Raw genomic sequence first — 54658 nt, 5'->3', positions numbered from 1 at the left:
GCTGGATGCGGATTACCACCGCAAGCCGATGTGGAACGGCATGGCCCGCGCCTTCGCCCGCGGCTGAACAGGGGGCGACAGGCGGCGCCATCCGGTGTTGGATGCCTGCCTTTCGTGACCTCCGGAGCTTGCCGCGTATGGACCTCGCCCTTTTGGAAACCCCCGTTCCCGTGGTGGAGCTCGACATCGTCGAGCGCAACCTCCGCCGGATGCAGGATTACTGCGACCGCGCCGGCATCGCCCTTCGGCCGCACATCAAGACGCACAAGATCCCGTCCCTGGCACACCGCCAGATCGAACTCGGCGCCAGGGGCATCACCTGCCAGAAGCTGGGCGAGGCCGAGGTGATGGCCGATGCCGGCATCGACGACATCCTGATTTCCTATCCCATCGTGGGCCAGGGCAAGGCGCTGCGCCTGGCTGCGCTGGCCAGACGGGCGACGATGCGGGTTTCCCTCGACAACCCGGTGGCCCTGGCCACCGTGTCCGAGGCCGGGCGGATCGGCGGCGAGATCGGCGTGCTGGTGGAATTCGACAGCGGCAATGGCCGCACCGGCGTCACCTCGGTGGAGGAGGTGCTGACCCTGGCCCGCGCCGCGCGTGACACCGACGGCGTGCGCTTCGACGGGCTGATGAATTATCCGGTCAACGCCCGCACCGGAGAGATCCTGCGCGAGCTGTTGCCGCGGCTGGAGGCGGAGGGGCTGAAGCCCGCCATCATCTCCGGCGGCGGCACGCCCCAAGCCTTCCGCACGCATGAGATGGCGCCGGTCACCGAGCTGCGGGTCGGCACCTACATCTACAATGACCGCATGACCGTCGCCGCCGGTCATGCCAGCTGGGAGGACTGCGCCTACACGGTGCATGTCACGGTGATCAGCCGACCACGCCCGGAACTCGCCATCGTCGATGCCGGGTCCAAGGTGTTCTCCTCCGACCCGATGCCGGCCGGCACGGGCGAGGGGCATGGCTATTTCCCGGCCTATCCGCAGGCGAAGCTGGCCAAGATGAGCGAGGAGCACGGCATGGTGGACCTGTCCGCCTGCGGCGAAAGGCCGCAGATCGGCGAGCGGCTGCGCGTCATCCCCAATCATGTCTGCCCGGTCAGCAACCTGCATGACCGCCTGGCCTTCACCAAGGGCGGGGTGTTCCAGGGTTTCGGCGCCATCGCCGCCCGGGGGCGCAGCCAGTGAGCGGGGCGCAGCCAGTGGGCGACAGCGCCGAAGCCCGTCTCGCCGCCCTTGGCCACAGCCTGCCGGCCGTGGGCAAGCCGCTCTTCTCCTACGTGCCGTTCAAGCGGGCAGGAGATGTCGTCTTTGTCTCCGGCCAGGTTCCGCGCCATGCCGATGGCAGCCTGACCACCGGCAAGGTGGGCGAGGCGCTGGGGCTGGAGGAAGCGCGGCAGGCCGCCGTGCTCTGCGCCTTGCACATCTTGGCCGTGGCGAAGGTCGCCGCCGGATCGCTGGAGAAGGTGGAGGTGCTGAAGGTGTTCGGCATGGTCAACGCCGTGCCGGATTACGGCGACCAGCCCAAGGTGATCGACGCCTGCTCCAACCTGCTGGTGGAGGTGCTGGGGGAGCGGGGGCGGCATGCCCGTTCCGCCGTGGGAATGGGATCGCTGCCCTCCAACGTGCCGGTGGAGATCGAGGCGGTGATCCGCATCCTCGATTGACGGTGCCGGGGCAGGGGGTGCTTCCCCCTGCCTTCGCTGCTGTCCGGCCGGGCGTCAGCGGCCCAGAAGGTGCCGGCCGAGAAAAGCCGTCACCGCGGCGTAGACCCGGCGGCGGTTGTCGCGCTTGGTGAAGCCATGCCCTTCATCGGGAAAGGTCAGGTATTCCACCGGCACGCCGCGGCCGCGCAGCACCTCGGTGATCTGCTCGCTTTCCTGTGGCGGCACGCGCGGATCGGTCAGGCCCTGAGCCACCAGCATAGGGCAGCGGATGCGGTCGGCACGGTTGAGCGGCGACAGGCGCTCCAGCAACTCGGCATCCTGCACCGGGTCGCCATATTCGGCGGCACGATGGCCGATGCGCCAGGGACCGGTGCGCTCGAAAAAAGTCTTCCAGCGGGCAATGCCGTAGAAGTCGACGCCGCAAGCCCAGAGTTCCGGATATTCGGTGGTGGCGGCCAGCACCATCCAGCCGCCATAGCTCTGCCCCATGATGCCGATGCGGCCGCCATCCGCATCGCTCCGCGCCGACAACCAGCGATGCGCCGAGGCCAGGTCGGCGACGCTGTCGAGGCGCTTCTCCCGGTCATCCAGCTCGGCATAGGCGACGCCGTATCCGGTGGAGCCGCGCACATTCGGCACCAGCACGGCGATGCCCATGGACAGGATGGTCTGCAGGTCGGGCCGCCAATTCGGCAGCGCCTGCATGGCCGGGCCGCCATGCACCCAGACCAGCACGGGCCACCCGGCGGGCGGGCGCTCGCCCTGCGGCAGCGCCAGGAAGCCTGGCAGGTCGCGCCCGTCATGGCTGGGGAAGGCGATGGTGTCCCAGCCGCGCAGCGGCGGCAGGCCGGCGGCCTCGTGCACCGCCTCGCTTCGCGCCGCATCCGGCCGGGCGCGGTGCAGGCCGGATGGAAAGGCGAAGCCGGCCAGGTCAAAGGCGACGCTGCCACCATCCGGCGCCCAGCTCACCTTGGTGATGACGCCGCGCGGATGCGCAGGGCCCGGCCGCTCCGTCCCCGTTTCCGCATCGAGGAAGCGCAGGCATGAATAGCCGCCTTCATTCACCACCACCGCCAGGGTGGACTGGTCGGGCGAGACTTCCAGCTTCTCCACGTCGGCCTCGGGCGTGAACAGCCAGCGCGGCGCTTCGCCGGGGCGCAGAAAGGCCACGCCAAGGAAGTCGCGGCCCTGGTCGCAGAGCAGCCAGACGCCGCTGCCATCCTGTTTCCAGCGCGGGTTCATGTGCCGCGCATCCCCGGCATGGGGCGTCAGCTCGGTGCGGGCCGTGCCGTCCAGCGGCACGAGGTACAGGTTGCTCTCGAAGGTGCGCGGCGCGGTGCCGAGGATCACCGCCTGCCCATCAGGCCGCCAGGCGAGCAATTCATGCGGGCCTTCCACCTCGGCGACGCAGCGGGCCTCGCCGGTGGCCAGCTCCAGCACCCAGGCGTCGGTGTGGGCCGGATGGCGGGCATTGCTGGTGAAGGCGATGCGGTCGCCGCCCGGCGCCACGGCGCCCCAGCCATGGATGGTTCCGGGATCGGCGGTCAGCGCCCGTGCCTCGCCTTCCGGCGGCAGGCGATAGAGCTGCACCCGCTCGTCGCCGGCGGCGTCGCGGCCAAAGATGGCACCGCCATCCGGCAGGCCGGTCACGAAGGCACAGGCGTCGCGATGCGCCGTGCGCTGCCGCGGCGGCCCGCCATCCGCCGGCCATTCCCACACCTGCGCCGAGCCGCCGGCATCGTGCAGCGCGTAGAGCCGCCCGTCGCCGGCAAAGGCGGGCAGGGTGGCGGCGGGGATGGAGAGGAGCTGTTCCAGCAGGAGGTTCGCGTCGGTCATGCGGCAGTGTTGAACCCGAACGGCGCGCTCGCCAAGAGGGGGCGGCGGCCACGCTCCGGCTTGCTCCGGGCGGACGAGCGACCATGTTTATCGGGACACCACAAGGAGCGTGGCGATGGCCCTGCCCCCCGATGCCCGGAGCATGATGCGCTACGACGCCGGCAAGAAGTCGCCGCTGATCGCTTATCTGCTCTGGTTCTTCTTCGGCCTGTTCGGCGCGCACCGCTTCTATGCCGGCAGGGTTGGCACCGGTCTCGCGCTGCTGGCGCTGAGCCTGATCGGCTTCGCCACGATCGGCACCGTGCTGATCGTGCCGCTGATCTGGGTGGTGGTGGATGCCTTCCTGATCCCGCGCTGGATTCGCAGCCACAATGAACGGCTGATCGATTCGCTGACCCGGCTGGGCTGACCCGCAGGGGCAGGGCGGCCCAACGGTTCGTTGCGCGGATCTGCTGCTTCTTCGATGGCGCCGGATGGCGCGTTGACCTATTGCAGCAACGCCATGCGCTATGTGTCGACCCGGGGCGAGGCCCCCTCCCGCGATTTCCAATCCGTCCTGCTGGCCGGCCTCGCCGAGGATGGCGGCCTGTTCTTGCCGGAATCCTGGCCAGAATTCTCCGCCGCCGAATGGCGCGCCCTGCGCGGCCTGCCCTATCCGGAACTGGCGGCCCGGGTGATGGCGCCGTTCGCCGAGGGATCGCTGGACCCGGCTACGCTGCTGGGCATGACGCGGCGGGCCTATGCGGGCTTCGGCCATCTCGCCACCGCGCCACTGGTGCAGATTGAGCCGCAGCTCTTCGCGCTGGAATTGTTCCACGGCCCGACGCTCGCCTTCAAGGACATGGCGATGCAGTTGCTGGGGCATCTGTTCGACCATGTGCTGGCCGAGCGGGGGGAGCGGGTCACCATTGTCGGCGCCACATCGGGCGACACGGGCTCCGCCGCCATCGAGGCCTGCCGCGACCGCGCCGCCATCGACGTGGTGATCCTGCACCCGGAGGGCCGCACCTCGGAGGTGCAGCGCCGTCAGATGACCACGGTGCTGTCGCCCAACATCCACAACCTCGCTGTCCAGGGCTCGTTCGACGATTGCCAGGACTTGGTGAAGGCGATGTTCAACGACGCTCCGTTCCGGCAGGAGATGCAGCTTTCCGCCGTTAACTCGATCAACTGGGCGCGGATCGCGGCGCAGGTGCCGTACTACGTGTACGCCGCTCTGGCACTGGGCGCGCCGGACCGGCCGGTGGCGGTGTCGGTGCCGACCGGGAATTTCGGCAATGTGCTGGCCGCCTGGGTGGCGCGCCGCATGGGGCTGCCGATCGAGCGGCTGGTGATCGGCGCCAACCGCAATGACATCCTGACCCGCTTCCTGGCCGCCAACGACATGAGCGTGCAGGGGGTGGCGCCGTCGCTCTCGCCCTCCATGGACATCCAGGTATCGTCCAATTTCGAGCGGCTGTTGTTTGAGCTGCTGGACCGCGACCCGGTGGCCACGGCCGACACCATGCGCCGGTTCCGTGCCGACGGCCGCATGCCGGTGCCGGATGCGGCCTGGAAACAGGCCACCACGCTGTTCCACGGCCATGCCGTGTCGGACGAGGCGACGCTGGAGGAGATTCGCCGCCTGCACCGCGACAGCATGTATCTGGCTGACCCGCACACCGCCATCGGCACTGCCGCGGCGCGGGCGCACCGGCCGGAGACAGGCATTCCAGTGATCGTCGCTGCCACGGCGCATCCGGCGAAATTCCCGGATGCCGTGGAAAAGGCTACCGGCATTCGCCCGCCGCTGCCGCCGCGCCTGGCCGATTTGTTCGCGCGGGAGGAACGCTTCACCGTGCTGCCCAACGCCCTGGAGGCGGTGGAGGCGGCGGTGCGCGGCCACGCCCGCCGGAACTCGCGCTGAGGCGCGAGGCGGGCCGGGCCGCGTGGTTCAGCCCGGATTGTCGGGAATGCGGATCGGCGTGATCTCCACCATTGCTACGCCGTCCTCACGCATGCCGAGCAGCGTCGCAGTCCGCGGGCTGACATCCAGCACCCGGCCTTTCTTGAAGGGGCCACGATCCTGGATGGTGACGGTGGCGGTGCGGCCATTCTCCAGGTTCTTCACCCGGGCCTCGGTGCCGAGGGGCAGGGTGCGGCTGGCGGCGTTGTTGGCGTTGCGGTTGAATCGCTCGCCATTGGCCATGCGCTTGCCGTGGAAGTGGTTGGCATAGAAGGACGCGCGGCCGCGCTGCACGCGGCGGGCTTTTTGCCGGTTCTGGTTCTGTGCCTTGTGGGTCTGGCTCTGCGCCGCCGGTTCGCGCCGCGTGTCACGCGCTTCGACGGGAGAAAAGGCAACACTCAGGCCGAGTGCCAGACAGAAGGCCGGAAGGGTCAGGGCTCGCATGGTCGGGCTCCCTTGCTGCTTGCCGGTTGAAAAAGAGGTGACGGCGATCGCCGTTTATGGGCCTTGGCCCGGGCCGGATCGTTACCGGCTGAGGAAGGAACCTTCCGCGCAGGCTGAAGTTTCTCGCGCATCCTATGGAAAAAGCCGGATTTTCCAGCCGTCAGTGTTCTGCGTAGCGAGACTCAGCGGTTGTTCAGGGGCTGCACCTCAACCGGCGCGGTGCCGTCATCCACCATATCGAGCTTCTGCGCGGTGCTCTTGCTCACATCGACGACCCGGCCGCCGACATAGGGACCGCGATCCTCGATGGTGACCACGGCGGTGCGGCCGTTTTCCAGGTTCTTCACCTGCGCCTTGGTGCCGAGGGGCAGGGTCTTGCTGGCGGCGGAGTCGGATTGCTGGCTGAAAGCTTCGCCGTTGGCCATGGTCCGGCCGTGGAACTTGTCGTGGTAGAAGGACGCCTCGCCCTTCTGCACGCCGCCTGCCGGCGTCGCTTCACGCGCTTGCGATGCCGGCTTGGCGCTCGCTGTCGGCGCCGGTGGCGGCGCCTCGGGAGCCTGGCTGCAGGCGGCCAGGCCCAGGACGCTCAGCAGCGCTACCTGAGCGATAATCTTCTGCGATCCGCGATCTGACATGGTTGCGTAGGTCCTTTCCGTCTGGTGCCCCGGATGTGCTGGCGCCGGTGTTCTTCGCCTGCCCTCGGCTCAAGCGGAGCCTTGGCGCGCCACAAACTCCGGAAGGCCGTTTCGGTTCCTGAACTGGATGCGGTTGCGCGACGGGGTCGTATCGATGCCTGATCCGCCTTACATTGCCGATAACGCGATGAAGCGCCGGACCCTGTTGCCGGCCTGATGACCACGGGAACCCTGCCTTATGTCCGATGCGGTGCGGCTGACGCGCCTGGCCAACGGCCTGACCATTGTTTCTGAAAGCATGCCGCGGGTGGAGACCGTCTCCATCGGCGCCTATGTGCATGCCGGTACGCGGGATGAAGCGGCGGCGGAGAACGGAGCCAGCCATTTCCTGGAGCACATGGCGTTCAAGGGCACCGCGAAGCGCGACGCCGCCGCCATCGCCCGCGAGATCGAGAATGTCGGCGGCCACCTCAACGCCTACACGGCGCGCGAGAACACCGCCTATTACGCCAAGGTGCTGAAGGAGGACATGCCGCTGGCCGCCGACATCCTCGGCGATATCCTGACGCATTCCACCTTCATCCCGGATGAGCTGGAGCGCGAGCGCGGGGTCATCCTGCAGGAGATCGGCCAAGCCAACGACACGCCGGACGACATCATCTTTGACCATTTCCAGGCCCAGGCCTTTCCCGACCAGCCGATGGGCCGGCCAACGCTGGGCACTGAATTGGTGATCCGCTCCATGCCGGGCGGCATGCTGCAGGACTACATGCGCCGCCATTACGGCCCGAGCCGCATGGTGGTGGCCGCTGCGGGCGCGCTGGAGCATGACAAGCTGGTGGACCTCGTCACCCGCCATTTCGCCGACCTGCCCGGCGTGGCGCCCGCCCCGTCCGAGGCCGCTCGCTATCGCGGCGGCGAGTTCCGCGAGGAGCGGGAGCTGGACCAGGTGCATGTGGTGCTGGGCTTCGAGGGTCCGGCCGTCGCGACGCCGATGCACTACCCGACCATGCTGCTTTCCACCCTGCTGGGCGGCGGCATGTCCTCGCGCCTGTTCCAGGAGATCCGCGAGAAGCGCGGGCTGGTGTATTCGATCTATTCCTTCGCCCAGCCGTTCCGGGATGGTGGCCTGTTCGCCCTTTACGCCGGCACCGGCGAGGAGCAGGCGGCCGAACTGGTGCCCGTGGCGCTGGAGGAGTTGCGCCGCGTGCAGCACGACGTGACGGAGGAGGAGCTGGCCCGTGCCAAGGCGCAGCTACGCGCTTCCGTGCTGATGTCGCTGGAATCCACCGGCAGCCGCTGCGAGCAGTTGGCGCGGCAGATCCAGGTGCATGGCCGCATCATCCCGGTGGAGGAAACCAAGAGCAAGATCGCCGCGGTGACGGTGGAGCAGGTGCAGCAGGCGGCGGCCATGATCTTCCGCTCGCGCCCGACGCTGGCGGCGCTTGGCCCCGCCGGCCGCGTGCCCGGCCTGCCCACCATCGCGGAGAAGCTGGCGGCATGAACCGGCTGGAGCGCCTGGAATCCCTGGTGGCTGCCGCCCGCGCGGCGGGGGCCGACGCGGCGGACGCGCTGCTGGTGGCGGGGGCCTCGCTGTCCGTGCAGCGGCGGCTCGGCAAGGTCGAGCATCTGGAGCGCTCCGAAGGTTTCGACCTGGGGCTGCGCGTGTTCGTGGGCCAGCGCCAGGCCATTGTGTCCACCACCGACCCGGAGCCGCGCGGCTTCGCGACCCTGGCCGAGCGCGCCGTCGCCATGGTGCGCGCCGTGCCGGAGGACCGCTTCGGCGGCCTGGGCGAGTTCCATCCGCCGCAGGCCGCGGCCCTCGACCTCGATGATCCGTCCGAGCCCGATGCTGAGGCGCTGGCAGCCCGCGCCGCGACCGCCGAGGAAGCCGCCCTGGCGGTGTCCGGCATCACCAACAGCGAGGGTGCCGAGGCCGGCTGGTCACGCTCCCGTGTCGCCATGGTCGCTTCCACCGGCTTTGCCGGAGAATATGCCCGGTCCGGGCATTCCATCATGGTGACCGTGGTGGCCGGAGCCGGCACCGCGATGGAACGCGACTACGACCACAGCAGCGCCGTCCACCTGTCCGACCTGGAGGACGCGGCCGGCCTCGGCCGCCGCGCCGGCGAACGGGCGGTGAAGCGGCTGAACGCCGTGCGCCCGCGCTCGGCGCGGATGCCGGTGGTGTTCGATCCGCGCGTGGCCGGCTCCTTCGCGTCCCATCTGGCCGGGGCGCTGAACGGCGCCGCCGTGGCGCGCGGCACCTCCTTCCTGCGCGACCGCATGGGGCAGCAGGTGCTGGCCGCCGGCCTGTCGCTGCGGGACGACCCGCTGCGGCGGCGCGGCCTGCGCTCGCGTCCCTTCGACGGGGAAGGCATGCCCTGTCAGCCACTTGCCCTGGTGGAGAATGGCGTGCTGCGGCATTGGGTGCTGGATTGGCGCAGCGCACGGCAACTGGGCCTCGCCTCCAACGGGCGCGCGGCGCGCGGCATCTCCTCGCCGCCCGGCCCGGCCACCACCAATCTGTGGCTGGAGGGCGGCACCGTCTCGCCCGAGGAATTGCGAGCCGACATCGCCGAGGGGATCTACGTCACCGAGATGATCGGCTCCGGCGTGAACGGCATCACCGGCGATTACAGCCGCGGCGCCGCCGGCTTCATGATCCGCGGCGGCGAACTGGCGGAAGCGGTGAGCGGCATCACCGTGGCCGGCAACCTGAAGGACATGTTCCTGAACATGGCCGCCGCGAATGACCTGCGCTTCCGTCGCGGCACCGATGCGCCAACCCTGCGCGTCGAGGGCCTCACCGTGGCCGGCAGCTGAGGCTGCGCGCCAGCCGGTCCAGCGCCCCCTCGGCCTCGGCCGGGTGGCGCAGGCGGATCACCTCCAGCTCGCTCCAGAGGCCGGATGCCAGGGCGGCCTCGATCGCCGCCCGCCTCGGCAGGAGCATGCGCCAGGCGTAGCGGACGGGATGGCCTGGGTCGAGCAGGTTGCGCCAGCGCTCCCGGTTGCCGTTCCATAGTGTCGCGCGGCCGAGCAGCCGCCAGGCGGAGCGCCGGATCACTCGCGGCATCACCACGCGGTGCGGATAATCCAGCCACACCAGATGCGTCGCGCGGGTCCAGAGCGTGGGAAGGGCTTCCGCGAAGTAGTTGCCATCGGCAACCCAGCCCGGCTGTTCCGCCAGGGCGAGCAGGCTTTGGCGCATCGCCGGCTCCGCGGCCTCGGTCCAGCCAGGGCCCCAGTAGACGGCGTCCAGCTCCAGATGGGGCAGTCCCAGCCGCGCGGCGAGGCGGCGGGCCAGGGTTGTCTTGCCGGCGCCCGAGATGCCGATCACCACAATCCGGGGCGGATTCAATTTGTCGCGCATCTGCCGCTGCCCCGTCCGTGTTGAAGCCGCAGATACGGATGAAGGATCCTTCATGTCCACCACCACGACCCTGCTGGCGCGGCGCTTTCTTCTGGCTGCCGTGCCCTCCGCCGTTGCCGGCGGAATGATCGGCGCGCGCCCTGCGACGGCGCAACCGGCCACGCAGCCGGCGCCGGCGCCTGCCGCCCCGGCCCCCTCCGGCGGGCCCTTCACCTTGCCGCCTTTGACCTATGCGCCGGGCGCATTGGAGCCGCATATCGACGCGGCCACCATGTCGCTGCACCACGACCGGCACCATGCGGCGTATGTGACGGCACTGAACAATGCCCTGAAAGACCACGGCCAGATGGCGCAGATGCCGCTGGAGCAGGTCCTGGCGCGGCTGAGCGAGGTGCCGGAGGCGGTGCGAACCACGGTGCGCAACAATGCCGGCGGCCATGCCAATCATTCCATGTTCTGGCAGATCATGGGAGCCGGTGGCGGCGGCACGCCTTCCGGCGAGTTGGCGCAGGCGATCGACCGCGATCTCGGCGGCTTCGAGAAGTTCAAGACCGATTTCAACGGCGCCGGGACGCGGCAGTTCGGCTCGGGCTGGGTGTTCGTGACCGTGGACCAGGCGGGCAAGCTCGCCATTGCCGCCCGGCCCAACCAGGACACGCCGCTGATGGACGGGCAGCGGGTGCTGATGGGCAATGACGTGTGGGAACACGCCTATTACCTCAAATACAACAATCGGCGGGCCGACTACCTGGCGGCCTGGTGGAACGTGGTGAACTGGGACGCCGTGGCGCAGCGCTTCGCTGCCGCCAAGGCCGGCACCCTGACGATCTAGCCGCCGAAGAGCCGCCACAGCAGCGGCAGCAGCAGCGCGGTCGCCAGCGCGTTCAGCCCCATCGCCAGGCCGCTGAACGCGCCGGCGGTGGCGTTGACCGAGAGGGCCCGCGCCGTGCCGATGCCATGCGCCGCCGTGCCCATGGCCAGCCCGCGCGCGCGCCAATCCCGCACCCGCACGACGTTCAGCACGATTGGTCCCAGCATGGCGCCGACCACGCCGGAGGACAGCACCACTGTGGCGGTCAGGCCGGGCAGGCCGCCGATCTGCTCGGCGATGCCCATGGCGACCGGCGTGGTGACCGAACGCGGTGCCAAGCTGGCGATCACCTCGGGCGCGACACCGAACATCACCCCGAAGCCGACACCCGCCAGCGCCGCCATGGCGCCGCCGGCCAGCACCGCCGCCAGCGCGGCCGTGGCCGAGGCGCGCACATGCCGCCATTGCCGGTACAGCGGCACCGCCAGCGCCACGGTGGCCGGGCCGAGCAGGAAGTGCACGAACTGCGCACCCTGGAAATAGCTGCGGTAATCCACCCCGGTCGCGAGCAGCAGTCCCGCCAGGATGGCGATGGCGAAGATGATCGGATTGGCGGCGGGATGGCGCCGGAACAAGGTGGCGAGCTGCAGCCCGGCCATCCAGGCCAGCAGTGTCGCGGTCAGGGCCGCCAGCGGGTCCCGCGCCAGATAGACCCAGATCTGTGTCAGATCCATCAGCCCATCCGCCGCATCAGGAATTGGGCGATGCGGCCGGTCAGCGCGATGGTCAGCAGCGTGCCGATCACGATCGCCAGCGACATCGGCGCCCACCAGCGCGCCAGCTGCGGCCCATACACCACCACCCCGACACCCGCCGGGATGAACAGCAGTCCCAGATGCGTCAGCAGCGCGTCCGCCACCTGGCCGAGACCCGGCACGCCGGGATCGGGCCGGGGGGCGTCCGGCGCGAAGCGGTCGCGCAGCAGCAGGCTGGTGAACAGCAACACCATGCCGATCACCGGGCCCGGCACGGGAAGCGCCATGGTGCGGGCCAGAACCTCACCGGCCAGCTGGCAGAGCAGGAGAACCGTCAGGCCGCCGATCATGCGGCGACTCCGGCACGGGGCGGGCGGGAATGGGTCATGTGGCAGGTCCGGCGCTGGAAAAGCGGTGATTGTCCGTCCATGCGGCGGGGCGATCCAGGCCCAGGGCTGCAAGGCAGGGTTTCCCTTGCATCGCGGCCAGTCCGCGCGGCCCGCGCGAAATCCTGGGTGAACCATGCAGAGCGCTATAGAACCCGAGGCAGGACCCAGGCAGGACGTGGGGAGTTTCGCGCATGGCGCGAGGGTGGGCATGGCTGGCCGTGCTGTTGACGTTGGCGGGCTGCGGCGGCGGCGGAGGCACCACCGGGCCGGTGCTCGGTGCCGCCGCGCTGCGCGAGCCGGTGAGTTGCGTGCCCTATGCCCGGGCCCGCTCCGGCATCGATCTGCGGGGCGATGCCTGGGAATGGTGGGATGCCGCGGCCGGCCGCTATGCACGGGGCCACAGGCCGCAGCCCGGCAGTGTGCTGGTGCTGGAGCGCGCCGGGCGGCTGCGCGACGGGCACCTCTCGGTGGTGACGCGGGTGGTGTCCCGGCGCGAGATCCGCGTTGACCACGCGAATTGGGCCAGCGGCGGCGGCAAGGGCCGCATCGCGCGGGACCAGCCGGTCTGGGACGCCTCGCCGGGCAACGACTGGTCGCAGGTGCGGGTCTGGTATCCGCCCTCGCGGGATTATGGCGTGACCACCTACCCGGCGGCCGGCTTCGTGCATGGCGGCAGGGCCTGGGCAGGGGGGTGATGTGTCTGGACGCGCGCCGCGCGCCATGCTGCAAGCATCGGGATCATCGACCGGAGATGCCCGCCGCCATGCTGCCCCGCCGCCCGCTGCTCGCCCTGGGCGCCGCCGCGCTCGCCATCCCCCGCATCGCGGCTGCGCAGCCGGCCTGGCCAGACCGCCCGGTGCGTTTCGTGGTGCCGTTTCCCGGTGGCTCCTCGCCCGACCTGACCGGCCGGCTGGTGGCGCAGCACCTGGCAGGCGTGCTCGGCCAGCCGGTGGTGGTGGAGAACAAGGCCGGTGCCGGCGGCAACATCGGCACCGACGCGGTGGCCAAGGCGACGGACGGGCTGACCATCGGCCTGTCGATCAACGGCCCGCTCTCCACCGCCCCGGCGCTCTATCCAACCCTGTCCTATGACCCTGCCAGGGACCTCACGGCGGTGTCCCTGCTGGTGCGCGGCGGACAGGTGCTGGTGGTGCATCCTTCCGTGCCCGCCACCGACTTCGCCGGCTTCGTCGCGCATGCCAAGAACAATCCGGGCAAGCTGACCTTCGCCTCGGTGGGCGCCGGCTCGGGCGGCCACCTGGCGATGGAGGACATCAAGGCCCGCACCGGCATCGCGCTGGAGCACGTGCCCTATCGCGGCTTCCCGCCCGCCGTGCTGGATCTGGTGGCGGGCCGCATCAGCGCCATGGTGGTGACGGCGGCGGCGGTCCTGCCGCAGCTGCGCGAAGGCCAGGGCCGGGCCCTGGCGGTGACCACCGATGCCCGGATGCCGCAGCTGCCCGACGTGCCGACCCTGGCCGAGGTCGGGCTGCCGGGCGCCGCCTCCTATGGATGGCAGGTGCTGATCGTTCCTGCCGGCACGCCGGGCGAGCGTATCCAGATGCTGGCGCGCGAGGCCCGCGCGGCCTTGTCCACCGAGCGGGCCCGGCAGGCGATGGACGCGGCGGCCTTCGAGATCGTCGCTAGCTCGCCGCGGGAGGCAAAGGCCTATGTGGCGGCGGAAGCGGCGCGCTGGGGCGCGCTGATCCGCACGCTGGGGCTGAAGCTGGAAAGCTGAGAACCCGGTGCCGCCACGTAGGTGGGGAGGGGCATCGCTGCCCCTCCGGGTTGCCGGAGGCTCAGTGCGTCCGCTCGGCCGGATGCTGAGGCGCCACCGCACCGCGCGTCTTCCACAACGACAGGGCGATCGAGCCGGCGATGATCCCGCCGGTCACCATCAGCGCGTATTCCACCGGCACCGCCTTGCCGCCGGCGTACCAGTTGGCCAGCATCTTGGCGCCGACGATCATCAGCACGATCGACAGCCCGTGCTTCAGGTAATGGAAGCGGTGGATGATGCCGGCCAGCGCGAAGTACATGGCGCGCAGGCCCAGGATGGCGAACACGTTGGCCGTGTAGACGATGAACGGGTCGGTCGAGACGGCAAAGATGGCCGGAATGCTGTCGAGCGCGAACAGCAGGTCGGTCAGCTCGATCAGCACCAGCACCAGCAGCAGCGGCGTCACCATCAGCCGGCCGGCTTCGCGCACGGTGAAGGCGTTTCCGCGGAAGCCCTCAGTCACCGGCAGGCGGCGGCGCATCCATTTCAGGATGGCGTTGTCTTCCGGATCCGGCTCCTCATCGACGGTGCGCAGCATCTTCCAGCCGGACCAGATCAGGAACAGGCCGAACAGCACCATCAGCCAGTCGAATTCCCGCAACAGGGCGGTGCCCACCAGGATCATCACGCCGCGCATCACCAGCGCGCCGATGATGCCCCAGAACAGCACGCGGTGCTGGAATGCAGGCGGCACGCCGAACTTGGCGAACAGCAGAACGAAGATGAAGATGTTGTCGACCGAGAGCGACCATTCGATAATGTAGCCGGTCAGGAATTCCAGGCTGCTGGTGGCCCGCTGCTCGGGCGTTTCGCCATAGGTCATGCGCAGCCAGACAAAGAAGCCGATGGCGAGCGCGATGTAGACGGCGGATTTGATCAGGGCGGTCTTCACCGGCACCGGGGCCGGGTTGCCATCGGGGTCCTTCCTGGCGAAGACGCCGAGGTCGAGCAGCAGCAGGCCGAGCACGGCCGCATTGAAGACGATCCAGAAAGTTGGTGAGGCTTCCACGCCAGAAGGCTCCTCGTTAAGGGGCCTGGACGCGGGCGAACAGCCTCAGGGCTGCCTTGCATGCCTGCGCGCTCCGGGCCCGGTTGCGCGAAAAGATCCGACATCGCGGGGGCGGGTGCGTGGCGTCGCTGGTCCGCCCGGCGCCAGAGGGGCCCGGATCCCGGAATACATGGACGAACTTTCATTATTAGGCAAGACCAGTTGTTTCTGTCGGCGAATCACGCCATCTGGTCGTTTGCACGGGGCGCGGCAGGCCACTAGTGTCGGACCCTGTGGCGAGATCGCGGCCAGGCTGGTGGGGCAGTCCCGTCAGGGGAGGCTGGTCGCCTTATTGGATCGAGGCTTGGGCTATGGGTTCCTTCAGCGTCTGGCATTGGCTTGTTGTGCTGCTCGTGGTCCTGCTGCTGTTCGGCGGTGGCAAGATCAGCGGGCTCATGGGCGACCTCGCCAAGGGCATCAAATCCTTCAAGAAGAACATGAAGGAAGATGACGACGATGCCTCGATGGCAGCGGATTCGCCGCCGGCCGGCAACATCTCCGGACCCGCGCCGCATGCGCGGCCGAGCACCGAGCCGAAGACCTCCAACTCTTCGCATCCGGCGGCCTGAGTCGCGAGCCGGCCGGGCTTTGCCGCGGAGGCGATGGGCCCGGAAGGTTTGAGGCTGTAAAGGGTCAGGCACGGCGAAGCCGTGCGCTGGCCCTTTGTGTGTCCGCCCCCCCTCACAGCGTCACCGAAACGCCGCTGGTCCTATGCGGGACGCTGCGCTATGGCCGGCGGGGCCCCGCACGACCTTCCCGGAACCCGGACGCATGCCTGAGCCGATCCCCGACGCCGCCATCGCCGCCATCATCGCCGCCGGCCACCGGCTGGACCTTCGCAACTGGGTGCCGGCCACCGCCGGCAATTTCTCGCTGCGGCTGCCGGGCGGGCGCATCGCCGTGACCCGTTCGGGCGTCCACAAGGGCTTCCTCGGCCCGGAACATGCGATGGTGGTGGATGGGGAGGGGCTGCCGGAGGATCCGGCACTGCGGCCCTCCGCCGAAACCCTGCTGCACTGCGGCATCTACCGCCGCTTTCCCGAGGCACGTGCCGTGCTGCACGGACATTCGATTGCCAATACCGTGCTGTCGCGCCGGGCCGGGAAGGCGATCGTCTTGCAGGGTTATGAATTGCTGAAGGCATTTCCCGGATTGCCGACGCATGATGCGGCGGTGAGCGTGCCCGTGGTGCCGAACGACCAGGACATCGCGCGCATGCAGCGGGGCCTGGAGAGGCGCTGGGGTGCCATGGCGGGAGCGGGTGAGGCGATTCCCCCCGGGTACTTGATCCGTGGCCACGGCATCTATGTATGGGCGGAGACGATGGACGGCGCCCTGGCTCGGCTGGAGGCGCTCGAATTCATGCTGGAATGCGAGTTGCAGGATTGGAAGGAGAGGGAACGATGAGCCTTCTGACCATCAAGGATGCCGCCACCGGAACCGAGGAGTTGCGCAGCAGCGATCCGGATCAGATCGCCCGCGCCCTGGCGCCGATCGGCGTGCGCTTCGAGCGCTGGCCGGTCGCCGAGCTTGCGGAAGGCGCTTCGGCGGAGGCGGTGCTGGAAGCCTACCGCCCGCAGCTCAACAGCTTCATGGCCGGCACCAATGCCGGCACGGCGGACGTGATCAAGCTGGATAGTAGCCATCCGCAGAAGGATGCGCTGCGCGCCAAGTTCCTGTCGGAGCATACCCACACCGAGGACGAAGTGCGCTTCTTCCATGAGGGCAGCGGCAACTTCATCATGCATGTCGGCGGCAAGGTTTATGACGCGCACTGCACGCGCGGTGACCTGATCAGTGTGCCGGCCGACACCCAGCACTGGTTCGATGCCGGCACGGAGCCGCGGGTGACGGCGCTGCGCATCTTCACCGACACCACCGGCTGGACGCCGCACTACACCGGCACCGACATCTCCGAGCGCTTTCCGGCGGTGATCGGATGAGCGGGCTGCGCTCCGGCACCGCGTCTCCGGTGCCGGTCAGCGCCGTGTTGACCGACATCGAGGGCACCACCACCTCGATCGCCTTCGTCAAGGACGTGCTGTTCCCCTTCGCCGAACGGTCGCTCGATGGCTTCCTCGATGCGCATGCCGACGACCCGGAGGTGGTGGCCTGCCTGACCGCCGTGCGCCGGGCCGCCGGGGCGGGCGAGGATCCGCGGGCCGCGCTGCGCCGGTGGATGGCCGAGGATGCCAAGGTCGGCCCGCTGAAGACGCTGCAGGGGCTGATGTGGCGGGCCGGTTACGCCAGCGGCGAGATCACCGGCCATCTGTGGCCGGACGTGGCGCCCTGCCTACGCGCCTGGGCGCGGGCCGGGATCGGGTTGAACGTGTATTCCTCCGGCTCGGTGGCGGCGCAGAAGTTGATCTTCGGCCATTCGGTGGCGGGTGACCTGACCGGCCTGTTCGGCGGCTTCTTCGACACCGCGATGGGCGGCAAGCGGGAAGCGGCCAGCTATGCCGCCATCGCCGAGCGGCTGGCGCTGCCATCCGACGACATCCTGTTCCTGTCCGATGTGGCGGAGGAGCTGGATGCGGCAAAAACTGCGGGATATGCCACCTGCCAGCTCGTCCGGTCGGAAGATGGCACGGTGGCGTCCGGCCGGCATCCGCAGGCCGCGGATTTCCCTGGCGTCGCCGTGGCTTTTGGCCTACCCGTGCCTCGCCTGTCGCAGGGCGAGGCCGCCTGAGATCCTCGCCCGTCCGGGCATTCCACATCCCTGAGCCTTCACCTCTGCCGGGAGTCCGCGCGGCATGATGACGATCTACACCGTGCGCGACGGCCGGACGGTCCGGCACGAGGGCATCCCCGAGCCGGAGGCGCTGCGCCAGGCGGTCTGGATCGACCTGCTGTCTCCCAGCCGGGAGGAGGAGCGGGCGGTGCAGGATGCGTTGTCGCTGGAGATGCCGACGCGCGAGGAGATGCAGGAGATCGAGAGTTCCTCCCGCCTGTACCGCGAGGAGGATACGCTGTTCCTCACCGCGCCCTTCCTGTACGGCGTGGATGAAGGGGAGTTCGGCTCCACCGCCATCACCTTCGTGATCAATGCCCGCTGCCTAATCACGGTTCGCTATGCCACGCCCAAGGCGTTCAGCGCCTTCGCCTCCCGCGCGCTGCGAATGCCGGGGCTGCTGACCAGCCCCGATGGCACCATGCTGGCCCAGTTCGAGCAGGTCGTGGACCGGCTGGCCGATGTGCTGGAGCGGGTCGGCGCCGACATGGACCGCGCCAGCCGCTCCGCTTTCAGCAGCGCCCGCTCGCAGCCCAAGGTGAAGGTCAAGGCGCGGGACGCCCAGATGAAGGACGTGCTGATCGCGCTTGGTCAAGTGGGTGAGGTGACCAGCCGCGCCAACGAGACGCTGCTCGGCCTCACGCGCATCCTCACCTATGTCAGCGCGGAGAAGGATTTTTTTGTCCGCAAGGAAAACAAGGTCACCATCAAGACGCTGATGCGCGACGTCCGCTCGCTGGTGGAACATGCGGCCTTTCTCAACAACAAGGCCAACTTCCTGCTCGACGCGGTGCTCGGCATCATCAACATCGACCAGAACGGCATCATCAAGACCTTCACGGTGGCCAGCGTGGCGCTGATGCCGCCGACCCTGGTGGCCAGCATCTACGGCATGAATTTCGAGCTTATGCCGGAGCTGCAATGGCGCTTCGGCTACCCCGCGGCGCTGCTGGTGATGGTGATCAGCGCGGTGCTGCCGATCCTGTACTTCAAGCGCAAGGGCTGGCTGTAGGCTGTCCGCCGGACGTCCAAGCTTGACACCGGACGGTGGCGGGCCTGCGATCCCGCGCATGGCCTTCCGACTCTTCGAGCGCTTCATCGACCCCGTGGCGCCGCCCGGCGTTCCCGCCAGCCGTGCCTTCGGCGTGCCGGTGCCCGAGGCACCGCCGCCAGACGGCCTGCTGGCTTTCTACTGGTACTTCATCCGCCAGGCGCGGGCGCTGTTCGGGCTGCTGTTCCTGGCGGGGCTGGCCGTCGCTTTGCTGGATGGCATGATCCCCGTGATCATCGGCCGGCTGGTGTCGCTGCTGTCGGAACACGCCCCCGGCACGCTGTTCAGCGAGCGCTGGCCGCTGCTGCTCGGCATGGCCGCGGCGGTGCTGGTGCTGCGGCCGCTGGCCGTTCTGTCGCAGAACCTGGTCGGGCAGCAGGCGATCAATGCCACCGTCACCTCGCTGATCCGCTGGCAGAGCCACTGGCACGTGGTGCGGCAGGGCTGGGCATTCTTCCAGGAGGATTTCGCCGGGCGCATCGCCACCCGCGTGATGCAGGCGGGGCCGGCGCTGCGCGAGAGCATGGTGCAGTCGATCAACGCCGTCTGGTACATCCTGGTCTACGGCACCGGCGCGGTGATCTACCTGTCCGCCGCCGACCCTCGCCTGGCGCTGCCGATCCTGGTCTGGTTCGCCTGCTATTGCGCGCTGCTGCGCTTCATCGTGCCCCGCCTGCGGGATCGCGCCCGTGCCGCTTCCGAGCAGCGCAGCCTGCTGACCGGGCGCATCGTCGACAGCTACACCAACATCCTGACGCTGAAGCTGTTCTCCCGCGCCGAGCAGGAGGACGCGTTCGTGCGCGAGGGTCTGCTCGGCCTGACCAGCGCCTTCCAGCGCCAGATGCGCATGATCACGCTCAACGCGCTGCTGCTGTCCTCGCTGAACGCGGTGATGCTGGTATCCATGGCGACGCTGTCCCTGTGGCTTTGGAACAGCGGCCGCATCGAGGTCGGAATCGTCGCCACGGCATTGCCGATGGCGTTCCAGATGGCCAACATCTCCGGCTGGGTGGCGTTCAACGTCGCGTCCATCTTCGAGAACATCGGCGTGGTGCAGGAAGCCACGCGCTCCATCGCCGTGCCGCCCACCGCGCCCGATCCTGCCGGCGCGGAGCCGTTGCGGGTGACGCGCGGCGCGGTGCGCTTCGAGCATGTCAGCTTCGCCTATGCCGGCGGCCGCGGTGTGCTGCAGGATTTCGATCTCGACATCCGGCCGGGCGAGCGGGTCGGGCTCGTCGGCCAGTCCGGCGCCGGCAAGACCACCGCCACCAACCTGCTGCTGCGCTTCTTTACCCCGCAATCCGGCCGCATCCTGGTGGATGGACAGGACATCGCCACCGTCACCCAGGAAAGCCTGCGCGGCGCCATCGGCGTGGTGACGCAGGACACCGCGCTGCTGCATCGCTCGGTGGGCGACAACATCCGCTATGGCCGCCCGGACGCGAGCGAGGCGGACATCCTGGCCGCGGCGCGCCAGGCCGAAGCAGAGGATTTCATCGCCGAGCTGCGCGACTGGCGCGGCCGCAGCGGCTTCGACGCGCAAGTGGGAGAGCGCGGCGTGAAGCTGTCGGGCGGGCAGCGGCAGCGCATCGCCATCGCCCGCGTGCTGCTGAAGAACGCGCCGATCCTGGTGCTGGACGAGGCAACCTCGGCGCTGGATTCCGAGGTGGAAGCGGCGATCCAGGGACAACTCGCCCAGCTGATGGCCGGCAAGACGGTGATCGCCATTGCGCACCGCCTTTCCACCCTGGCCAGCATGGACCGCCTCGTGGTGCTGGAGCGCGGCCGCATCGTCGAGCAGGGTACCCATGCCGCGCTGCTGGAACGGGATGGCGTCTACGCGCGGCTGTGGCGCCGGCAATCCGGCGGTTTCCTCGGCGATGGTTGACCGCCGGGCGCATGGGGGCGGATGCTCGGTCGCCCCAGCAGGAGATGCCGCATGCCCGCCACCCATCATGTGAAGGCCACGCCGGAGACGGTTCGCTTTGGTGCCTTTGACGCGCAGTTCGCGCCAGTGCTGACCGTGGCATCCGGCGATGCGGTGGTGCTGCAAAGCGTCTCCGGCCCGGCCGAGATCATGCCGCCGCCCTCCAGCGGCCTCGTCGTGCCGCCCGAGCTGGCAGCGATCCACGAGGCGGTGGCCGCGGGACGCCTGCAGCGCCTCGGGCCCCACATGCTGACCGGCCCCGTGGCGGTGGCGGGGGCGGAGCCGGGCGATGCCCTGCGCATCGACATCGAGGCGGTCGAGCTTGGTGCCGATTGGGGCTATAATCATTTCCGCCCGCTGGTTGGCACGCTGCCGGAGGATTTTCCGTATCGCCGGCTGATCCATATTCCCGTGGACCGCGCCGCCAACACCTGCCGACTGCCCTTTGGTCCGGAACGCGGCCGCGACGGTGAAGCAATGCTGACGCTGCCCTTGTCGCCCTTTTTCGGCGTGATGGGCGTGGCACCGCCGATGGAGTGGGGACAGATCTCCACCAAGGAGCCGCGCGCGCATGGCGGCAACCTGGACAACAAGGAGCTGGTGGCCGGCAGCACGCTGTTTCTGCCCGTGCACACGGCGGGCGCGCTGTTCAGCGCCGGAGATGGGCATGGCGTGCAGGGCGATGGCGAAGTCTGCGTCACGGCGCTGGAGATGTGCCTGACCGGGACGTTTCGCCTGTCGCTGATCAAGGGCGGCGGCGCACGCCAACCCGTGTTGCGCTTTCCGCGCGCCGAAACGCCGACGCATTTCATCAGCATGGGCATCAACGAGGATCTCGGCATGGCGATGAAGCAGGCGCTGCGCGAGATGATCGCGTTCATCGTCGCACATGCGCATCTGTCGGCAGCGGAAGCGTATCAGTTTTGCTCACTGGCCGTGGATTTCCGGGTGACACAGACGGTGAATGGCGAAAAAGGCGTGCATGGCCTATTGCGTAAAGGGTTGCTGTTCTAAGATCCGGCACCACAACCGTAGTGCAGTGACGCGAAGTTTTTCTTCGCTCCATGCGGAGGTTTTCCCTTGCATCACGGTTTTCCACAGCTTTTTCGGAGTCGCGCCAGGACCTGCATCTTGTGCCTATCCCCGCGCATTAACTACCGTATCTGGTATTAAAGGCGGAGACGGGCGATGGACTGGACAGCAGAGGCAATCGAAGCGCTCAGGGCGCTTTGGGCTGAAGGTCATTCAACCGCAGAGATCGGCCGCCGGATGGGCATCTCCAAGAACGCGGTGGTGGGCAAGGCCCATCGGCTGAACCTGCCGGCACGGCCGAGCCCCATTCGCCGCGAGGCCGAGGCGGCTTCCGGCGCGAGGCCTGCCGTGACGGCGTCACCCGCAGCAACCGCCAAGGAAGCACTTCCGGTCCCCGCGGCCCGCCCGGCCGCGCCGGTCATGCCTGTGGCCACGCTGGCGCCTGCCAGCAAGCCGATCGCCTCCGCCGCGTCCCTGGCCGCGGCGCGTCCGCCGACACCGCCTCGCCGCGCACCGCAACCCACCGCGGTGGTGCGCCCGTTCCAGCGGATGGGCGGACGATCCTGCTGTTGGCCGATCGGCGAGCCGGGAACCCCCGAGTTCCGCTTCTGCACCGCCGAGGCCATCAGCGGGAAGCCTTACTGCCCGGAACACGCTTCCATCGCCTATGTGAAGGCGCGGGACCGTCGCGACGACGCCGCCTGACATCTGCCGCTTTTCATGCGGCCTTCGCGGGGCGCTTCCTTTCGGAAGCGCCCCGTCGGTTTTCGGGGCTTAGAGAGGGGCGGCGGCGTGACGGCGGCCGATCAGCCGCCGGCGCAGCTGGCCTGAAACCAGATCGATCGCCGCGACGGTCACGACCATCAGCAGGATGATGAAGGCGACCTCATCCCAGTGGCGCACCTTGATGCGTTCCGCGATCTGCAGCCCGATGCCGCCGGCACCAACTACGCCGAGGATGGCGGCGGAGCGCGTGTTGCTTTCAAAAAAATACAGCGCCTGGGCGATCATCACCGGCAGCACCTGCGGCAGGATGCCGTAGCGGATCGCCTGCAGCCGACTGCCGCCCGAGGCCAGGATACCTTCCGCCTGCCGCTTGTCGGCGTTCTCGATCGCCTCGGCATACAGCTTCGCCAGCACGGCGAGGTCGCTGGTGATGATGGCGAGCACGCCGGCCAACGGACCGAGGCCCACCGCGCGAACATAGGCCAAGGCCCAGATCAGCTGGTCGACGCCGCGGATGCCATCGAACAATCGCCGCACGGAGAAGCGCAGCAGCGTCACCGTCAGGATGTTGCGCGCACCCAGGAAGCTGAGCGGCACGGCGATCAGCGCCGCGATCACGGTTCCCAGGAAAGCCATGGCAACGCTTTCGGCCATGCCCTTCAGGATATCGAACCACAGCTCGCCCGGGCTCGGCGGCACCATCAGCCGTACAATGGTGGCAAGGCCGGACAAGCCGTTCCACAAACGTTGCGGGGTGATGTCGAACAGCCAGAACGACCAGACCAGCCAGGCCAGAAACACCGCGCCGCCCAGCCAGCGCAGCGCGCGCTGCCCCCGCGTCGTGCCAAAGGCCTGCGGGAGGCGGGTGCGCCAGGCGTCGATCGTCGATCCGCTCATCTCAGCGTGCTCCCGCGACATGGGTGATGCGGTGGCGCAGCCGATCGGACACGAGGTCGATCAGCATCACCGCCAGCACGATCAGCAGCACCAGGGCGCTGATCTCCTCGTAGTAATTGAAGGCGATCACCTGATACAGCTCCGCCCCGATGCCGCCGGCACCGACGAAGCCGATGACGCTGGCGCCGCGCACGTTGATCTCGAAACGCAGAAGCGCGTAGCTCAGCAGGTTGGGCGCCACCTGCGGCAGGATGGCGAAGCGGCAGGCCTGTGACCAATTGGCGCCGGAGGCCCGCAGCCCGTCCCAGGGCTGCATCTCGGCGTTCTCCATCACCTCGGAGAACAGCTTGCCGAGCGCGCCGGTGGTGTGGATGGCGATGGCCAGGATGCCCGCCAGCGGGCCGACGCCGAAGGCCCAGACAAAGATCAGGGCGTAGACGATCTCCGGTACGGTGCGGGTCGCTTCCAGCCCGCGCCGCGTCAGCTGGTGCAGCCACGGGGAAGGGGCGAGGTTGCGGGCGGCGGGGAAGGCCAGAAGCAGCCCGACCGCCGCGCCGCTCAGCGTCGCCAGCGCCGCCATCTGTGCTGTTTGGAACAACAGCAGCAGCCAGGAATCCAGCCGGTAGAACCAGAAGGCGAGGCTACCCTCGCTGTCCGCGCCGGCGAAAAGCTGGGCCCATTGCAGCGAAGGCAGGATGCGGCCGAAATACTCGCCGATGCGCGGCGCCCCCGCGAGCAGAGCCGCCGGGCTGAACTCGCTGACCCATCCCGCCAGCACCAGACAGCCCAGCAGAAGGACCAGGCCCAGCAATCCGGCATTGCGCCGCTGACGGAGCAGCGCCTGGTAGGCGGCCTCGCCCTGTGCGACGGCGGAACTCATCGCAATGGCCTGCATGCGTTATCCGCGGCGGCGCCGGGCCACCGCCTCCTCTCGTCTGAGGTCAATAAAGATCTGGTAGTCGGCGTGCCGCGGCTGATCTGGCGGACGATGCCCGGATGCGCCTGCGGCGGCGCCAGGAAGAACTGCTTCAGGACTGTCTTCATCGCGGCGCTCGGGCCTGGGCTTGGGCCTGGGTCAACGGCGGCAGGCCTGCAGCGGCGAGCGCCGGAAAAAGGCGGCGGTGGAGCGGCGTGTGCTCGGTCTCGACCGCGCGGCGTGCGATGAGTGCAGGCGTAAGGCGGAGAAAAGGGCCGGGGGAAGGTTCCCCCGACCCTCGGCCGCCGGACTCAGGACCGGCGGCGGCGCTCGGCGGCTTCCTCGCGGCGCAGCTGCACGATCGGCGCGAACATGTCGTGCGTCACCTCGGCATAGCCCTGGCCGCCGCCACGCTCGATCTGCTCGTAGATGGCCTTGTGCGCCGTGGGAAGCGCCAGGTGGAACTGCCGGAAATCCGCCTTGAAGCCGGCGGGCAGATCGCTGCGCACCACCAGCGGCCCGTTGGGGATCGGGCGAGACTTCCAGATGATGCGCATGTCATCCATGTTGAGCATGCCCTTCTCCACCATGGAGCGCAGATTGCCGCGGGTGAAGCCCTGCGCCTCGTCGCCCTGCCCGGAGGCCCAGGTCACGGCGCCATCGTACTGCTTCTGCTGCACGGCGACGACCGCCTGCTCATGCCCGCCGGCGAAGCCGGTGCGGGAGAAGTAGCTGTTGATGTCGATGTTCTGGCCGCGCAGCTCGGAACGCGGGATCAGGTAGCCCGAGGTGGAGTTCGGATCGGCCCAGGCCAGGGACTTGCCCTTCATCTGCTCCAGGCTGGTGATGCCGCTGTCCTTGCGGACGATCATCACGGAGATGTAGGCGATGGAGCCGTCCTGCTCGCGCGGCACCACCAGCGGCTCGACGCCGCCATTGGTGTCGAGCCAGGTGCCGGCATAGCCCGACGCGCCCATGGAGGAGCACTCGATCTGCTTTGCCGCGAAGGCCTGCATCACGCCGGCATAGTCGGCCGCCGGGTACAGGCGCGTCGGCACCTGGAAGGTTTCCTCGATCAGCTTGCGGTAATTGTCCCAGCGGCCGAGCCGATCGGCCTCGTTCTCGCCGCCGAGCAGGCCGACGCGGATCTGCGGCACCTCGCTCGCCCAGGGGCGCTTGCCGGCGGCCGGCATGGTGGCGGAAGGCTGCTGGGCGCGCAGGACGGCAGGCAGCATCAGGGATCCGGCCGCAAAGGCGGCCAGGGAACGGCGGGTGATCATCGGGTTCTCTCCTGGAGGACGCCCAGGGCGGGCGCCGTTCGGGCTTCAGGCGGTCAGGGCAGGCTGCCTCGCGGCGCGGGCGGGCTGCGGCGGCGGTGCTTCGGCCGCGACCGAAGGCTCGGCGGCCGCCATGCTGTCGAACTCTTCCTCCGACACGCCGTAGATCTCTCGCACCCGGGCCCCGGTCAGGGCGGCGGGCGCGCCGTCGAACATCACGCGCCCGGCCTGCATAGCGACGATGCGGTCGCAATAATGGCGGGCGGTGTCGAGGTGGTGCAGGTTGCAGAGGATGGTCAGGCCGTCTCGCCGGTTCACATCGCGCAGCGCTTCCATCACGGTGCGAGCGTTGGCGGGGTCGAGGCTGGCGATCGGCTCATCGGCCAGGATGATGCGCGGCTGCTGCAGCAGGGCGCGGGCGATGGCGACGCGCTGCTGCTGGCCGCCGGACAGGGTATCGGCGCGCTGCAGCGCCTGGTCGGCGAGGCCGAGCCGCTCCAGCGCCTCCAGCGCCATGGCGCGCTCGGCCGCGGGGAAGCGCTTGAACAGGGTCCCCAGCGTGCCGCCGAAGCCCGGATGGTGGTTCAGCCGCCCGACCAGCACGTTGGTCAATACGTCGAGGCGCGGCACCAGGTTGAACTGCTGGAAGATCATGCCGCAGGCGGTGCGCCAGTCGCGCAGGGCCTGGCCGCGCAGCGCGGTGACATCGGCGCCATCATGCAGGATGCGGCCGGAGGACGGATCGGTCAGCCGGTTGATCATGCGCAGCAGGGTGGATTTGCCAGCGCCGGAGCGGCCGATCACGCCCACCATCTGCCCGGCCGGAATGGCCAGGCCGACGCCATCCACGGCGGTGGTGGCGCCGAAGCGGCGGGTGAGGTTCTCCAGCTGAAGCATATGCTTCCCTTTTCCGTCCACCGTGCGCCACCTTTCGGCCCGTCCGGCTGCGGCGCGTATAGAGCACCTCCGTGACGCTCCGATGACGGCGGGGTGACAAGCCTGTTGAAGCTGGCGGTCCGTCAGCGGCCGAGCAGCACCAGCACCACCCCCAGCACCACGATCAGCGCGCCGGCGATCTCCGCCGGCTTCGGCCGTTCCTTCAGGTAGAAGTGGCTGAACAGCAGCGTGAACAGGATCTCCGTCTGGCCGAGCGCCCGCACCAGCGCCACCGGGGCGAGGGCGAAGCCGGTGAACCAGCAGGCCGAGCCGCAGGCGGAGAGCGCCCCGACGGGCAGGCTGTTGCGCCAGGTGGCGAACACGGCGCGGAACTGGTCCGGCTCCCTCCAGGCCAGCCAGCCGCCCTGCATCAGGGTCTGCAGCGTATTGATCGCCACCAGCGACACCAGTGCGCGCAGCACCGGGTCGGGATGTTCCAGCGCCAGATTGGCCGATTTGATCAGGATGGCCGAAAGCGCGAAGCCCAACCCGGCCCCGAGGCCGTAGAGCGCCGCCGGCTGCGCCGCGGCGCGCAGCAGCCCGCCGACGCCTTCCTGCTTCCCCGCCACCGAAAGATAGAGCACCCCCGCGACGCCGATGGCGATGCCGGTCCAGGCCAGCGGCGAGAGTTGCTCGCCCAGCAGGATCAGCGCCAGAACGGCGCCCTGCACCGCTTCGGTCTTGGCATAGGCGGTGCCGACGGCGAAACCGCGCGCGCCGAACGCCATGATCAGCAGGTTGGTGCCCAGGATCTGCGCCAGCCCGCCGGCGATGCAGAACGCCAGAAACAGCAGGCCCGCGCCCGGCAACGCCCATTGCCCGGTCGCGGCGGCATAGGTTCCGAGCAGCAGCAGGCCGAACGGCACGCCGTAGAGGTAGCGCACCACGCCGGCGCCATTGACCGAAAGCTGGCCGCGCAGCTTCTGCTGCATGGCGGTGCGCCAGGTCTGGAACAGGGCGGCGGCGAGGGTAACGGCGATCCAGAGCGGCATGGTCAGGTGTCTCAGCCTTGGCCGAAGGAGGTGGGCCAGGCTTCAGCCCATGGTTCGTAGCCCCGCAGGCCGGCGGCATGGTGGGTCTGCCTGACGGCGTGGGCGCCGGGCCGCCCGGGCAGCATCCCGGCTCGGGTGGCGCGGCGACCTTCCACCGGAAGCTCAGACGGGCGCGCCGGGGCGGGGTCGGGCAGGCGTTCGGCTGGGGTCATGCGACTCCGCGGCAGTGGAAGGGCTGCGGCTGCCGCCATTTCCCCTCGGTGGCCATGGCTGATAGGTGGAGCGGGATTGTCGGAGGAGGCTCGCATGCGTTCAAGCTCGATCTCGGCCTGGCTGGCCGGCGCCCTGGTCTGCGCCAGTCTTCTGCCGGCCGCATCGCGGGCCCAGGATAGTGGCACGGTGCTGATGCTGTCGGAAACCGCGGAGGTGGAGCGCACGCCGCAAGAAGTCAGCGCCACCTTGCGGGCGGAGGCGCGGGGTGCCGATTCGCGCACCGTGCAGGCCCAGGTGAACAGCCGCATGACGGCGGCGCTGGCGGCGGCCCGCGCAGTGCAGGGGGTGCAGGCCAGCACCGGCGGCTACTGGACCACGCGGCAGGAGAAGGAGCGCACCTGGCTCGCCAGCCAGAGCCTGACCCTGCGCGGCACCGAGCCCGGCCCGCTGCTGGAGCTGGCCGGTGCGCTCCAGGGGCAGGGGCTGGTGATGGACGGCATGGGCTGGTCCCTGTCCCGCACGCAGCGGCTGGAAGCGCGCCAGGAAGCCGGGCGGCTGGCGGTGGAAGCGCTGCGGGCGCGGGCCGAGGCGGTGGCGCAACAACTGGGCCTGCAGGTCGCGGAACTGCGCGAGCTGCGCCTGGACGCGCCAGATAATGGCACGCCACGCTTCCGCGCCGCGCCGATGATGGCGGCTCGGGCCGAGGCCGCGCCGCCGCCGGTTTCGGCGCCGCAGCCTGAAATGGTGAGCGCTACGGCCGAAGCCTCCTTTCTGCTGCGCCGCTGAGTTCACGCCGGCGGCGGATTGCCACCCGCCGCCAGCCTGCCAAGATGCCGCCACATGTCCGCCACCCTCATCGGCATCGCACTGCAACTGGTCGCCATCGCCTTGTTCGTGGCCATGGACACTATCGTGAAGGTGCTGACGGCCAGTTTCCCCGTGCCGCAACTGATGTTCGCGCGTTTCGCCGTTCACGTGATGCTGGTGGCGCTGTTGCTGCGGCTGTTCACCGGCCGGCTGCCCTGGCGCAGCCGAGCACCCTGGCTGCAGGCAGTCCGCAGCCTGTGCCTCTGCTGCGCCAACCTGCTGTTCTCCCTGGCACTGGCCAGGGTGTCCCTGTCGGATGCAACGACGGTGAACTTCGCCTCACCCTTGTTCACCGTGGCCATGGCGTCGCTGTGGCTGGGCGAGTCGGTGGGCGCGCGCCGTTGGCTCGGCGTCGGCATCGGCCTGGTGGGCGTCGCCGTGGCGCTGCGGCCGCCCTTTCTGACCGGAGGCGAGGCACCGCACTGGGCCATCATGCTGCCGCTCGGCACCGCATTTTTCTACGCGGTGTACCAGATCCTGACGCGGCGACTGGCGCGGGTGGACGAACCCAACACCACCATTCTGCACACCGGCATCGCCGCGGCGCTGGCCACGGCACTCGCACAACCTTTCGTGTGGCAGGCGCCAGCCAGCGGATGGGGCTGGGCCGGGCTGCTGGTGATCGGCGCGCTGGGCGCGATCGGGCACGGCTTCCTGGTGCTGGCCTTTGCCCGCGCACCGGCCAGCGTGCTGGCACCCATGACGTATTCGCAACTGATCTGGGCGATGCTCGCTTCCTTCCTGGTGTTCGGCCACGCCCCGGATCGCTTCACCTGGATCGGCGCTGCCATCATCACCCTGGGCGGGGTGCTGGTGGCGCTGCCCCAGCGCCAGCGTGGCAACGGGAATCTCGTGGAGCGGGGCTGAACGGTTGCGGCGCAACAGTCAGGCGCTTGCGCCAAAGGCGGGGAGCGGGTAGCGGAATGCGGGCGCGAGGACAGGGAATGGCCACAACACTCGGAACACCGCGCGATCAGGCGGTTGATCAGGCGCTGCGGGATCACCCGCGCGCGGCTCTGGATGCGGAATCGGTGCGGGATGCGTATCGTCGCTGGGCGGGCGTTTATGACGCCCTGTTCGGTGGCGTGTCGTCGCCCGGTCGCCGCCGTGCGGTGGCAACGGTGAACCGGCTGCCCGGCAACCGCGTGCTGGAGGTGGGCGTCGGCACGGGCCTCGCCCTGCCGCGCTACCGCCGCGAAAAGAATGTCACCGGTATCGACCTGTCGCGTGAGATGCTGCTGAAGGCGCGCGAGCGCGTGGAGCAGGAGCAGCTGTCGCATGTCGACGGGCTGCTGGAGATGGATGCGGAGTCGATGGCCTTTGCCGACGGCTCCTTCGACATCGCCGTGGCCATGTTCACTGCCAGCGTGGTGCCCGATGCCAAGCGGTTGCTGACGGAAATGCAGCGGGTGGTGCGTCCCGGCGGCCACCTGCTGTTCGTGAACCACTTCGCCGCCGAAGGTGGGCCTCGCTGGTGGGTGGAGCGGACCATGGCGCCCTTGTCGCGCGTGCTGGGCTGGCATCCAGATTTTGCCTTCAGTGACCTGTTCGACAGCCGCACCATCGAGGTGGAGGCCATCCAGCCCTGCCCGCCGGCCGGGCTGTTCACGCTGGTACACCTGCGCAATGCCGTGCCGAACCTGCTGGCTGTTCCGGAGCAGGCAGCCGCCTGATCCGGCGGAGCCGCCTGAAGGGCGGGATCATCCATCCAGGGTCTCAATCGGGGCCGCCGTCCCTTGTGCGGCAATGCACCACGCGACTATGGTCGTGCACAGGACTCCATCGGCCGGGCTGGCCGAGGAGGAGGGTTGAAGGGCAGGCCGCGCGGTGCGGCCCGCCTGGACCGAATCGGCGCACCAGCGCCGGCATCCGGACCCGGTCCGGGTGACAGAATGATGAGCGGACGGGATAGGGAATGCGGCGGAAGACGGTTTCGCGCTTCGCAGGTTTGCTGGCCACCCTCGCGGTGGCCGTGGCCTCTTTGATGCAGGGGGCGTCCGCTCTGGCTCAGCCGGCGGCTGCCGAGGGTGGCCCTGCCATGGTGGGAGCGCCACATAATTGGGGCGTGAACCTGCAGCCCGCCGCCGGGCCGATCAAGGAAGCCATCCACGACTTCAACAGCCTCGTGCTGTGGCTGATGGTCATCATCACGGCGTTCGTGGGCATCCTGCTGGTCTGGGTGGTTTACCGGTTCCGGGCCTCGGCCAATCCGGTGCCGTCGCGCACCAGCCACAACACGGTGCTGGAAATCGCCTGGACGGTGATCCCGGTTCTGATCCTGCTGGTGATCGCCATCCCGTCCTTCCGGCTGATCTATTACGAAGATCGCGCGCCGGATCCGGCCCTGACGGTGAACGTCACGGGGCGGCAGTGGTACTGGCACTATGCCTATCCTGAGCAGGGCAACTTCGCCTTCGACAGCTATCCCGTGCAGGAGGCCGACCTCAAGCCCGACCAGTTGCGCAACCTGGCGGTCGACGAGCCAATGGTGATCCCGGTGGGGCAGGACATCCGCATCATCACCACTGGGCAGGACGTGATTCACAGCTTTTTCGTGCCCAGCCTGGGCGTGCAGAAATACACCATTCCCGGCCGCACGCTGGAGACCTGGATGCGGGCCGACCGCGTCGGCACCTTCTATGGCCAGTGCAATCAGATCTGCGGCCAGAATCATTGGTTCATGCCGATCGTTGTAAAAGCGGTGCCGCAGGCCGAATTTGACAGCTGGGTGGCCTCAGCCCGCCAGCGCTTCTCGGCGGAAGGCCCGGCCACCCCGGCGCCGACGCCGACCAAGGTGGCGGACGCCGCTGCGGCAGTGGCCCGGTAAGCGGCGGACTCGGGGACGACAAAAGAGCGGGACGGACGGACAACAATGGCGACCGCGTCAGACACGCATCACACTCACGATCATCATGATCACACGCCGGGCTTCGTGGCGCGCTGGTTCTTCAGCACCAACCACAAAGACATCGGCATTCTCTACCTGATCTTCGCCGTTGCCGCGGCGCTGGTCGGTGTCGGGCTGTCGCTGCTGATGCGGCTGGAATTGGCCAGCCCCGGCCTGCAGTATTTCGCCGACGGTCAGGCCTGGAACGTGGCCGTCACTGCGCATGGCGTGGTGATGGTGTTCTTCGTCATCATGCCGGCGCTGATCGGCGGCTTCGGCAATTATTTCGTGCCGATCATGATCGGTGCGCCGGACATGGCATTCCCGCGCCTCAACAACATCTCCTTCTGGCTGCTGGTGCCGGCGCTGATCCTGGCCGTGGGCAGCCTGTTCGTCGGCGGTGCGGGCACGGGCTGGACGCTTTATCCGCCGCTGTCGAACAGCACCTATCAGTCCGGCATGGGCGTCGACATGGCGCTGTTCGCGCTGCACTTGGCGGGTGCGAGCTCGATCCTCGGCGCGGCGAACTTCATCACCACCATCTTCAACATGCGTGCCCCGGGCATGACGCTGCACAAGATGCCGCTGTTCGTGTGGGGCATGCTGGTGACCGCCTTCCTGCTGCTGCTGTCCGTGCCCGTCCTGGGCGGCGCGATCACCATGCTGATCACCGACCGCAACTTCGGCACGGCCTTCTTCGATCCGGCCGGTGGTGGTGATCCGGTGCTGTTCCAGCACTTGTTCTGGTTCTTCGGCCATCCCGAAGTCTACATCATGATCCTGCCGGGCTTCGGCATCATCTCCCACGTGCTGTCCACCTTCAGCCGCAAGCCGATCTTCGGCTATCTCGGCATGGCCTACGCCATGGTGGCGATCGGCGTGGTCGGCTTCGTGGTCTGGGCGCACCACATGTTCACCTCCGGCATCTCGGTGGACACGCGGGCCTACTTCATGGCGGCGACCATGGTCATCGCGGTGCCGACCGGCATCAAGATCTTCTCCTGGATCGCGACCATGTGGGGCGGCTCCATCCGCTTCACGACGCCCATGCTGTTCGCCATCGGCTTCGTCTTCCTGTTCACCGTCGGCGGCGTGTCGGGCGTGAAGCTGGCCAATGCCAGCGTCGACGTGATCCTGCACAACACCTACTATGTGGTGGCGCACTTCCACTACGTGCTGTCACTCGGCGCCGTGTTCTCGATCTATGCCGGTTTCTACTACTGGATCGGCAAGATGAGTGGGAAGCAGTATCCGGAGTTCTGGGGCCAGATCCATTTCTGGATGACCTTCATCGGCGTGAACCTGACCTTCTTCCCGATGCACTTCCTGGGTGCCCAGGGCATGCCGCGTCGCTATCCCGACTACCCCGACGCTTTCTCGGGCTGGAACATGGTGGCGAGCGTGGGGGCCTATATCTCGGTGGCGTCCTTCGTGGTGTTCCTGTATGTGTGCTGGCGGACTTTCACCAGCAAGGAAGTGGCTGCGGCCAATCCCTGGGGCGAGGGCGCCACGACGCTGGAATGGCAGGTTTCCTCGCCTCCGCCCTTCCACACCTTCGATGAGCTGCCCCGCATCCGTTGATCCTGGCGGGACAAAGCGTGAGCGACAGTGCGATGAAAAGGGGGGCCACGGCCCCCCTCGGTTTATCCGAGCAGCTTGACCTGAGCGACGTGCGTGACTGGATCGCGCTGCTGAAGCCACGGGTCATGTCGCTGGTGGTGTTTACCGGGCTCGTTGGCCTGCTGGTGGCACCTGGCCACCTCCATCCTGTTCTGGCCGGCTCCGCCATCCTGTGCATCGCCATCGCCGCCGGGGCGTCGGGCGCCATCAACATGTGGTACGACCGCGATATCGACGCGGTGATGCGGCGCACCCAGAACCGCCCCATCCCGGCTGGCCGGGTGCGCCCACAGGCGGCGCTCAGCTTCGGCGTGTTCCTGGCCCTGGCCTCGGTGCTGGTGATGGGTCTGGCCACCAACGTCGTGGCCGCCGCCGTTCTGGCCGGATCGATCGCGTTCTACGTCTTCATCTACACCATGTGGCTGAAGCGGCGGACGCCGCAGAACATCGTCATCGGCGGGGCCGCGGGCGCCTTTCCGCCGATGATCGGCTGGGCCGCCGTGACCGGCAGCGTGTCGCTGGAAGCGGTGGTGATGTTCGCCATCATCTTCTTCTGGACGCCGCCGCATTTCTGGGCGCTGTCGCTGTTCGCCTCCGGCGATTATCAGCGGGCAGGGGTGCCGATGCTGCCGGTGGTGTCCGGCGCGCGCGAGACCCGCCGGCAGATCTGGTTGTATTCGCTGCTGCTGGCCCCACTTGGCCTGCTGCCGACGCTGATCGGCATGGCGAGCTGGGCCTATGGTGCCGTGGCGATGGGGCTGGGCGCCTGGTTCCTCTGGGCAATGTGGAAGGTGAAGCAGGACCGCCAGGATGCCGAGGGCCGCAGCCTGACCCAGGATGCTCCCGCGCGGGCCGGCTTCAAATTCTCGATCCTCTACCTGTTCGTGCTGTTTGCTGCCCTGGCAGTGGACGTGCTGGCCCGGAGCGTCTGATCCCATGGCTGAATCCGATAGCTCTGCCGACATGAAGGAGGCGGAGAAGCGCGCCTTTCTCCGCCGGCGGCGCGGCCGCAACTGGGCGGTGTTCCTGTCGCTTCTGGCCCTGGTGGGATTGTTCTATTTCATCGCCGTCGCGCGTATGCAGGTGAACTGAGCCAGTTGTGACCAGCAGGGGAGAAGCAACGTAATGCCTGGCCTGAATCCCGATCTGGCTCGTCGCAACCGCAAGGTCGCCACCGGCGCCCTGCTGATCGGCGGCGGCATGTTGGCGCTCTCCTTCGCGTCGGTGCCGCTCTACACCTTGTTCTGTTCCGTCACGGGGTATGGCGGCACGCCGCAGATCGGCGGTGCTGCGGCCCCGGGCATCGCCGGCAAGTCGGTGACCGTCCGGTTCAATGCCAACACCCATCCCGGCCTGCCCTGGAGCTTCCAGCCGGGGCAGAACAGCATGCAGGTGGTGTCCGGCCAGGACGCGATGGCCTTCTACACCGCGGAAAGCCGGGCTGCCGGCCCGTCCACCGGCATCTCCACCTATAATGTGACGCCGGAGGTAGCTGGCCCCTATTTCCACAAGGTGCACTGCTTCTGTTTCGATGAGCAGACGCTGCAGGCCGGCCAACGGGTCGAGATGCCGCTGTCCTTCTGGATCGATCCCAAGATCGCGGATGATCCCAACACGCGCGACATCAGGACCATCACGCTCAGCTACACCTTCTTCCGCACCCTGGCGGATGCCGAGAGGGCGGGGGCGCTGGCCAAGGCGGGGCCGCATGTCGGCAAGCAAAGCGCCGTGCAGCGCCCGTGAGAGGCTTGATCGAGCCCGGGTTTTCGGAATCGATGAAATCCGGCACAATGGTGTCGTCGGGCCGGTTGGCCCCGAATGCGAAGTTCGAGTCCTTCTGAAGCGGAACCGGGAAGTGCCATGGCGAGTAGCAACATGACAGTGGAAGCGGACATTCCGCCCCCCAACAAGCACCCCTACCATCTGGTTGAGCCCAGCCCGTGGCCGATGGTGGCTTCGCTCGCCGCGGGAATGATGCTGTTCGGCATCATCCTGTTCGCGCACAACAACGTCCATTGGGTGTTCGGCGTCGGCCTGCTCGGCGTGCTGGTCTCGATGTTCTTCTGGTTCCGCGACGTGGTGCGGGAAGCCCGTACCCCCGGCCTGCATACGCCGGTGGTCCGGCTCGGCCTGCGCTACGGCATGATGCTGTTCATTGCCTCCGAGGTGATGTTCTTTGTGGCCTTCTTCTGGGCCTACTTCCACTTCGCCCTGTACCCCGAGCATGTGTCGGGCGCCGCCCAGGCCGTGTGGCCGCCGGCCGGCATCACCACCTTCGACCCGTTCCACCTGCCGCTGCTGAACACGCTGATCCTGCTGCTGTCCGGTACCACGGTGACCTGGGCGCACCACGCGCTGCTGGCAGGCGACCGCAAGGGCATGCTGCAAGGCCTCGGCCTGACGGTGCTGCTCGGGCTGCTGTTCACCTTCTTCCAGGCCGTGGAATATTCCGAGGCCCCGTTCGCCTTCTCCGGCGGCGGTGTGTATCCCTCAGTGTTCTTCCTGGCGACCGGCTTCCACGGCTTCCACGTCATTGTCGGCACCATCTTCCTGGCGGTATGCTGGTTCCGGGCCCGTGCCGGGCAGTTCACGCCACAGCGCCATTTCGGCTTTGAGGCCGCGGCCTGGTACTGGCACTTCGTGGACGTGGTGTGGCTGTTCCTGTTCGTCTGCGTCTACGTTCTCGGTGCCGGTCCCACCGCACACTGAGCATGGGCCGGGTACCCGCCGCACTGACGCGGGTGCCTTCCCCCTGGAGGATCACTGCCTGACCTCCCCCACCGCCCCGCAGCGGGGCTCCTGGCGCCGGCTCCTGGTGCCCGTTCTGGTTGTGCTGCCGGTTCTGGTCGTGCTGCTCGGACTCGGCACCTGGCAGGTGCAGCGCCTGCAATGGAAGACCACGCTGCTGGCGGAGTTCGCGGCGGCGGAGGCCGGCCCGCCGATCCCCCTCAATGATTCGCCGAAGCCCTGGACCAAGGTGTTCGCCACCGGGCATTTCCTGCACGACCGGGAGGCCCTGCTGGGGCTGGAGGTGCGCGGCACCATCCTGGGCGGGCATCTGGTGGTGCCGCTGCAACGCGCAAACGGTCCGCCGCTGCTGGTGAATCGCGGCTGGGTGCCGCTGGAGAGCACGTCGCCGGTCAGCCACCCTGAGGGGGAGGTGCGGGTCGAGGGCTACCTCCGCCCCAGCGAATCGGCCAGCCTGTTTGCCGCCACGGACGACGCCGCACGCCGCCGCTTCTACACCTTCGACACGGCGGTGATCGGCGCCGCGCTCGGCTTGCCGCAGGTGGCGCCTTTCGGGCTGGTGGTGGTCTCGGGCGTGACGGACGGATTGCCGCAGCCGGCCCGCTCCCTGCCGCGCCCCTCCAACAACCACCTGGGCTACGTGGTCACCTGGTACGGCCTGGCGCTGGCGCTGGTGGGCGTGTTCATCGCCTGGGCCCGTATCCGCCTCAAGGAGCCGAACGCATGACCGACGCCGGCAACGCCGCCTATCAGCGCCTCAAGGCCCGTTTCGCCCGCATCGCCGTGCTGGGGGAGGCGCAGGCGATGCTGCATTGGGATGCTTCGGCGGTGATGCCGCCGGGCGGTGCCGCCGCGCGCGGCGAGCAGCTGGCGACGTTGGCCGGCCTGTCGCATGAGCTGATGGTCGATCCCGGCATGGCCACCGATCTGGCCGAGGCGACGGCCGATGGTCGGTGGGACGGTGCCAACCTCGCGCTGATGCGCCACGCGCAGGCCCGAGCCACCGCCTTGCCCACCGCATTGGTGGAGAACAGCGCCCGCGCCAATGCGGCCTGCGAGACGGTGTGGCGCGAAGCGCGCGCCGCCTCCGATTTCACCCGCGTTGCGCCCTATCTGGCGGAGGTGGTGAAGCTGCAGCGGGAAACAGCGGCGGCACTGTCCGCGGCCACCGGCCTGTCACCCTATGATGCGTTGATGGAAGGCTTCCAGCGCGGCATCGGCGCCGCGAATGTGGAGCCGATCTTCGACGCCTACGAGGCCTTCCTGCGCGACGCCCTGCCGCGCGCCGAGGAGCGGCAGGCCCGGCTTCCACCCGCCATCGAGCCGCAGGGGCCTTTTGCCGTGGAGGTGCAGCGCGCCCTGTGCCGCGAGATGGCCGGGCGGGCGGGGCTCGACTTCAACCATGCCCGGCTGGATGAGAGCCTCCACCCGTTCTGCGGCGGCACGCCGAGCGACGTGCGCATCACCACGCGCTACGATCCGGCCGCCTTTGCCCAGGCGCTGCTCGGCGTGCTGCACGAAACCGGTCATGCCCTGTATGAGCGCGGCCTGCCGGACGCCCGAGCCCGCCAGCCCGTGGGCGAGGCCGCCGGCATGGCGGCGCATGAATCGCAGAGCCTGATCATCGAGATGCAGGCCAGCCGCTCGGATGCCTTCCTGGGCTTCCTGGGCCCGAAGCTTTCCACGGCCTTCGGCGGCGATGCCGCGGCCTACGCGCCGGAAAACCTGGCGCGGCTGTGGCGCCGGGTGCAGCGCGGCTTCATCCGCGTCGAGGCGGATGAGCTGACATACCCCGCCCATGTGATCCTGCGGTTCCGGCTGGAGCGCGCGCTGATCGGCGGTGAGCTGGCCGTGGCCGATCTGCCCGGCGCCTGGAACGATGGCTTCGCCCGGCTGCTTGGCCTGACGCCGCCCGACGATGCGCGCGGCTGCCTGCAGGACATCCACTGGTACGACGGCGCCTTCGGCTATTTCCCGTCCTACACGCTGGGGGCGATGGCGGCGGCGCAGCTGATGCGGGCGGCGCGCATCGCGGTGCCGGGCCTGGATGCCGCGCTGGCGCACGGGGACATGGCGCCTCTGCTGGGCTGGCTCAGGCTGCATGTGCACGGGCAGGGCTCGCGCCTCGGCTTCCAGGACCTGCTGCGGGAGGCCACCGGCAAGCCGCTCGATCCGGCCGACTTCACCGCTCACCTGACTGACCGCTACCTCTGACGACCCCACGATGCTGACTTGCATCATGCAAGCTTCCAGTGCTTGCATGATGCAAGTCACTCGAGGAGCGGCGCCATGGTGCAGACCGACTTCACCCGCATGCGCTGCCCGGTGGCGCGCTCCATGTCCGTGCTCGGCGAGCGATGGGCGCTGCTGGTGTTGCGGGAAGCCTTCTATGGCACTACCCGGTTCGACGCCTTCGCGCGCAACCTCGGCATCGCGCCCAATATCCTGAGCGCGCGGTTGTCGCGCCTGGTGGAGCACGGGCTGTTGCAGCGCGCGCCGGCTGAGAGCGGCGGCCGCCAAGCCTATCACCTGACGGAGAAGGGCCGCGACTTCTTCCCCGCCTACATCGCGCTGAAGCGCTGGGCGGATCGCTGGATGGCCGATTCCGATGGCCCGCCCATCCTGCTGGTGGAGGCCGCGACCGGCGCCGAGGTGGTGTCTCCGCCGCTGACCGGGCGATCCGGTGCTCCCCTGGCGCCCGAGGATGTGCGGGTCCGTCCCGGCCCCGGTGCCGGGGCCACGCTGCACGCCCGGTTCGGCAGCGGAGATCGTCCTCATGAATGAGGCGGCCGCCATTCTGCCGCAGCCGGCGGTCGAGCCGCTGCCGGCGCTGTTGCGCCGGATCCTGGCGCTGGCCGGGCCCACCAGCGTCGTTGCGCTGCTGCAGGTGGCGGCGCAGCTGGGCGAAACCTGGCTGGCGGCGCGCCAGGGCACCGCGGCGCTGGCCGGCTGGGCCGTGGTGCTGCCCTTCGCCCTGCTGATGCAGCAGATGTCGGCCGGCGCCATGGGCGGCGGCGTGGTTTCCTCCGTGGCGCGCGCCCTGGGCGGTGGCCGCCCGGCGGAAGCGGCCGCGCTGGTGCTGCATGCGGTGCTGATCGCGCTGGCGGCGGCGGCGGCGTTCGCGCTGACGCTCGGCCTGATGCCGCGCACCCTGCTGGGATGGATCTCGCCGACCGCGGCCGAGGCGGCGTCCGGCTATTCCGCCTGGCTGTTCGGCGCCGGGGCAGTGCCGGCTTGGCTGGCCAACACCCTGGCCTCCGTGCTGCGCGGCAGCGCGCGGCATGCCCTGGCGGCGCGGGTGCTGGCGCTGGCCTGGATCGGCTTCCCGGTGCTGGGCTGGGCCTTGGCCGAGCCTGCCGGCCTCGGCCTTCCCGGCCTCGGCCTCGGCTTCGCCCTGGCCTTCTGGGTCGCTGCCCTGGCCATGGCGGTGGTGGTCCTGCGCGGCGGCGCCGGCTTCGCGCCGCGCCTGCGCATCCGGCCGCAGCTGGCGCTGTTCCGCCGCATCCTGGGAGTGGGGCTGGTGGCCTGCGCCCTGGCGGCGATCGCCAACCTGACCACCATCCTGGTCACCGCCCAGCTCGCCTCCCATGGCGCCGCGGCCGTGGCGGCCTACGGCATCGCCGCACGGCTCGAATTCCTGATGATCCCGCTGGCCTTCGGCGTCGGCTCGGCGCTGACCGCGCTGGTCGGGCGCGCCGCCGGCGCCGGGGACTGGCCGCTGGCCCGCCGCATCGCCTGGACCGGCGGGCTGCTGACCCTGGGCATCGCCGGCCTAGCCGGAATGGCGGTCGGGCTGGCGCCGGATGGCTTCGCATCCGTCTTCAGCGGCGATGCGGCGGTGGTGGCAATCGCCGCGCGCGGCCTGTCCTTCACGGGGCCGGCCTTTGGCGGCTTCGGCCTCGGCATGGCGCTGTACTTCGCGGCCATGGGGGCGGGGCGGATGCGCGGGCCATTGCTGGCGGCGCTCAGTCGAATCACCATCGCGGTGGGCGGCGGCTGGCTGCTGGCGGAGCCGCTCGGCCTGGGCATGGATGGCCATTTCCTGGGCGTGGCGCTCGGCATCACGGCCTATGGCGTGGTGACGGCCCTGTCGGTGCGACCCGCGGTGTGGCCGGGGAACGGCAGCGGGTAGACCCCTTGCACGACGGCCGTCATTGACGGATGCCTCACTTTCATGGATCCGGCGCACCGGCCGGAGGGCAGCGGAAGAGGCGGCTGATGCAGAACACCGACACGATCTGGCGGCATGTGGAGCAGAAGCGCCCCTGCTTCTCGGAGCTGAGCGACCGCGTCTGGGGCACGCCCGAGCTGAACTACGCGGAGCACCGTTCCGCCGCCGCCCATGCCGAGGCGCTGGAGGCGGAGGGCTTCCGCGTCACGCAGGGCCTTGCCGGCATTCCGACTGCGGTGATGGGCGAGGCGGGGCAGGGCGGCCCGGTGATCGCCATCCTGGGCGAGTACGACGCGCTGCCCGGGCTGAGTCAGGAAGCCGGGATCGCCGAACACCGGCCGATCGAGCCCAATGGCAGCGGCCATGGCTGCGGCCACAACCTGCTCGGCTCCGCCTCCCTGCTGGCGGCAACGGCGGTGAAGGACTGGCTGGCCGAGCGCGGCCTTGCCGGCCGCGTCCGCTATCATGGCTGCCCAGCCGAGGAGGGCGGTTCCGCCAAGGGCTTCATGGTGCGCGACGGCGTCTTCGATGACGTGGACATCGCCATCTGCTGGCATCCGGCGGCTTTCTCCGGCGTCAACAAGCCGCGTTCGCTGGCCTGCATGGAGGTCGATTTCTCCTTTCTCGGCCGCTCCTCCCACGCCGCCGCGGCGCCGCATCTCGGCCGTTCCGCGCTGGATGCGGTGGAGCTGATGAATGTCGGCGTCAACTACATGCGCGAGCACATGCCCTCCCACGCGCGCATCCACTACGCGCTGCAGGATGCCGGCGGCATCGCGCCCAATGTGGTGCAGGGCCAGGCGCGGGTGCGCTACCTGGTGCGCTCGCTCACCATGGCCGAGGTGCTGGCGCTGCTGGAGCGGGTGAAGAAGATCGCGCAGGGCGCCTCCCTGATGACGGAAACCAGCGTGACGCACCGGGTGCTTTCCGCCGATGCCGAGCTGGTCGGCAACGACCCGCTGGAGCAGCTGATGGAGCGGCATTTCGAGCGCCTTGGCCCGCCGCGCTTCGACGAGGCCGACAAGGATTTCGCCCGCGCCATTCAGGCCACCTGCACGCCGGCCGAGATCGACAGCGCCTACCGCCGCGCCGGCCTGGCGCCGATCCCCGGGGAAGTGCTGGCCGAGCGGCTGGTGCCGCTCTCGGCGCCGGAGCCGGCCGGGGTGGGTTCCACCGATGTGGGCACCGTGTCGTGGAAGGTGCCGACGGTGCAGGCGCGCGGCGCCACCTACGCCATCGGCACGCCGGGCCATTCCTGGCAGCTGGTGGCGCAGGGCAAGGCGCCGGCGGCGCATAAGGGGCTGGAGCACGTGGCCAAGGTGATGGCCGGCACCGCCGCCGAGCTGTTCGCCGATCCGGCGCAGGTGGCGCGCGCCAGGGCCGACCATGCCGCGCGCACCGCGGACATGCCCGACGTGTTCCCGATCCCCAAGGACGTGCCGCCACCGCTCGACATGGCGGGCGGTCACTGAGAGGCCCCGAACGCATGACCGCCTTCCGCAAGACACTTCGCGCCGGCGCCGGCGCGTTGCTGCTGGCCCTGCCGCTGCTGGCGACGCCCGTGCTGGCCGAGGACCTGTCCGTCGGCCTCGCCGCGCCCGTCACCTCGATCGACCCGCATTTCGCCAATGCGGCGCCGAACTCCTCCTTCGCGCGCCACATCTTCGATCCGCTGGTGGTGCGCCCCCCCGATGGCCGCCCGGCCGCCAGCCTCGCCACCGAATGGAGGGCGGTGTCCGACACGCTGTGGGAGTTCAGGCTGCGCCCCGGCGTGAAATGGCATGACGGCCGGGACTTCACCGCCGACGACGTGGTGTTCACCTATGGCCGTGCGCCCAGCGTGCCGAACAGCCCGGCCTCCTTCGGCGGCAGCCTGCGCACCGTTACGACGGTGGAGGCGGTGGATCTGCTGACGGTTCGCATCACCACCTCGGCGCCGACGCCCAACCTACCGATCGACCTCGCCGCCATCGCCATCGTGTCGCGCCACGTGGGGGAGGGTGCCTCCACCGCCGACTACAACAGCGGCAAGGCGGCGGTCGGCACCGGCCCCTACAAGCTTGTCAGCTACCATTCCGGCTCGGCCATCGAGGTGGTGCGCAACGACGCCTATTGGGGCGACAGACAGCCCTGGGAGAAGGTGCATTTCCGCATCATTCCCAACCCGGGCGCCCGCACCGCGGCGCTGTTGTCGGGCGATGTGGACCTGATCGCGGCGCCGCCCGCCACCGACCTGCCGCGGCTGCGCTCCGAGAGCAACATCCGCATCTTCGAGCGGCAGGGATCGCGGGCTCTGTTCCTGTCGCCCGATTTCAGCCGCACCGGCGAGTCGCCCTTCATCACTGACAATAACGGCAGGCCGCTGCCGAAGAACCCGCTGCTCGATCTGCGGGTGCGGCAGGCGCTGTCGCTCGCTATCAACCGCCAGGGCCTGGCCGAGCGGGTGCAGCAGGGCATGGCCGAGCCCACCGGCCAATGGATGCCGCCCGGCGCCTTCGGCCACAACCCCGAACTCGGCGTGCCGCCCTACGACGTGGCCAGGGCGCGCGCGCTGCTGGCGGATGCCGGCTATCCGCAGGGCTTCCGCATCACCCTGCACGCCAGCAACGACCGCTACCCGGCCGATGCGCAGACGGCTCAGGCGGTGGCGCAGATGTGGAGCCGCATCGGCGTCAACACCACGGTGGAAGCGATGCCCTTCGCCACCTACCTGACGCGGCTGGCGAAGCAGGAATATTCCATGGTGCAGAATTCCTGGGGCAGCACCACGGGGGAAGCCGGCAGCGTGCTGCTGAACATCGTGCACAGCTTCGACGCGCCGAAGCGTCTCGGTGCCAGCAATGACACGCGCTACAGCAACCCCGCGCTGGATGCGAAGATCGAGGAAGCGCTGTCCACCATGGACCCGGCGCAGCGCGAGCGGCGCGTCGCCGCGGCCGTGGCGGAATCGCTGGGCGACCTGGCCTTGATCCCGATGGTGCTGTTCAAGAATGCCTGGGCCGCCCGCAGGCCGCTGACTTACGAGCCCCGCATGGACGAGCAGACCCTGGCGATGGGCGTCCGCAAGGAATAGGCGCGGGGCGGACCGGCCGCCCCGTCAGCTGTCGCGCGCCTGTTCCCGGCGGCGCGCGGCCTCCGCGCCGGAGGGCTCCGCCAGCGCGAAGCTGCCGGTCCGGACCGTCCCGGCCCGCTCATAGATGCTCATGACGACCCCGCTGGAGGAGGCATCCGTCCGGCGCAGCGCCAGCGTGCCCGGCCTTGCTTCGGCGCCGAACAGGCGCTTGCCACGGCCAAGGATGACCGGAAACACCAGCAGCCGGAACTCGTCGACCAGATCATGCGCCAGCAACGCCTGCAGCAACCGGCTGCTGCCCTGGGTCAACAGCCTGGGGCCTTGCTGCTGCTTCAGCTGCGTGACGGCGGCCACGATGTCGCCGCGCAGCGGCACCGAATTCGCCCAGCCCAGCGGTGCGGCCGAAGCGGTCGCGACGTATTTCGTGGCACTGGTGAACAGCGCGCCCATCGGATCATCGGAACCGACGAACGGCCAATGAGCGGCGAAGATTTCGTAGGTCCTGCGGCCGAGCAAGAGATCGAAGGGCGCCGCGAACATGTCCTCCATGAACGCTCCCAGCTTCGCCGCGCCGTCCGCCTCCCAGAAGGGAACGGTCCAGCCGCCGAAGGCGAAGCCACCCTCCGGATCTTCCTGCGGCCCACCCGGCGCCTGCATGACGCCGTCGAGGCTAATGAAGGCGGCGGCGACGATCTTGCGCATGATGTCGGTCCTTTCCTCAGCCGGCATGGGCGGCGCGTGGCGCCGCGATGCCCGCGTTCAGCCCTGCGAGGCAGCGCCGGCCGCCGCCATGTCCATCCACATGATCTCGAAGATGTGGCCATCCGGGTCTTCGTAGCTGCGCCCGTACATGAAGCCGTGGTCCAGCCTCGGCCCCGGATCGGCTTGGCCGCCGGCGGCCGCGGCCTTCTCCACCAGCGCATCCACTTCCGCCCGGCTTCCGGCCGAGAAGCACACCAGCACCTCCGAGGCGCTGCGGGCATCCGCCACCGGGCGTGGCGTGAACTGGCGGAATTTCTCATGCGTCAGCAGCATCACGCTGATGGTCTCGGACAGCACCATGCAGGCGGCGGTGTTGTCGGTGAACTGCGGATTGTTGGTGAAGCCCACCGCCTCATAGAACGCCATGGAGCGCGGCAGGTCGGTGACCGGCAGGTTCACGAAGATCAGCTTGGACATCGGCTTTGGCCTCCCTGGATGGCACTTGCCCCTTCTGCCTTGATTAGTTATTAAAAGCAACCATGAAGTCAGAAAAAATAACCAATATGGCAGGCGAGCGGCGAAGCTGGTACCGCGATGCCTGCGCCGCTGCCCATGCGCTGGACCTGCTGGGCGAGCGCTGGGCCCTGCTGGTCATTCGCGAACTGATGTTCGGCCCCCGCCGCTTCGGCGAGATCCGTGCGAAGTTGACGGGCATCAGCGCCAATGTGCTGACGCAGCGGCTGGAAGGATTGGAAGCAGCCGGCGTGCTGCTGCGCCGCCGCCTGCCGCCACCCGCATCAACCCAGGTCTACGAGCTCACCGCCTGGGGACGGGAAAGCGAGCCAATCTTCAAAGCGCTTGGCCGTTGGGGCGCCCGCTCTCCGCGGCACGACCCGACGCTGCCCTTCAGCGCCGCCTCGCTGCTGCTGTCGATGCGCACCATGCTGGACCCGGTGCGGGCGGCGGGGCTGAAGGCGCGGATCGGCTTCCGCCTGGACGAGGAGGGCTATCTGGCGCGGCTGGAGGAGGGGCGGATCGAGATCGCGGCGGGCGATCCCGCGTCGGCTGATCTGGTGTTCGAAGCGGCGCCGGCGGTGCTGGCCGCCGCATTGTACGGCGCCCAGCCGCTTCCAGCCCTGGAACAGGCCGGCGCGCTGCGCATCCAGGGCGACCGAACCCTGGCCGAGCGGTTCGTCACCCTGTTTCCCTTACCGGAGCGGCTGCCCGGCTGAGGCGCTCAGGCCGGGATGGGGATGCGCTGAACCAGCGGGTCCAGCAGCGCTTCCAGTTGTGTGGAGTTGTCCCATTCCAGCGCCACGCTCAGCACGGTGACGCGGCTGCGGAAGGCGGACGGGATGCGCACGAAATCCTTGCGAGTCGTCACCGGAATGGCTCGCAACGCCTCGGCCTGCGCGAGCAGGTCCTCCAGATCGCCCTCATCGAAAGGGTAATGGTCGGCATAGGCGACGCGCCCGGCCAGCACCGCGCCGGCTTCCCCCAGCGTGGCGAAGAATTTGCGGGGATTGGCGATGCCGCAGAAGGCGAACACCGGCTGGCCCTGCAACAACTCGGCCTCTGGCCCCGGCTTCAGCCGCGCGCGCAGCACCGGCAGGCCCGGGGGCAGCAGGGACAGGGCGTTGGCGTCGTCCTCGCCGATCAGCACGGCGGCGCGGCAGCGGGAAGCGGCGGCGGCCACCGGCTCGCGCAGCGGCCCGGCCGGGATGATGTGGCCGTTGCCGAAGCCGTACGAGCCATCGATCACCAGCAGCGACAAGTCTTTCTCCAGGCCGGGATTCTGCAGCCCGTCATCCATGACGATGGCCTGGGCGCCGGCCTCCACCGCCGTGCGGCCGCCCGCCTCGCGGTCGGCGGCGACCCAGGTGGGGCGGGTGGCGGCCAGCAGCAGTGCCTCGTCACCCACGTCCTTGCTGTCATGCTGGACCGGATCGACGCGCACCGGTCCCTTCATCTTGCCGCCATAGCCGCGGGTCAGGAAATGCGTGGCGACGCCGCGGTTAGACAGGCGCTGCCCGATATCCAGCGAAACGGTGGTCTTGCCGGCGCCGCCCGCCGTGGCATTGCCGCAGCAGATCACCGGAACGGGTGCCCGCCAGCCGCTGCGCGCGACGCGGCGCGCCGTGGCAGAAGCGTAGAGCGAGGCGATGGGCGACAGCAGCAAGGGCGCGATTCCCCCGCTGCCCCCGCTCCAGAAGTCGGGGGCTCGCATCCGGCTCGAACCTGTCCTTCTCTCCAGGGCCCCGGCGAAACCGGCCGGGGACAACGTCACCGGGGCGGCAGCTGGGGCAGCCAATCCAGGATCGCCGCGGCCAGGCGCCCCGGAAGGTGGCTGGCATCGGCGGCGATCTTTGCCGCTGCGACGGCCATGGCCCTCGCGCGGTCAGGATTTGTTAGCACGTCTGTAACCGCCTCGGCCAGCGCGGCAACATCGGCGACGCGAAGCGCGCCGCCGCCCTCCACCAGGGCAGCCGCCATGGCCTCCACATGCTCGGTATGCGGGCCGAGCAGGATCGGGCATCCTAGCCGAGCCGGCTCCAGCGGATTGTGGCCTCCCTTCGGCACCAGCGTCGCGCCCACCAGCGCCACGCCGGCGGTGCGGAAGAACAGGCCCATCTCGCCCATGGTGTCGGCCAGGTAGACCTCGTGCTCGGGTGCCGGCAGCATCCCGGCCGTACGGCGGGCGAAGGGCAGGGGCGCGACCAGCGCCGCCACCTCCTCTGCACGCTGCGGGTGGCGCGGCACGATCACGGTCAGCAGGTCGGGCAGCGCGGCGCGCGCGGCCCGATGCGCCGACAGCGCCGCCACTTCCTCGCCGGCATGGGTGCTGCCCGCCAGGAAAACAGGCCGCCCGCCGATCGCCCCGCGCAGCGCGGCCAGCGCCACGGGATCGGCCGGCGGGGGCTCCGCCGCGGCCTTCAGATGGCCCCAGAACGCCGCATCCACCGCGCCCAGCGCGCGCAGCCGGACAGCGTCCTCCTCGCTCTGCGCCACCACCAGGCGGTAGCGGCCGAGCATCTGCCGGGCCAAGCCCGGCGCCCAGCGCCAAGCCCTGGCCGAGCGTGGCGAAAGGCGCGCATTGACCAGCGCTGAGGGGATGTTCCGCTCCGCCAGCGCCGCCGAGATGTTGGGCCAAAGCTCGCTTTCCACGAACACCGCCGCGTCGGGCTGCCAGCCATCCAGAAAGGCCGCGGCCCAGCGCGGTACGTCGAGCGGCACGAAGCGATGCATCACCCGCTCGCGCAGGGCGGGGGTCAGGCGCTGCTGCAGAAGGGTGGCCGAAGTGACGGTGCCGGTGGTCACCAGCAGGTACAGTTCCGGCCGCTGCTCCACCAGCGCCGCCATCAGCGGGATCAGCGACAGCGACTCGCCGACGCTGGCGCCGTGCAGCCAAATCAGTGGGCCCTCCGGCCGGTCGGCATGCAGGCCGCGCCGTTCCGGCAGTCGATCGGCGATCTCCTTGCCGCGCCTGGCCCGCAGCCGCAGCCAGAACGGCAGCAGCGGCGCCAGGGCTTGCCCGGCCAGCCGCCCGGCAGCGGCACCGAGGCTCATGCGCCCGGCCTCACAGCGGGCGGCTGTTCTGGCTGGCCGGATCGGCAACCCAGCCATCGGCGGCATCGCAGGCGGCATCCAGTGCCGTCTCGATGGCGGCCACGGCAAGGGCGGTGTCGCCCCGTGACACGCGGATCGGTGGACCGCAGACCAGCACGCCCCGGGTAAACGGCAAGGGCAGCATCATGCGGTCCCAGCTCGGCAGCAGCCGGTGGCGCAGCGTGGCGGCGGCGGTGGGCACGATCACGACGCTCGACAGGGCGGCAAGCTGCGCCACGCCCTCGGCCGCCTTGCGGCGCGGTCCGCGCGGCCCGTCCGGCGTGATGACCACTGGGCTGCCTTCCCGCAGTACGCGCAGCATCGAACGCAGGGCTGTGGCGCCGCCGCGCGAGGTCGATCCGTACAACATGGCCAGGCGAAAGCGCGACACGATCTCGCCGATGAAGCGGCCGTCGCGGTGCTGCGACACCAGCACATGCGGCTGCCAGTCCTTGGTTTCGGGATGCAGCCGGTGCGTGACGGTCCATAGCATCGGCATCATCGGCAGGCGCTCGTGCCAGAACGCGATGATCATCGGCTCGTTCCGTCTGGCGAAAACAGCGAGATGCTCCTGCCCCACCAGCGACCAGCGCGTGGTGCGGTAGCAGAAGGCCAGATAGGCGCCGAGACTCCGGGCCATCGCTGCCTGGGTGCGGGGGTGCCGGATCAGCTTGCGGAACATGGGATGGGCGCGAACACGATGCGGCGCCCCCTAGCACGGCTGTGGCCAAGGCGGAAATCGGCCCCGGCGACCGGCGCCATGTTGCGCGGCGTTATCTCGGGGAGGGCGCACTGTCGGCCCGCTTGGCCCCGGCAGAGCGGGCTCAGCCCGGCAGCGCCGGCACGCCGAACAGCCAGGGATGGGCCAGCAGCAGCAGGATCCAGCCCAGGAGGCCGAGTCCCGGCGTCAGGACGCCGATCTCCCGCAGCACCAGCCGGTTGCGGCCGGCCAGAATGGCGCCGAAGGGCAGGGCGGAGGTCCGGTCGCGCAGCGCGGCCCATTCCCGCGGCCGGCGATGCGCCAGCTTGCGGTCAATGGACGGCATGCCGAGCAGGGCGGTGGCCAGGATGCTGCCGAAGAAGATCACGCTCGCGCTGTCTCCGTTCGCCAGCAGGTGCAGCGCCGCCCAGAGCGCAAATGCGTTCAGCATCGGATGGCGGGTGATGCGCTGCATTCCCTGTGGATTCCCGGGGAGGCGCGTCTCGCCTCCCACCGCCGTCGGGTTGGGGCGGGTGAGCGAACCGGCGAACAACAGAAACACCGGCAGCATGCCCGCCACCGCCAGCCCGTGCAGCGCTGGCGCCCCGTTCCAGAGCGGCACGGTGGGAACGGATCGGTAGGCCATGATCAGCCAGGTGAGGCCCAGGGCTGAAAGCAGCGAGAACAGGCCGCGGAACCCGTTCTCGCCCAGACGCCCCACGAGCCGCCAGCGCAGCGGCGAGCCGGCGAGGCCGGCATGCAGGGCGACCCAGAACAGGGCGGCGGAGACGAGAACCAGCTGACCCTGCACGGACGGAGCTCCCCTTGTGCCAGTATCGCGGCGGCGCGATGTTGGCGGTGACAACATTGCGGGAGGCATGTGGGCATTGTCAACATCGACGCGCGATCAGCCCTATCATCATGGCGAGTTGCGGCAGGTCCTGCTGGAGGCTGCGGAGGCGCTGCTGCGCCGCGATGGCGCCGGCCGGTTGTCGTTGCGCGAAGTGGCCCGGGCCGCCGGCGTGTCGCACAACGCGCCCTATCGGCATTTCCCGACCCGCGAGACCTTGCTGGCCGCGCTCGCCACCGACGGCTTCCGCCGCCTTGCCGCGGCCCTGCGGGCGGGGCAGGGCGCAGCGCATGGCCCAGCGGCGTTGGTGCCGCTGGGCCGGGCTTACCTGCGGTTCGCGGACAGCAATCCGGCCCTATACCGCCTGATGTTCAGCGACGGCCCGCGCAAGTCAGACCATCCTGCCCTGGCCGAGGCCGCGCACGCTGCCTTCGCGCCTTTGGCCGAGGCCTTGCCGGAGCGCGGCGCGGCTGTGGGTGCCTGGGCCCTGGTGCACGGGCTGGCGGAGCTGCTGCGCGACGGGCAGATCAGCGCTGATCTGATGGGTCCCGCCCTGGCCGAAGCCGTGATCGGCCGCTACGCCGGTCAAGGGCGCCAGGCCCGGTGATAAGGATGCCCGGTGCGGATCGCCTGGGCGCGGTAAAGCTGCTCGGCCAACAGCCCCCGCACCAGGAAATGCGGCCAAGTCATCGGCCCGAGCGACAGCCGCTGGTCAGCCCGCGCCTGCACCGCGGGATCGAGCCCTTCGGCACCGCCGATGATGAAGGCCAGCGCCTTGCCGCTGGCTTCCCAGCGGCCCAGCAGCTCCACCAGCCCCTCGCTGTCCGGCGCATGGCCGCCGAGGTCGAGGGCCACGGCGAGCGCCCCGGCGGGCAGTGCGTCCAGCAGGGCGGCACCCTCGCGCCGCCGCACCTCGGCCGCCGAGCCTCGCGCTTCCGGGATCTCCCGCACCGTCAGGGGCGGGCGCAGCCGCGCATTATGCTGCGCGAACAGCGCCGCCTCCGGCCCCGGCTTCAATCGGCCGACGGCCAGCAGCAGCGGGGCGCGGCTCAGCCGCCGCTGCCGGGGAGGTCCTCGTCCTCCTCCTCGTCCTCTTCGTCCTCCTCGTCATCTCCGTCGGCGTCGAAGGCCGTCCAGTCTTCGTCAGACATGGCATCCTCCGACAGGTCGTCGCCCTCCTCCTCGTCTTCGTCGCCCGGCTCCAGGTCGAGGTCGCCGGCCACGGCGGCGGTCAGCACCCGCTCATCATCCGGCGATTCCTCGCCGGGCGGTGGACTGTCGGGGCCCCACATCTTCTCCAGCCGGTAATTGGCGCGAGCTTCCGGCTTGAACAGGTGGACGATGAGGTCGTTGGCATCGAGCAGCACCCAGTCGGGCGAGGTTTCGGTGCGGATGCGGCGGATGCCATGCTCGGCCAGCGTCTTCTCCAGATGCGCCGCCATGGCCTGGATCTGGCGATCGGCCAAGCCGGTGGCGATGATCATGCGGTCGGCGAAGGCGGCGCGGCTGGCGACGTCCAGCACCACCACGTCCTCGGCCTTGTCATCCTCCAGGCTGGCCACGGCCGCCTGAACAATGGTGTCGATCGGCGGCAGCTGCGGCTTGGCCGGTGCCTTGGCGATGCGCTTGCGGGCGGGCGCGGCCTTGCTCTCGGACGGCTTGGCCGATGCGCGCGATGCCGCCGGTTTCACCGAGGCCTGGGTGGCGGCGCTGCGCGGCGCCTTGGCTGCGGTGGCGCGGCTGCCGCGTGCGGCGGACGTGGCCGGCTTCGCGGTGGCCGTGCCCTTGCCGCGGCTGGTGCCGCCCGTGGCGCTGCGCGGCGCGGCCGCCATGCGGCCCGGCTTCGCTGCGCCGGTGCCGCGGCTGTTCTTGGAGGCGGAAGCGCTGCGCGATGGCGCGGCGGTGCGCGTCGGCTTCGCGGCGGCGCCGGCGCGCAGCGGCTTGGCGGCGGCGCTGGCGGCGCGGGGCGTCCGGGTGGCGCTCGCCGCACGGGCCGGCTTTGCTGCGCCGGCGGAGCGGGAGGGCGCCGTGGCCCGGGACGGAGCTGCCGTGCTGCGGGCCGGCTTGGCCGCCGCGGCGCGAGGCGCGGACGCGGCGGTGGTGCGGGCGGGTTTGCCCGTCGCGGTGCCGGCGCTTCTGGAGGTCGGGCGCGCTCCGGCGGCCGGCTTGCCGCCCGTCGGCTTGGCCGCCGCCTTGGTGGCGGGCTTGGCCGTGTCGGCACGTGCGGGCTTGGGGGCGGTCCTCGGCGCGGCGCCGCGGGACGGGCCGGCGGGGCGGGTCGCCGAACTCTTGCGGCGGGTGTCGTCTGGGGCTTTGGGCGTACGGGCTATGGCGGCCTCCTGTGGCACGGGGGGTGTGGCGGGCTGGTCGCCTGCCGCCGGTCGGGCAGAGGCGATCAGACCATGGTGGCGGCCTCGCGGCGCGCTCTTGCTTCTGGCGCTGTATGGCGCGGGTGAGGGCCTTCCGGCCAGCACCGAATCAACGCGGCGGCTGCTTCACCGTCGCATGCCGGCAACGAAAAGGGGCTCCGCCGCCTCCGCGGCCGCCGGGGTCTCCGCCCGGCGGGCCGCCGCCCGCCGCAGCGCGGTGGCACTGGCCGGATGTTCCCGCGCGGGAATCAGCGCCCAGCCGGCATCCGGTGCCTGCAACAGGGCCGCCGGCGCTCGGCGCGCCCGGCGCAGCGTGGCGGCGGCGGCGCCCTGCAACGCCTTGCGGGTCCAGCCGGGCCGCGGCAGCACGGCGATAGGCGTGCGCCGCGCCAGATCCCGCCATTGCCGCCATCGCGGCAACTGCCAAAGATTGTCGGCGCCGATGATCCACACGAAGCGGGTGCGCGGAAACAGTTGCGACAGGCGCTCCAGGGTGCGGGCGCTGTAGCGTTCGCCGATCGCCGCCTCGATGCCGGTGGCGATCACTCGCACGCCGTCGCCGATCGCCGTGGCCGAGGCCAGGCGCTCGGCAAAGGGCGCCATGCCGGCGCGCGGCTTCAGCGGATTGCCGGGCGAGACCAGCAGCCACACCTGGTCCAGCCGCAGCATGTGCAGCGCCCGCTGTGCGACGTGGCGGTGGCCTGGATGCGCCGGGTTGAAGGAGCCGCCCAGCAGGCCGATCCGCCGCTGGCGCCGGTCGCCCCAGGGGCCCGGCGCGGCCAGACCCTGCGGCAGGCCCGAGGCCGGGAAACCGCGCGCCGCGCTCAGGGCCGGACCTGGCCGGTGCCGAGCACGCGGTAGCGGTAGGTGCAGAGCTGCTCCAGCCCCACCGGCCCGCGCGCATGCAGGCGGCCGGTGGCGATGCCGATCTCGGCGCCGAAGCCGAATTCCCCGCCGTCGCAGAACTGCGTCGAGGCATTCCACAGGCCGACGGCGGAATCGATCCCGGACAGGAACGCCTCGGCCGCGGCAGGGTCTGCGGTGACGATGGCGTCGGTGTGTTCGCTGCCGAAGCGGCGGATATGCGCCAGGGCCTCGTCGACGCCGTTCACCACCGCGACGTTGAGGATGGCAGCGAGCCATTCGGTGGCGAAGTCGTCCTCCGCCGCCGCCGGCAGGTCCGGCAGGATGGCGCGGGCGCGCGCATCGGCGCGGAATCCGCAGCCCAGTGCGCATAGGTCGGACACCAGCAGCGGCAGCAGGGCGGGGGCGATGGCGGCATCAATCAGCAGCGTTTCGGTGGCGCCGCAGACGCCGGTGCGGCGCATCTTGGCATTGGCCAGCACGGCGCGCGCCATGGCGGGATCGGCGGCGGCGTGGACATAGGTGTGGTTCAGCCCCTCGGCATGCGCCAGCACCGGCACCCGCGCTTCCTCCATCACCCGCGTCACCAGCCCCTTGCCGCCGCGCGGGATGATCAGGTCGATCAGACCCGCAGCGCGCAGCATGGCGCCGACAAAGGCGCGGTCCTGGGTGGGAGCCATCTGCACGGCCGCGTCCGGAAGCCCGGCCTCGCGCAGCCCTGCCGCCACGCAGTCGCGGATCGCAGCGGCGGAGCGGGCGCTTTCGCTGCCGCCGCGCAGGATCACCGCCGAGCCGGCCTTCAGGCACAGCCCGGCGGCATCGGCGGTGACGTTGGGACGGCTCTCGAAGATCATGCCGATCACGCCGAGGGGCTGCGCCACGCGCCGGATGCGCAGCCCGTTCGGGCGATCCCATTCGGCGAGCGTCCGCCCGACCGGGTCGGGCAGGGCGGCGATCTGCTCCAGTCCTTCCGCCATGGCCCCGATGCGGGCGGGGGTCAGGGTCAGCCGGTCGCGAAACGCCGCCGACAGCGCCGGCGAGTCCGCGAGGTCGGCCTGGTTGGCGGCCAGGATCGTCTCCTGCCGGGCGCGCATCGTGGCGGCGGCGTGCCGCAGGGCGTGGTCCTTCGACGGTCGACCGGCGCGCGCGAGCTGCGCCGCGGCCGCACGGGCGGCGCGGGCGGCGGTTTCGAGCGTGTCGGCGACGGTGTCGGAGATGGCGTTCACGGTCCTGCGGTTCCTGTGTGGTGCCGTCGGAGGTTTTGGCCGCCCGGCACGGCGGAGCATCGGTAGCGCGGGACGCAGCGGAGGGAAAGCGGGGCTGGCGCTGCTTCGGCTTGTCACGCTTGCAGAGCCGGCCCTAGTTTCAACCGCCACGCAATGACGCCGGAGCCAGCCCGATGCCCGTCCTGTCCGAACCCCGGCGCCTCTCCGGCCCGATCGTCATCTTTTCCTTTGACCGGCCGCACTATCTCGGCCGGCTTTGCGCTTCGCTGAGGGCGCAGCGGCGCGTCCAGATCCGAGACGAGGACGTGTTCCTGCTGCAGGATGGCGCCGTGTCGCCGCATAGCGGGGTGCGCATGGGCGAGGACGATGCCATCGCCGCCTGCGTCGCCACCTTCCGTGAGCATTTCCCGAACGGCGTGGTGATGCATAGCCCGGAAAATCTGGGCATCGCCTTCAACATCCGCCGCGGCGAGCAACTGGTGTTCGATACGCTGGACCGCGAAGTGGGCTACTTCTTCGAGGACGACCTCGAGGCCGGGCCGCTCTACATGCACATGATGGAGGAGCTGTACGCGGCACTGCGCGCGGTGCCGAAGCTCGGCTACTTCGCCGCCTATGGCGACCTGAAGCTGCAGGCGGAGGGACCCGAGGTGTCGCTGGTGCCGCTGGCGCACAATTGGGGCTTTGGCCTGACGCGCGGCGCCTGGCGGCAGATCAATGCCCGGCTGGCGCGCGGCTTCTACAAGGTGCTGCAGGGGCGCGACTACGGCGCGCGCAATCATTTCCGCCTGCATGAGCTGATGCGCGGCAGCACCGTCGCGACCTCCGCCACGTCGCAGGACGCGTTCAAGGCGATGGCCTGTGCCGAGCTGGGGCTGGCACGGGTGCGCACCGATGTCTGCTTCGCCCGCTACATCGGCGAGCACGGCGTCCACTTCACGCCGAAGAATTTCGAGAAGCACGGTTTTCGCGACATGAGGTGGGTGGAGCGCGACGACGTGTTCCTGGCCCCAGTGGACGCCGCCGCCATTGACCGCATGCAGCAGGCGACGACGGAGGCCATGCGCCGCTTCCGGCAGGACGGCTTCGAGGCCGTGGCCGCCGCGCATGCCGAGAAGCGCTTCGACGAAGACCGTCTGGTGACGCGGCAGGATGTCGAGGATCTGTACCGCCTGCTGCTGGACAAGCGGCCGCATGGCGAGGCGATGTTCAACGCCTTCGTCGGCAAGCGGCCGCTGAAGGATCTGCGGCGCCGGCTGGTGTTTACCGACGAGTTCCGCTCCCGTAACCCGCTACCGGAAAACTGGCACCGGAATGGGTAACCTCCGCTGACGGGTGTTGCGGTGCAACAGCGCCATCGGCTAGCTTCCGGCCCATTCTTCCCGGACCCGTGAAAACCCGGATGGCTGTTCGGGCCGCCTATCCTTCGGGCAACGCATCCGGCATGGCGCCAGGCCGGCGTGTTCGCAGGGGTGGGGATCACGCGCCGATTGCGGACCGTTCGAGATCATGACAGCAGATTTTCTTTCCCGAGAGCGGGCCGAATGGTTCACCGGCTGGCGCGGCGCGCGGCGCGACGTGCTGGCCGG

The 54658-nt window shown here is 69.7% G+C and carries 59 protein-coding genes and 1 other annotated feature (2 of these 60 cut by a window edge); of the genes, 37 read left to right on the top strand and 22 right to left on the bottom strand.

Annotated elements, in window-relative coordinates:
* The 3 genes from D2K64_RS01860 to D2K64_RS01850 all read left to right on the top strand — a co-directional run.
* Nucleotides 1-67, top strand: partial view of an endo-1,4-beta-xylanase gene (locus D2K64_RS01860; RefSeq protein ID WP_238383949.1) — the final stretch only. It extends 1061 nt beyond the left edge of the window; 67 of the gene's 1128 nt are visible here — the last part of the coding sequence; its start codon lies off the left edge, out of view; its stop codon occupies nt 65-67.
* Between the two features lie 70 nt (nt 68-137).
* Nucleotides 138-1193 carry an alanine racemase gene (locus tag D2K64_RS01855; RefSeq protein ID WP_120006084.1) on the top strand — a complete coding sequence of 352 codons (1056 nt, stop codon included), beginning with the start codon at nt 138-140 and terminating at the stop codon, nt 1191-1193.
* The gene (locus D2K64_RS01850) at nt 1190-1672 is read left to right on the top strand and encodes a RidA family protein (protein ID WP_202910421.1); all 483 of its coding nucleotides are present in this window, start codon (nt 1190-1192) and stop codon (nt 1670-1672) included. The genes D2K64_RS01855 and D2K64_RS01850 overlap by 4 nt, the downstream gene beginning before the upstream one ends.
* A 54-nt stretch (nt 1673-1726) precedes the next feature.
* Here D2K64_RS01850 and D2K64_RS01845 read toward each other — a convergent pair whose 3' ends face one another.
* A complete protein-coding gene (locus D2K64_RS01845) occupies nt 1727-3508 on the bottom strand; it encodes a S9 family peptidase (RefSeq protein ID WP_120006080.1) in 1782 nt (593 codons plus the stop codon).
* Between the two features lie 115 nt (nt 3509-3623).
* Between D2K64_RS01845 and D2K64_RS01840 the strand changes: the two genes are divergently transcribed.
* Both D2K64_RS01840 and thrC read left to right on the top strand, forming a co-directional pair.
* On the top strand, nt 3624-3917 hold the full coding sequence (locus tag D2K64_RS01840) for a TM2 domain-containing protein (RefSeq protein ID WP_120006078.1): 294 nt from the start codon (nt 3624-3626) through the stop codon (nt 3915-3917).
* 93 nt (nt 3918-4010) lie between these two features.
* A complete protein-coding gene (gene thrC, locus D2K64_RS01835; RefSeq protein ID WP_120006743.1) occupies nt 4011-5414 on the top strand; it encodes a threonine synthase in 1404 nt (467 codons plus the stop codon).
* A 27-nt stretch (nt 5415-5441) separates the two neighbouring features.
* Here the strand turns inward: thrC and D2K64_RS01830 are convergent, their stop codons facing one another.
* On the bottom strand, nt 5442-5897 hold the full coding sequence (locus D2K64_RS01830; protein ID WP_120006076.1) for a septal ring lytic transglycosylase RlpA family protein: 456 nt from the start codon (nt 5895-5897) through the stop codon (nt 5442-5444).
* Nucleotides 5898-6079: 182 nt separating this feature from the next.
* The gene (locus tag D2K64_RS01825) at nt 6080-6532 is read right to left on the bottom strand and encodes a septal ring lytic transglycosylase RlpA family protein (protein ID WP_120006074.1); all 453 of its coding nucleotides are present in this window, start codon (nt 6530-6532) and stop codon (nt 6080-6082) included.
* A 238-nt stretch (nt 6533-6770) separates the two neighbouring features.
* Between D2K64_RS01825 and D2K64_RS01820 the strand changes: the two genes are divergently transcribed.
* On the top strand, nt 6771-8036 hold the full coding sequence (locus tag D2K64_RS01820) for a M16 family metallopeptidase (RefSeq protein WP_120006072.1): 1266 nt from the start codon (nt 6771-6773) through the stop codon (nt 8034-8036).
* Entirely contained in the window at nt 8033-9358 is a 1326-nt protein-coding gene (locus tag D2K64_RS01815; RefSeq protein ID WP_120006070.1) for a TldD/PmbA family protein, read from the top strand. Before D2K64_RS01820 ends, D2K64_RS01815 begins: the two co-directional genes overlap by 4 nt.
* Here the strand turns inward: D2K64_RS01815 and D2K64_RS01810 are convergent.
* Entirely contained in the window at nt 9339-9905 is a 567-nt protein-coding gene (locus tag D2K64_RS01810) for a P-loop NTPase family protein (RefSeq protein WP_120006068.1), read from the bottom strand. The two genes, D2K64_RS01815 and D2K64_RS01810, sit on opposite strands and share 20 nt — an antisense overlap.
* A gap of 52 nt (nt 9906-9957) precedes the next feature.
* On the opposite strand from D2K64_RS01810, the gene D2K64_RS01805 reads away from it, so the two are divergent.
* Nucleotides 9958-10737: a superoxide dismutase gene (locus D2K64_RS01805; RefSeq protein ID WP_120006066.1), complete on the top strand. Its 780-nt coding sequence runs from the start codon at nt 9958-9960 to the stop codon at nt 10735-10737.
* Here D2K64_RS01805 and D2K64_RS01800 read toward each other — a convergent pair.
* Nucleotides 10734-11450: an LrgB family protein gene (locus tag D2K64_RS01800; RefSeq protein ID WP_202910419.1), complete on the bottom strand. Its 717-nt coding sequence runs from the start codon at nt 11448-11450 to the stop codon at nt 10734-10736. The genes D2K64_RS01805 and D2K64_RS01800 overlap by 4 nt on opposite strands.
* Nucleotides 11450-11821, bottom strand: a complete 372-nt coding sequence (locus D2K64_RS01795; RefSeq protein WP_120006064.1) for a CidA/LrgA family protein — start codon at nt 11819-11821, stop codon at nt 11450-11452. Before D2K64_RS01795 ends, D2K64_RS01800 begins: the two co-directional genes overlap by 1 nt.
* 230 nt (nt 11822-12051) lie before the next feature.
* Here D2K64_RS01795 and D2K64_RS01790 point away from each other — a divergent pair, with 230 nt between their 5' ends.
* On the top strand, nt 12052-12555 hold the full coding sequence (locus D2K64_RS01790) for a CHAP domain-containing protein (protein WP_120006062.1): 504 nt from the start codon (nt 12052-12054) through the stop codon (nt 12553-12555).
* A 56-nt stretch (nt 12556-12611) separates the two neighbouring features.
* A complete protein-coding gene (locus D2K64_RS01785) occupies nt 12612-13598 on the top strand; it encodes a Bug family tripartite tricarboxylate transporter substrate binding protein (RefSeq protein WP_238383948.1) in 987 nt (328 codons plus the stop codon).
* Between the two features lie 61 nt (nt 13599-13659).
* Here the strand turns inward: D2K64_RS01785 and D2K64_RS01780 are convergent, their stop codons facing one another.
* Nucleotides 13660-14649 carry a TerC family protein gene (locus D2K64_RS01780; protein ID WP_120006060.1) on the bottom strand — a complete coding sequence of 330 codons (990 nt, stop codon included), beginning with the start codon at nt 14647-14649 and terminating at the stop codon, nt 13660-13662.
* A 350-nt stretch (nt 14650-14999) separates the two neighbouring features.
* On the opposite strand from D2K64_RS01780, the gene D2K64_RS01775 reads away from it, so the two are divergent.
* From D2K64_RS01775 to D2K64_RS01740, 8 genes are all read left to right on the top strand, one after another.
* Nucleotides 15000-15257, top strand: a complete 258-nt coding sequence (locus tag D2K64_RS01775) for a twin-arginine translocase TatA/TatE family subunit (RefSeq protein ID WP_120006058.1) — start codon at nt 15000-15002, stop codon at nt 15255-15257.
* 202 nt (nt 15258-15459) lie between these two features.
* Complete coding sequence (locus D2K64_RS01770) at nt 15460-16095, top strand: methylthioribulose 1-phosphate dehydratase (RefSeq protein ID WP_120006056.1); 636 nt, start codon at nt 15460-15462, stop codon at nt 16093-16095.
* Nucleotides 16092-16631: a 1,2-dihydroxy-3-keto-5-methylthiopentene dioxygenase gene (locus D2K64_RS01765; RefSeq protein ID WP_120006054.1), complete on the top strand. Its 540-nt coding sequence runs from the start codon at nt 16092-16094 to the stop codon at nt 16629-16631. Before D2K64_RS01770 ends, D2K64_RS01765 begins: the two co-directional genes overlap by 4 nt.
* Nucleotides 16628-17377: an acireductone synthase gene (mtnC, locus tag D2K64_RS01760; RefSeq protein ID WP_120006052.1), complete on the top strand. Its 750-nt coding sequence runs from the start codon at nt 16628-16630 to the stop codon at nt 17375-17377. The genes D2K64_RS01765 and mtnC overlap by 4 nt, the downstream gene beginning before the upstream one ends.
* 64 nt (nt 17378-17441) lie before the next feature.
* The gene (locus D2K64_RS01755; protein WP_120006050.1) at nt 17442-18431 is read left to right on the top strand and encodes a magnesium transporter CorA family protein; all 990 of its coding nucleotides are present in this window, start codon (nt 17442-17444) and stop codon (nt 18429-18431) included.
* Nucleotides 18432-18489: 58 nt separating this feature from the next.
* Nucleotides 18490-20358: an ABC transporter ATP-binding protein gene (locus D2K64_RS01750; RefSeq protein WP_120006048.1), complete on the top strand. Its 1869-nt coding sequence runs from the start codon at nt 18490-18492 to the stop codon at nt 20356-20358.
* 51 nt (nt 20359-20409) lie between these two features.
* On the top strand, nt 20410-21411 hold the full coding sequence (locus tag D2K64_RS01745) for an acetamidase/formamidase family protein (RefSeq protein WP_120006046.1): 1002 nt from the start codon (nt 20410-20412) through the stop codon (nt 21409-21411).
* 174 nt (nt 21412-21585) lie between these two features.
* Nucleotides 21586-22134, top strand: coding sequence for a GcrA family cell cycle regulator (locus tag D2K64_RS01740; RefSeq protein ID WP_120006044.1), 549 nt, complete (start codon nt 21586-21588; stop codon nt 22132-22134).
* A 69-nt stretch (nt 22135-22203) separates the two neighbouring features.
* Here D2K64_RS01740 and phnE (D2K64_RS01735) read toward each other — a convergent pair whose 3' ends face one another.
* The 5 genes from phnE (D2K64_RS01735) to D2K64_RS01710 form a co-directional block, all read right to left on the bottom strand.
* Entirely contained in the window at nt 22204-23052 is an 849-nt protein-coding gene (gene phnE, locus D2K64_RS01735) for a phosphonate ABC transporter, permease protein PhnE (RefSeq protein ID WP_238383947.1), read from the bottom strand.
* 1 nt (nt 23053) lies between these two features.
* A complete protein-coding gene (phnE, locus tag D2K64_RS01730) occupies nt 23054-23947 on the bottom strand; it encodes a phosphonate ABC transporter, permease protein PhnE (protein ID WP_120006040.1) in 894 nt (297 codons plus the stop codon).
* A 332-nt stretch (nt 23948-24279) separates the two neighbouring features.
* Nucleotides 24280-25248, bottom strand: a complete 969-nt coding sequence (phnD, locus tag D2K64_RS01720) for a phosphate/phosphite/phosphonate ABC transporter substrate-binding protein (RefSeq protein ID WP_120006038.1) — start codon at nt 25246-25248, stop codon at nt 24280-24282.
* 45 nt (nt 25249-25293) lie between these two features.
* Nucleotides 25294-26142, bottom strand: coding sequence for a phosphonate ABC transporter ATP-binding protein (phnC, locus tag D2K64_RS01715; protein ID WP_120006036.1), 849 nt, complete (start codon nt 26140-26142; stop codon nt 25294-25296).
* A 122-nt stretch (nt 26143-26264) separates the two neighbouring features.
* The gene (locus D2K64_RS01710) at nt 26265-27173 is read right to left on the bottom strand and encodes a DMT family transporter (RefSeq protein ID WP_120006034.1); all 909 of its coding nucleotides are present in this window, start codon (nt 27171-27173) and stop codon (nt 26265-26267) included.
* Nucleotides 27174-27479: 306 nt separating this feature from the next.
* Between D2K64_RS01710 and D2K64_RS01705 the strand changes: the two genes are divergently transcribed.
* From D2K64_RS01705 to D2K64_RS01640, 15 genes are all read left to right on the top strand, one after another.
* Nucleotides 27480-28172 carry an SIMPL domain-containing protein gene (locus D2K64_RS01705; protein WP_157985683.1) on the top strand — a complete coding sequence of 231 codons (693 nt, stop codon included), beginning with the start codon at nt 27480-27482 and terminating at the stop codon, nt 28170-28172.
* Nucleotides 28173-28226: 54 nt separating this feature from the next.
* Entirely contained in the window at nt 28227-29120 is an 894-nt protein-coding gene (locus tag D2K64_RS01700) for a DMT family transporter (protein ID WP_120006029.1), read from the top strand.
* 77 nt (nt 29121-29197) lie between these two features.
* Nucleotides 29198-29926: a class I SAM-dependent methyltransferase gene (locus tag D2K64_RS01695; RefSeq protein WP_120006027.1), complete on the top strand. Its 729-nt coding sequence runs from the start codon at nt 29198-29200 to the stop codon at nt 29924-29926.
* Between the two features lie 242 nt (nt 29927-30168).
* On the top strand, nt 30169-31080 hold the full coding sequence (coxB, locus tag D2K64_RS01690) for a cytochrome c oxidase subunit II (RefSeq protein ID WP_120006025.1): 912 nt from the start codon (nt 30169-30171) through the stop codon (nt 31078-31080).
* Between the two features lie 45 nt (nt 31081-31125).
* The gene (gene ctaD, locus D2K64_RS01685; RefSeq protein ID WP_120006023.1) at nt 31126-32721 is read left to right on the top strand and encodes a cytochrome c oxidase subunit I; all 1596 of its coding nucleotides are present in this window, start codon (nt 31126-31128) and stop codon (nt 32719-32721) included.
* A gap of 17 nt (nt 32722-32738) precedes the next feature.
* On the top strand, nt 32739-33692 hold the full coding sequence (locus D2K64_RS01680; protein WP_370764181.1) for a heme o synthase: 954 nt from the start codon (nt 32739-32741) through the stop codon (nt 33690-33692).
* A 4-nt stretch (nt 33693-33696) separates the two neighbouring features.
* Nucleotides 33697-33852: a hypothetical protein gene (locus D2K64_RS24985; RefSeq protein WP_202910417.1), complete on the top strand. Its 156-nt coding sequence runs from the start codon at nt 33697-33699 to the stop codon at nt 33850-33852.
* A 33-nt stretch (nt 33853-33885) separates the two neighbouring features.
* Nucleotides 33886-34503: a cytochrome c oxidase assembly protein gene (locus D2K64_RS01675; protein ID WP_120006019.1), complete on the top strand. Its 618-nt coding sequence runs from the start codon at nt 33886-33888 to the stop codon at nt 34501-34503.
* Between the two features lie 117 nt (nt 34504-34620).
* Nucleotides 34621-35469: a cytochrome c oxidase subunit 3 gene (locus tag D2K64_RS01670; RefSeq protein WP_120006017.1), complete on the top strand. Its 849-nt coding sequence runs from the start codon at nt 34621-34623 to the stop codon at nt 35467-35469.
* Between the two features lie 106 nt (nt 35470-35575).
* The gene (locus tag D2K64_RS01665; protein WP_238383946.1) at nt 35576-36235 is read left to right on the top strand and encodes an SURF1 family protein; all 660 of its coding nucleotides are present in this window, start codon (nt 35576-35578) and stop codon (nt 36233-36235) included.
* Nucleotides 36232-37722: a carboxypeptidase M32 gene (locus tag D2K64_RS01660; RefSeq protein ID WP_120006015.1), complete on the top strand. Its 1491-nt coding sequence runs from the start codon at nt 36232-36234 to the stop codon at nt 37720-37722. Before D2K64_RS01665 ends, D2K64_RS01660 begins: the two co-directional genes overlap by 4 nt.
* 75 nt (nt 37723-37797) lie before the next feature.
* Entirely contained in the window at nt 37798-38292 is a 495-nt protein-coding gene (locus D2K64_RS01655) for a winged helix-turn-helix transcriptional regulator (RefSeq protein WP_120006013.1), read from the top strand.
* Entirely contained in the window at nt 38285-39640 is a 1356-nt protein-coding gene (locus tag D2K64_RS01650; protein WP_120006011.1) for an MATE family efflux transporter, read from the top strand. The genes D2K64_RS01655 and D2K64_RS01650 overlap by 8 nt, the downstream gene beginning before the upstream one ends.
* An 86-nt stretch (nt 39641-39726) precedes the next feature.
* Nucleotides 39727-41151 carry a M20 family metallopeptidase gene (locus D2K64_RS01645; protein ID WP_120006009.1) on the top strand — a complete coding sequence of 475 codons (1425 nt, stop codon included), beginning with the start codon at nt 39727-39729 and terminating at the stop codon, nt 41149-41151.
* Between the two features lie 14 nt (nt 41152-41165).
* Nucleotides 41166-42752, top strand: a complete 1587-nt coding sequence (locus D2K64_RS01640; protein WP_120006007.1) for an ABC transporter substrate-binding protein — start codon at nt 41166-41168, stop codon at nt 42750-42752.
* A gap of 24 nt (nt 42753-42776) precedes the next feature.
* On the opposite strand, the gene D2K64_RS01635 is transcribed toward D2K64_RS01640, so the two are convergent.
* Nucleotides 42777-43454, bottom strand: a complete 678-nt coding sequence (locus D2K64_RS01635; RefSeq protein WP_120006735.1) for a dihydrofolate reductase family protein — start codon at nt 43452-43454, stop codon at nt 42777-42779.
* 57 nt (nt 43455-43511) lie between these two features.
* The gene (locus D2K64_RS01630) at nt 43512-43931 is read right to left on the bottom strand and encodes a VOC family protein (RefSeq protein WP_120006005.1); all 420 of its coding nucleotides are present in this window, start codon (nt 43929-43931) and stop codon (nt 43512-43514) included.
* Between the two features lie 86 nt (nt 43932-44017).
* Between D2K64_RS01630 and D2K64_RS01625 the strand changes: the two genes are divergently transcribed.
* Nucleotides 44018-44686, top strand: a complete 669-nt coding sequence (locus tag D2K64_RS01625; RefSeq protein ID WP_202910415.1) for a winged helix-turn-helix transcriptional regulator — start codon at nt 44018-44020, stop codon at nt 44684-44686.
* Between the two features lie 5 nt (nt 44687-44691).
* Here D2K64_RS01625 and lpxK read toward each other — a convergent pair whose 3' ends face one another.
* The 4 genes from lpxK to D2K64_RS01605 all read right to left on the bottom strand — a co-directional run bounded on the left by lpxK (nt 44692) and on the right by D2K64_RS01605 (nt 48571).
* Nucleotides 44692-45681, bottom strand: coding sequence for a tetraacyldisaccharide 4'-kinase (lpxK, locus tag D2K64_RS01620; RefSeq protein ID WP_120006001.1), 990 nt, complete (start codon nt 45679-45681; stop codon nt 44692-44694).
* Nucleotides 45682-45737: 56 nt separating this feature from the next.
* Complete coding sequence (locus tag D2K64_RS01615; RefSeq protein WP_120005999.1) at nt 45738-47021, bottom strand: 3-deoxy-D-manno-octulosonic acid transferase; 1284 nt, start codon at nt 47019-47021, stop codon at nt 45738-45740.
* Between the two features lie 10 nt (nt 47022-47031).
* Nucleotides 47032-47742, bottom strand: a complete 711-nt coding sequence (locus tag D2K64_RS01610) for a lysophospholipid acyltransferase family protein (RefSeq protein WP_120005997.1) — start codon at nt 47740-47742, stop codon at nt 47032-47034.
* A gap of 142 nt (nt 47743-47884) precedes the next feature.
* Nucleotides 47885-48571, bottom strand: coding sequence for an NnrU family protein (locus D2K64_RS01605; RefSeq protein WP_238383945.1), 687 nt, complete (start codon nt 48569-48571; stop codon nt 47885-47887).
* 76 nt (nt 48572-48647) lie between these two features.
* Between D2K64_RS01605 and D2K64_RS01600 the strand changes: the two genes are divergently transcribed.
* On the top strand, nt 48648-49217 hold the full coding sequence (locus D2K64_RS01600; protein WP_120006733.1) for a TetR/AcrR family transcriptional regulator: 570 nt from the start codon (nt 48648-48650) through the stop codon (nt 49215-49217).
* On the opposite strand, the gene D2K64_RS01595 is transcribed toward D2K64_RS01600, so the two are convergent.
* From D2K64_RS01595 to D2K64_RS01580, 4 genes are all read right to left on the bottom strand, one after another.
* On the bottom strand, nt 49196-49627 hold the full coding sequence (locus D2K64_RS01595; RefSeq protein ID WP_238383944.1) for a 23S rRNA (pseudouridine(1915)-N(3))-methyltransferase RlmH: 432 nt from the start codon (nt 49625-49627) through the stop codon (nt 49196-49198). The two genes, D2K64_RS01600 and D2K64_RS01595, sit on opposite strands and share 22 nt — an antisense overlap.
* 32 nt (nt 49628-49659) lie before the next feature.
* The gene (rsfS, locus tag D2K64_RS26100) at nt 49660-50958 is read right to left on the bottom strand and encodes a ribosome silencing factor (protein WP_370764175.1); all 1299 of its coding nucleotides are present in this window, start codon (nt 50956-50958) and stop codon (nt 49660-49662) included.
* A gap of 147 nt (nt 50959-51105) precedes the next feature.
* Nucleotides 51106-51711 (bottom strand): nicotinate-nucleotide adenylyltransferase, encoded by a 606-nt coding sequence (locus D2K64_RS01585; RefSeq protein WP_370764295.1) that lies wholly within the window; start codon nt 51709-51711, stop codon nt 51106-51108.
* A 92-nt stretch (nt 51712-51803) separates the two neighbouring features.
* The gene (locus D2K64_RS01580; protein ID WP_120005991.1) at nt 51804-53129 is read right to left on the bottom strand and encodes a glutamate-5-semialdehyde dehydrogenase; all 1326 of its coding nucleotides are present in this window, start codon (nt 53127-53129) and stop codon (nt 51804-51806) included.
* 113 nt (nt 53130-53242) lie between these two features.
* On the opposite strand from D2K64_RS01580, the gene D2K64_RS01575 reads away from it, so the two are divergent.
* Together D2K64_RS01575 and D2K64_RS01570 are read left to right on the top strand one after the other, a co-directional pair.
* Nucleotides 53243-54391, top strand: a complete 1149-nt coding sequence (locus tag D2K64_RS01575; RefSeq protein ID WP_120005989.1) for a hypothetical protein — start codon at nt 53243-53245, stop codon at nt 54389-54391.
* Nucleotides 54392-54450: 59 nt separating this feature from the next.
* Nucleotides 54451-54505, top strand: a sequence feature (sul1 is cis-regulatory element that is thought to sense ions involved in sulfur or methionine metabolism; They are found in Alphaproteobacteria).
* Nucleotides 54506-54578: 73 nt separating this feature from the next.
* A protein-coding gene (locus D2K64_RS01570) for a SulP family inorganic anion transporter (RefSeq protein WP_120005987.1) crosses the window boundary here: on the top strand, nt 54579-54658 show its start. Its footprint extends 1396 nt past the window's final position; only the first 80 of its 1476 coding nucleotides appear in the window; the start codon lies at nt 54579-54581; the stop codon falls past the right edge of the window.

The organism is Teichococcus vastitatis, from assembly GCF_003604215.1.
GTDB lineage: Bacteria > Pseudomonadota > Alphaproteobacteria > Acetobacterales > Acetobacteraceae > Pseudoroseomonas > Pseudoroseomonas vastitatis.
This window is presented reverse-complemented; position numbering and strand designations above follow the sequence as displayed.

Bases quoted from the DNA above. Each gene is read 5' to 3' on its own strand.
- D2K64_RS01650 (WP_120006011.1), top strand. From the start codon at position 38,285: ATGAATGAGGCGGCCGCCATTCTGCCGCAGCCGGCGGTCGAGCCGCTG.
- D2K64_RS01655 (WP_120006013.1), top strand. From the start codon at position 37,798: ATGGTGCAGACCGACTTCACCCGCATGCGCTGCCCGGTGGCGCGCTCC.
- D2K64_RS24985 (WP_202910417.1), top strand. From the start codon at position 33,697: ATGGCTGAATCCGATAGCTCTGCCGACATGAAGGAGGCGGAGAAGCGC.
- D2K64_RS01695 (WP_120006027.1), top strand. From the start codon at position 29,198: ATGGCCACAACACTCGGAACACCGCGCGATCAGGCGGTTGATCAGGCG.
- thrC (WP_120006743.1), top strand. From the start codon at position 4,011: ATGCGCTATGTGTCGACCCGGGGCGAGGCCCCCTCCCGCGATTTCCAA.
- phnE (WP_120006040.1), bottom strand. From the start codon at position 23,947: ATGCAGGCCATTGCGATGAGTTCCGCCGTCGCACAGGGCGAGGCCGCC.
- D2K64_RS01845 (WP_120006080.1), bottom strand. From the start codon at position 3,508: ATGACCGACGCGAACCTCCTGCTGGAACAGCTCCTCTCCATCCCCGCC.
- phnD (WP_120006038.1), bottom strand. From the start codon at position 25,248: ATGATCACCCGCCGTTCCCTGGCCGCCTTTGCGGCCGGATCCCTGATG.
- D2K64_RS01700 (WP_120006029.1), top strand. From the start codon at position 28,227: ATGTCCGCCACCCTCATCGGCATCGCACTGCAACTGGTCGCCATCGCC.
- D2K64_RS01825 (WP_120006074.1), bottom strand. From the start codon at position 6,532: ATGTCAGATCGCGGATCGCAGAAGATTATCGCTCAGGTAGCGCTGCTG.
- D2K64_RS01575 (WP_120005989.1), top strand. From the start codon at position 53,243: ATGCCCGTCCTGTCCGAACCCCGGCGCCTCTCCGGCCCGATCGTCATC.
- D2K64_RS01580 (WP_120005991.1), bottom strand. From the start codon at position 53,129: ATGCTCCGCCGTGCCGGGCGGCCAAAACCTCCGACGGCACCACACAGG.
- D2K64_RS01610 (WP_120005997.1), bottom strand. From the start codon at position 47,742: ATGTTCCGCAAGCTGATCCGGCACCCCCGCACCCAGGCAGCGATGGCC.
- D2K64_RS01630 (WP_120006005.1), bottom strand. From the start codon at position 43,931: ATGTCCAAGCTGATCTTCGTGAACCTGCCGGTCACCGACCTGCCGCGC.
- D2K64_RS01815 (WP_120006070.1), top strand. From the start codon at position 8,033: ATGAACCGGCTGGAGCGCCTGGAATCCCTGGTGGCTGCCGCCCGCGCG.
- phnC (WP_120006036.1), bottom strand. From the start codon at position 26,142: ATGCTTCAGCTGGAGAACCTCACCCGCCGCTTCGGCGCCACCACCGCC.
- D2K64_RS01750 (WP_120006048.1), top strand. From the start codon at position 18,490: ATGGCCTTCCGACTCTTCGAGCGCTTCATCGACCCCGTGGCGCCGCCC.
- phnE (WP_238383947.1), bottom strand. From the start codon at position 23,052: ATGAGCGGATCGACGATCGACGCCTGGCGCACCCGCCTCCCGCAGGCC.
- D2K64_RS01755 (WP_120006050.1), top strand. From the start codon at position 17,442: ATGATGACGATCTACACCGTGCGCGACGGCCGGACGGTCCGGCACGAG.
- D2K64_RS01615 (WP_120005999.1), bottom strand. From the start codon at position 47,021: ATGAGCCTCGGTGCCGCTGCCGGGCGGCTGGCCGGGCAAGCCCTGGCG.
- D2K64_RS01640 (WP_120006007.1), top strand. From the start codon at position 41,166: ATGACCGCCTTCCGCAAGACACTTCGCGCCGGCGCCGGCGCGTTGCTG.
- D2K64_RS01675 (WP_120006019.1), top strand. From the start codon at position 33,886: ATGCCTGGCCTGAATCCCGATCTGGCTCGTCGCAACCGCAAGGTCGCC.
- D2K64_RS01670 (WP_120006017.1), top strand. From the start codon at position 34,621: ATGGCGAGTAGCAACATGACAGTGGAAGCGGACATTCCGCCCCCCAAC.
- lpxK (WP_120006001.1), bottom strand. From the start codon at position 45,681: ATGCGAGCCCCCGACTTCTGGAGCGGGGGCAGCGGGGGAATCGCGCCC.
- D2K64_RS01820 (WP_120006072.1), top strand. From the start codon at position 6,771: ATGTCCGATGCGGTGCGGCTGACGCGCCTGGCCAACGGCCTGACCATT.
- D2K64_RS01705 (WP_157985683.1), top strand. From the start codon at position 27,480: ATGCGTTCAAGCTCGATCTCGGCCTGGCTGGCCGGCGCCCTGGTCTGC.
- D2K64_RS01710 (WP_120006034.1), bottom strand. From the start codon at position 27,173: ATGCCGCTCTGGATCGCCGTTACCCTCGCCGCCGCCCTGTTCCAGACC.
- D2K64_RS01790 (WP_120006062.1), top strand. From the start codon at position 12,052: ATGGCGCGAGGGTGGGCATGGCTGGCCGTGCTGTTGACGTTGGCGGGC.
- D2K64_RS01645 (WP_120006009.1), top strand. From the start codon at position 39,727: ATGCAGAACACCGACACGATCTGGCGGCATGTGGAGCAGAAGCGCCCC.
- D2K64_RS01635 (WP_120006735.1), bottom strand. From the start codon at position 43,454: ATGCGCAAGATCGTCGCCGCCGCCTTCATTAGCCTCGACGGCGTCATG.
- D2K64_RS01785 (WP_238383948.1), top strand. From the start codon at position 12,612: ATGCCCGCCGCCATGCTGCCCCGCCGCCCGCTGCTCGCCCTGGGCGCC.
- D2K64_RS01625 (WP_202910415.1), top strand. From the start codon at position 44,018: ATGGCAGGCGAGCGGCGAAGCTGGTACCGCGATGCCTGCGCCGCTGCC.
- D2K64_RS01805 (WP_120006066.1), top strand. From the start codon at position 9,958: ATGTCCACCACCACGACCCTGCTGGCGCGGCGCTTTCTTCTGGCTGCC.
- D2K64_RS01810 (WP_120006068.1), bottom strand. From the start codon at position 9,905: ATGCGCGACAAATTGAATCCGCCCCGGATTGTGGTGATCGGCATCTCG.
- coxB (WP_120006025.1), top strand. From the start codon at position 30,169: ATGCGGCGGAAGACGGTTTCGCGCTTCGCAGGTTTGCTGGCCACCCTC.
- mtnC (WP_120006052.1), top strand. From the start codon at position 16,628: ATGAGCGGGCTGCGCTCCGGCACCGCGTCTCCGGTGCCGGTCAGCGCC.
- D2K64_RS01855 (WP_120006084.1), top strand. From the start codon at position 138: ATGGACCTCGCCCTTTTGGAAACCCCCGTTCCCGTGGTGGAGCTCGAC.
- D2K64_RS01745 (WP_120006046.1), top strand. From the start codon at position 20,410: ATGCCCGCCACCCATCATGTGAAGGCCACGCCGGAGACGGTTCGCTTT.
- D2K64_RS01775 (WP_120006058.1), top strand. From the start codon at position 15,000: ATGGGTTCCTTCAGCGTCTGGCATTGGCTTGTTGTGCTGCTCGTGGTC.
- D2K64_RS01800 (WP_202910419.1), bottom strand. From the start codon at position 11,450: ATGGATCTGACACAGATCTGGGTCTATCTGGCGCGGGACCCGCTGGCG.
- D2K64_RS01795 (WP_120006064.1), bottom strand. From the start codon at position 11,821: ATGATCGGCGGCCTGACGGTTCTCCTGCTCTGCCAGCTGGCCGGTGAG.
- D2K64_RS01770 (WP_120006056.1), top strand. From the start codon at position 15,460: ATGCCTGAGCCGATCCCCGACGCCGCCATCGCCGCCATCATCGCCGCC.
- D2K64_RS01830 (WP_120006076.1), bottom strand. From the start codon at position 5,897: ATGCGAGCCCTGACCCTTCCGGCCTTCTGTCTGGCACTCGGCCTGAGT.
- D2K64_RS01765 (WP_120006054.1), top strand. From the start codon at position 16,092: ATGAGCCTTCTGACCATCAAGGATGCCGCCACCGGAACCGAGGAGTTG.
- D2K64_RS01660 (WP_120006015.1), top strand. From the start codon at position 36,232: ATGACCGACGCCGGCAACGCCGCCTATCAGCGCCTCAAGGCCCGTTTC.
- D2K64_RS01840 (WP_120006078.1), top strand. From the start codon at position 3,624: ATGGCCCTGCCCCCCGATGCCCGGAGCATGATGCGCTACGACGCCGGC.
- D2K64_RS01740 (WP_120006044.1), top strand. From the start codon at position 21,586: ATGGACTGGACAGCAGAGGCAATCGAAGCGCTCAGGGCGCTTTGGGCT.
- ctaD (WP_120006023.1), top strand. From the start codon at position 31,126: ATGGCGACCGCGTCAGACACGCATCACACTCACGATCATCATGATCAC.